Here is a 56,797-nt window from a genome sequence, read left to right as displayed (position 1 = left end):
CCCTCGTCGATGCATCCCTTTCCATGCACGACGAGTATTATGCGATGCTGACATCGTTCCTGGCCGGTATCGAACGTTGCCACGGACGCTTTGTCGTCATCGACGTTCACAGCTACAATCATCGCCGTGCCGGACCGGAAGCGGAGCCGACGCTTTCGACCGATGCGCCGGACATCAATATCGGCACAATCTCGATGGACCGCCGAAAATGGGCGCACGTGGTCGACAGCTTCATGGCGGCGCTTCGCTCCTTCGATTTTCCCGGCCGACCACTGGACGTGCGCGAAAACATCGCCTTTCAGGGGCGGGGCGAACAGACGCGCTTCATCCATGAGCACTTCCCCGACACGGGCTGTGCCATCGCGGTCGAATTCAAGAAGGTCTTCATGGAGGAATGGACGGGCGAGCCGCGCCCCGAAGTGCTCGCAGCGCTCAGAAGATTGCTCGCCTCGACGCTGCCGGCACTCAACGACGCTTTGGAGCAGGGTCGATGAAGCTTGCGCGCATACCCATCGAGGCGGGGGTCGATCCTCCCGATTGGCTGGCGGAGGCGCTGGCCGCAATCGAGGCAGGCAGGGCCGTGCGCAAGGAGTTCGAAGGCGGCGGACGCCTCCACATCGACCGCGCCCTGCCCTTTCTCTGCGTGCACTTGGCCGGCAGCGACGGGGCACCCGTTGCGCGCGAAGTGGTCCGCGCGAACGCCTCCCACCTGCTCGCCCCGGATGCTGCCACGGCGAAACCTATCGTCGCCGCAATCGGAAAGCTGCTCGAGCGTCGCTTCGGCGCCTTCATGGTGCTCGAAATGGACGAACTCGCGCAGGATGAGCTCCTGACCGACCATGCGCCTTTGCTGCCGCCCTTCAAGGTCGAAGTGATGGCCGGGGCCGAGGCAAATATCCGAGCCGCAGCAATGGCCTTCGTCGAGGCCGTCGAAGCGATCCCCGCGAAGTTCCGAACGCCGCGGGTCGAGCTCCATGAACGGCCGCAGGATTCCGCACTGGAGGGAGAGACGCTCGATCTGCCATTCCCCTCGATGCGGGTTCGTTTCGCTCCGGTCTACCGGCAGCGCAATTCCGGCCGGATCTTCCCGGAAGTGCGCGAGCGGCTGATCGCGAGCATCTTCGATGCCGCCCTGCACGCCTTCGCCGCCTTCGCCCGGTCGACGCGCAGCCTCGAATTCCCGACCCATCGCGCCCTCGGCAGAAAGGCATTCATCGATGCCGTGGAGCGCACCGACCGCAGCGTCGACGAAGTCGCCTCGAGCTTCGATTTTCTTCTCGCCGTCACGCCGATAAACGCGGAAGCCGCCTGGAGCGAATTCGCGGCGAGCGATTTCGCGCGCGCGCCGCGTTTCCTCTACCGGCCTTTGATCATCGAGATCGAAGCCGCAAAGAAGACGCTGTTCTCGATCCCCTTCGATCACCTCGAAGACCCGGTGCTCTATCAACTCTACCGTGAAAAGCAGCAGGAAGTCGATCTGCAGCTGACGATGCTCTCCGCCCGTGAAACGAAGAAGTTCATCGAGTTCGGCCGTGCACTGTACGGTCCGGTCGAGCCGGACCTCCTGCGCGCGGCCGAAGAGATCCTCGCCCGCACCCGGAAAATCGCCGCGCACCCGCAAGCACCCGCCGAACGCGGTGCCGACAGCCGTTTCGTCGAAATGCGGGCGGGCGAGATGATCGCCGCATATGCCCGGCAGTATGCGGGCTTCGAAGCGCTCGTGGAGGTGCGGGACGATCTTCCCGCCGGGTTGCTGGTTTCGGGAAGGCGGCTTTTGATCGCGCGCAGCACGGTCATGGAGCCCGGTCGTGTCGATCCGATCCTCAGCCACGAAATCGGCGTTCACCTCCTGACCTATTTCAATGGATCGGCGCAGGGGCTTCGCCTGTTTCGCTCCGGTCTTGCCGGGTATGAAGGAATGCAGGAGGGCCTTGCGGTCTTCGCGGAATATCTTTCGGGGGGAATGACCGGCGAGCGGCTGCGTCTTCTCGCCGCCCGTGTGCTCGCCTGCGCCGCGATGATCGATGGCGCGTCCTTGCCGGAGGTGTACCGCCTGCTCGTCAAGGAACACGGATTCCAGAGGGCGGACGCCTTCAACGTCGTTCTGCGGGTATATCGCGGCGGTGGCCTCGTCAAGGACGCGATCTACCTGCGGGGCCTTCTGGAACTCCTCGATCATCTCGCAGCCGGGGGCGCGCTTGAGCCCTTCTGGATGGGCAAGATCGCCGCCTCCCATTTTGCCGTCATGCAGGAACTTCATGCCCGTGGTCTGCTCGGCGGTCCTTCGGTTCGACCCATGTTTCTGGATGGTCCGGAAGCGCCGTCGCGGCTTGCCAGAGCGCGCGAGCGGATGGCTCCACTCGATATGCTGCGGCAATAGGAGCGGCTCACATGCGCATCGCTTTTTTCGTCAACTCCATCGAAGGCGAAGCCCCCTATTACACGACGACATGGCTGGCGCTCGCGGCGCTCGCACGCGGTCACGAGGTCTGCTACGTCACGCCGGGCGATTTCGTGCTGCGCCCCGACGACAGCCTCCTGATCCGCGCAACGACGCTGAAAGGCACGAAGCCGAAGAAGCCGGAGACGCTGCTCACAGCGCTCAAGGGAGAGCAGGCGCAGATCACCACGCTCGATTTGCGTGAGGTTCAGGTGCTTTTCCTGCGGAACGACCCTTCCGAAGACGCGGACACGCGGCCCTGGGCAGTCTATGTCGGCACGAATTTCGGGCGGCTCGCCGCCGCGCGCGGCATTCTGGTCGTAAACGACCCGGACGGGTTGTCGCTCGCGCAGAACAAGCTTTATTTTCAGGAATTCCCCGAGATCATCCGGCCAACCAGCCTGATCTCGAGAAGCATCGAGGAAATCCGCAGCTTCATCGAGGATCACCCGGGCGGGGCTATCCTGAAACCCTTGCAAGGCTCCGGCGGCAAGAACGTCTTCAAGATCAACTCCAAGGACGAAGCCAATCTCAACCAGATCTTCGAGGTCGCCAGCGGCGGCGGCTACCTGATCGCGCAGAACTACATTCCCGACGCGGTCGCCGGCGACATTCGTCTGTTCCTGTTGAATGGCAGGCCGCTCGAGCGCGACGGCGTCTACGCCGCCTTCCGGCGCGTTCCTGCCGAGGGCGACGTCCGCTCGAACATGCATGTGAGCGGCAAGCCGGAAGCCGCGACCGTTACGCCTCAGATCCTCGAGATCGCGGAACGGCTTCGCCCCAAGCTCATCGAAGACGGCATGTTCCTGGTCGGGCTCGATATAGTCGGTGACAAGGTGCTGGAAGCCAATGTCTTCACGCCGGGCGGTCTTCCCGAGATTGCAGCGCTCTGCGGTGTGGACTTCAGCGAAGAGATCATCATCGCGCTGGAAAACAAACTGCGAATCCACGAACTCTACCGCGGGACCATTCCGAACCGCACGTTAGCGGTCCTTTGACCGCGCGCCGGCATGCTCTTCCGGTCTCGCGCACTGCACGTTCTGTGGGCGAATCCACCGACGCGTCCCGTCGTCAGCAAAAGTGAGTTTACAAAAGTAATATAGTATGATTTTTTCTCGATCAGCTGCATGGAAGAGCAGCTTTCTTTGGGAGGAAATCATGAAAATCGTGAAGGCACTTGCGAGTGCAACGATCCTTGCTGCCTGCACTTTCGGCAGCGCTTCGGCCGCCGAACTGGTCGTCGGCTTTTCTCAGATCGGATCGGAATCCGGCTGGCGTGCAGCCGAAACGACGCTGACGAAGCAGCAGGCGGAAGAGCGCGGCATCGACCTCAAATTCGCCGACGCGCAGCAGAAGCAGGAAAACCAGATCAAGGCGATCCGTTCTTTCATCGCGCAAGGGGTGAATGCCATCCTTCTCGCTCCGGTCGTCGCCACCGGCTGGGATGAAGTCCTGGCGGAGGCCAAGGACGCGGAGATCCCGGTCATCCTGCTCGATCGGACCGTCGACGCCTCCGACGATCTCTACCTGACGGCGGTCACCTCCGATCTCGTCCACGAAGGCAGCGTGGCCGGCAAATGGCTTGTCGATACCGTCGCGGGCAAGCCGTGCAACGTCGTCGAACTTCAGGGCACCACCGGCTCCTCGCCGGCGATCGACCGCAAGAAGGGATTCGAGCAGGCGCTTTCCGGCAACGACAACCTGAAGATTGTCCGCAGCCAGACCGGCGACTTCACCCGGACCAAGGGCAAGGAAGTGATGGAAAGCTTCCTGAAGGCCGAGGACGGTGGCAAGAACATCTGTGCGCTCTACGCCCATAACGACGACATGGCGGTGGGCGCGATTCAGGCGATCAAGGAAGCCGGTATGAAGCCCGGCAAGGACATCCTCGTCGTCTCGATCGACGCTGTTCCGGATATCTTCCAGGCGATGGCTGCCGGCGAAGCCAATGCGACGGTCGAGCTCACGCCGAACATGGCAGGCCCCGCCTTCGACGCGCTTGCCGCCTTCCTCAAGGACGGCAAAGAGCCTCCGAAATGGATCCAGACGGAATCGAAGCTCTACACGCAGGCCGATGATCCGATGAAGGTCTACGAAGAAAAGAAGGGCCTCGGCTACTGATCCCGCCAGTGCTCGGCCCGAAAAATCGGCACCGATTATCGGGCCGAGCGCACTGAGCTAGAACCCGCGGCAGCCGCCGCGGGCCATTCCCATCGAACGGACGCCCGCTCGTTCGTCAGGCGGCATTCCAGAGACGGCAGCCATGCAGACCAGCAGCGACAATATCCTTTCGGCCACAAGGATCGAAAAGGGCTTTCCCGGCACGAAGGCGCTGGACAAGGTGGATTTTCATCTGCGGCGCGGCGAGGTTCACGCGCTCCTCGGGGAGAACGGCGCCGGCAAGTCGACGCTCATCAAATGCCTGACCGGCGCCTATCGCCGGGATGGCGGCAGCATGCTGCTCGACGGAACCGAGGCCGACCCGCGCGACACGTTCGATGCCCAGAGGCTGGGCATCGGGACCGTTTACCAGGAGGTCAACCTGCTGGGGAACCTCACTGTTGCCGAGAACCTCTTTCTCGGACGGCAGCCCCGCCGCTTCGGCATGGTGGACACGCGCACCATGAACCGCAAGGCGCGGGAACTGCTCGCGGAATACGAACTGGACATCGACGTCACCCGTGATCTTGCGAGCTATTCCGTAGCGATACAGCAGGTCGTGGCCATCGCCCGGGCCGTGGATCTTTCCGGCAAGGTTCTGATCCTGGACGAGCCGACCGCGAGCCTCGACGCACACGAGGTGGAGATGCTCTTCCGCATCGTACGGCGCCTCAAGGGACGCGGGCTCGGCATCATCTTCATCACCCACTTCCTCGAGCAGGTCTACGCCATCTCCGATCGCATCACCGTTCTGCGGAACGGGCAGTTGGTCGGCACGCGCAATGCGGCCGATCTCGATCGGCGCGAGCTGATCGCAATGATGATCGGTCGGGAACTGGCGACGGAGATCCATTCCGCCCATTCCGACGCGGTCGCGGGTGAGCCACGCTACCGCTTTCGAAACTTTGGCCGCCGCGGAAAGATCGACCCCTTCGATCTCGATGTCCGCGCCGGCGAAGTCGTCGGCATGGCGGGCCTGCTCGGCTCGGGGCGGACGGAAACCGCAGAAATCCTCTTCGGCGCCCACCGTGCCGATAGCGGTACCGCCGAGATCGAAGGCCGGACGGTCGATCTTTCCTCGCCGCGTGCCGCAATCCGGCAGAAGTTCGGCTTCTGCCCGGAGGACCGCAAGACCGCGGGCATCGTCGGCGATCTGTCCGTGCGCGAGAACATCGTGCTCGCCCTTCAGGCAAGGCGCGGCTGGACCCGCCCGATCCCGCGCGCGGAGCAGAATCGTCTCGCGGACCACTACATCCGGGCACTCGATATCCGCACCGCGGATCGCGAGAAACCGATCAGGCTGCTTTCCGGCGGCAATCAGCAAAAGGCCATTCTGGCGCGCTGGCTCGCGACCGAACCGGAACTGCTCATCCTCGACGAGCCGACGCGTGGCATCGACGTCGGGGCGCATGCGGAAATCATCAGGCTCATCGAGAGCCTGCGCGAGAAGGGCATGTCGCTCATCGTCATCTCCTCTGAAATAGAAGAACTCGTCGCCTACAGCACGCGGGTGGTCGTCCTTCGCGACCACGCCCACGTCGCCGAACTCGATGGCGCTCAATTGACTGCACATCGGATCGTCGAAGCGATCGCTGCGACCAACGGGAGGGAAGCGTCTTGATTCCGATTATGCGGACCTACGCCGGCCGCCTGCTGCCGCAGCTCATCGCGTTGACGGCAATTGTCATAGCGATTTCAATTGTCTTTCCCGGTTTTCTAAACCTGCAGATCCAGAATGGCCGTCTGTATGGAAGCATGATCGACATCCTCAACCGCGGCGCGCCCGTCGTTCTTCTGGCGATCGGAATGACCGTGGTCATCGCCACCAAGGGGATCGATCTTTCCGTCGGCGCTGTGATGGCGATCTGCGGCGCGGTTGCCGCCTCGCTGATCACGTCCGGGCATTCGCTTGCAGAGACCCTGCTCGCGACGCTCGCGGTAGGCATCATCTGCGGCATCTGGAACGGGGTTCTGGTCGCCTTCCTCGACATCCAACCGATCATCGCGACACTCGTGCTGATGGTGGCTGGGCGCGGCATAGCCCAACTCATCACCGAGGGGACCATTCTCACTTTCAACCACCCCGGTCTGATCTTCATCGGTAGCGGTTCCTTTGCGGGCCTGCCCATGCCGATCGTCATCTGGCTGGTTTTCGGCCTCATCGTTGCGCTCCTCGTTCGACGGACGGCACTCGGCATGCTTGTCGAGGCGATCGGCATCAACCGCCAGGCAAGCACGCTCTCGGGCGTGCTCACGCCCGTCCTCCTGGTGGCCGCTTACGTGCTCTCGGGCCTTTGCGCCGCGATCGCCGGCATCATCGCCGCCGCCGACATCCGCGGTGCCGATGCCAACAATGCCGGGCTCTGGCTGGAACTCGACGCCATCCTTGCGGTGGTCGTCGGCGGCACGTCGCTGCTCGGCGGCCGCTTCAGCATTGCGGCGTCTGTGCTGGGCGCCGTCATCATCCAGGCGATCAATACCGGCATTCTCCTGTCCGGCTTCCCGCCCGAGTTCAACCTCATCATCAAGGCAGCGATCATCATCTTCATCCTGGTGCTCCAGTCACCGCGCTTCCGCACGGGGGTCTCGTTTCTGAGTATCCCGAAGGCAGCCGGCAAGCCGACCGAGCGAGAAGCGAAATGAAGCAGAAATATCTTCCACTTACGGCAACGATCTTGATCTTTGTCTTAAGTTACGCGCTCTGCGTCGCGCAGTATCCGAACATGCTTTCGACCCGCGTGATCGGAAACCTTCTGACCGATAATGCCTTCCTCGGCATCGCCGCCGTCGGCATGACCTTCGTCATCCTTTCGGGCGGCATCGATCTGTCGATCGGCGCTGTGATCGCATTTGCCGGTGTCTTTCTGGCCGTCGTGCTGGAGCAAGGCGGCATGCATCCGCTCGTCGCCTTCGCGTTGCTGCTGGCCATCACGACGCTGTTCGGAGCGCTGATGGGCGCGATCATCCATTATCTCGAAATGCCGGCATTCATCGTTACGCTCGCCGGCATGTTTCTCGCCCGCGGCATGGCTTTCGTACTGTCGATCGACTCCATTCCGATCAAGCATCCCTTCTACACGACCTTGAAGAGCCTCTATTTCAAGTTGCCCGGCGGCGGGCGCATCACCCTCATAGGCGGCCTGATGCTGTTCGTCTTCGCGGTCGGCATTCTCATCGCCCACCGCACCCGCTTCGGCACGAATATCTACGCGCTCGGCGGCGGCACGGCGACGGCGAAGCTCATGGGCGTTCCGGTCGCTGCCACCACGATCCGTATCTACGCGCTGTCCGGGTTGCTGGCCGGCCTGTCGGGCATCGTCTTTTCACTCTATACCTCCGCCGGATACTCGCTGGCCGCCGTCGGTGTCGAGCTGGACGCAATCACCGCCGTCGTTATCGGCGGGACGCTGCTCACCGGCGGATCCGGCTTCGTTGCCGGAACGCTGGTCGGCATCCTCATCCAGGGTCTCATCCAGACATACATCACGTTCGACGGCACGCTTTCGAGCTGGTGGACGAAGATCCTGATCGGACTCCTGCTCTTTGCCTTCATCCTGCTGCAGAAGGGGATCATCCACCTGTCGCGCCCCGAACGGCAGCGGGCGTAGCCGCGGGGTCCGCGCGCCATGCCGGGAATCTTCGGTAGCCAACGGGGCAAACGCACGAGCCACAGGCTCGTCGTCGACGAACTCGGCCAGGCGGTGGTCAGCGGCGAGTTTTCCGTCGGCGACACGCTACCCGGCGACACCGATCTCGCTGCGCGCTTCAACGTATCGCGCACCGTGCTGCGCGAAGCGATGAAGACGCTCGCCGCCAAAGGCCTTGTCGTCGCCCGCGCCCGCATCGGCACCCGGGTGCTGCCCCGGACTCACTGGAACCTCTTCGACAGCGATGTGCTCACCTGGCATTTCGGTGCCGGTGTCGACGAGGATTTCCTGCGTCATGTGAGCGAGGTGCGGCTGGCCCTCGAACCCTATGCGGCGGCACTGGCAGCACGCCGTGCCAGCGACGCGGACATCGCCCGGATGATGCGGCTTGCCGTCGCGATGGGCGATGCCGGCCACAGCCCCCACACGTTGGCGCTCGCCGATCTCGAATTCCACCTCCGCCTCCTGGAGGCCTCGCTCAATCCATTCATGCGAACGGTCGGCAGCCTGATCGAGGCGGCGCTGATGGGCGTTTTTCAGCTTACCAGCCCGACAGCCGATGAAACGGAGATCGACCGCGTCGCGATCGCGCACATCCGCATCGTCGAGGAGATCCGGCGCCGCGACGAGGAAGGCGCACGCAGCGCGATGGAGCATGTGATCCGCGTCGGTCAGGAGCGGTTGATCATGGATCTGAAGGGGCGGGAGAGTTAGCGACGCGATGGCCCCTCATCCGGCCTGCCGGCCACCTTCTCCCCGCAGGCGGGGCGAAGGGGACTCGCGGACCCTCCGCCTCACTTGCGACCCGCTGAGAGGATTGTGACGCAGCCGCTTGCCCCTTCTCCCCGTCAAGACGGGGCGAAGGTCGCGGCAGCGGGATGAGGGGCGGCGCGAGGCGTAATTTGGGCGTCCAATTGCGCTCTTTTGGGTTCGAGGCGCTTGCCCGTTTCCGCATCGAAGAGATGCAATTGCTTCGGGTCTATCGCCAGACCGATAAGCTCCCCGCCCGATGCAGCGGAGCGTCCGGTCTCCACGACCATGAGTTCCGGCTGGGTCGCCGAAGTTATGTAGGTGGCCGAGCCGGTCGACTCCACGACGCCGACGGGAATGTCGAAGGCACCCTGCCCCGCGCCGACGATGCGGATGTGTTCGGGCCGAATGCCGACGGTGACCGACGCCCCCGGCGATACCGGGTCGATGAGCGAGAGCCTCGCTTTTGTTGCGCCGAGGTCCAGAGCCAGGTGGCCGCCGTCGTCCTGCACGACCGCGGGGATGAAGTTCATCGCCGGCGAGCCGATGAACCCGGCAACGAAGCGGTTGGCCGGCCTGTCGTAAAGATCGAGCGGGCGGCCCTGCTGCTCGATGACGCCGTCGCGCATGACGACGACATGGTCCGCCATGGTCATTGCCTCGATCTGATCGTGCGTCACATAGACTGAGGTCGCCCCCAGCCGGTCGTGCAGCGCCCGGATCTCCTTGCGCATATGCACGCGCAGCGCCGCATCGAGATTGGACAAGGGCTCGTCGAAGAGGAATGCCTTGGGATGACGGATGATGGCGCGGCTCATCGCGACCCGCTGGCGTTGCCCGCCCGAAAGTTCGCGAGGATAGCGCTTCATGAGATGGGAAAGGCCGGTGGTCGTCGCCACCTCGGCCGCCGCCTTCAATGCGTCGGCCTTTTTCACGCCGCGTATGCGCAGGCTGTAGGTCAGGTTCTCCTCCACCGTCATATGGGGGTAGAGCGCATAGGACTGGAAGACCATTGCGACGTCGCGCTTGCGCGGCGGAACGTCGTTCATCCGCGCCCCCGCGATCTTCATCTCACCGGCCGAAATCTTCTCGAGCCCGGCCAATGACCGCAGGAGCGTGGACTTGCCGCAGCCGGAAGGCCCGACAAGGGCGACGAAGGTCCCCTCCTCTATCGCGAGGTCGATGTCCTTGAGTGCGTGGTAGGAACCGTAGAACTTGTTGACGCCGTTGAGCTCGATCTGAAGGGTCATTTGAGGGCTCCTGAAGTGAGGCCGGAAACGATGCGGCGCTGCAAGAGGATGAAAGCGGCAAGGATGGGCGTCACATAGATCGTGGCATAGGCCATGATATTGTTCCATTCATTGGTGTTCGGGCCCATGAAGGTGTTGAGGCCAACGCTTGCGGGCTGCAGCTCGACGGCCTGGATCATCGATTTCGAATAGACGAATTCGCCGAAGGCCTGCATGAAGATCAGGATCGCGCTGACGAGAATGCCGTTGCGGGCGAGCGGCAGCACGATGTTGAAGAAGGCGCCGATGCGCGAATTGCCGTCGACGAGCGCTGCCTCTTCGAGCTCCATCGGCACGCTCATGAAGGTTGCGCGGACGAGAACCACGAAGAAGGGCATGCTTTTGGCAGCGATCGCCAGGATCACGGCAAGACGCGGCGTATCGAGGAGGCCCACTTGCGAGAAGCCGACGAAAATCGGCGTCACCATCAGGGAAGCGGGCAACACCTGCAGCATCAGGATGAGGAACAGGCCGATGTCCACCCAGACGTTGCGATAGCGCGCGAGCACATAGGCACAGCCGACGCCGAGCACGGCGATCAGCGCCACCGAGCCGAAAGCGATGACGAGCGAATTCCAGAGATACCGCGCCATGTTGCGGCTCTCCCAGACGAAGGCGTAGATGCTCCATTGCGGCTCGCTCGGCCAGAATTTCGGCGGGGTGGCAAACATCGCCGAGCCGGTCTTCAGGGCGGTGATGTACATCCAGTAGAGCGGGAAGAGATAGATGGCGGCGAGCACGAGCGCGACAGCCAGCATCAACCGGTTGCGGAAAGTGTCACTCATCCTCTGACCTCATGACGCGTCGAGCGGACATAGACGACGGAGGCGAACATCACGAAGACGATCATGATGACCGAGATCGTCGCGCCCTTGGCAAAATCATACTGACGGAAGGAAAGGTCCCAGGCCCAGTATTGCGTGACATTGGACGTGTTGTTCGGTCCTCCGGACGTGATGGCGGCGAAGAGATCGAACTGCTGCAAAGTGAAGATGAGCCCCAGCGCGACAATGGCACCGATCGTCGAGCGCATCATCGGCAGAGTGATCGTCCAGAAGCGCTGGAACGCATTGGCACCGTCGAGCTCGGCCGCCTCGTAGAGGTCCTTCGGAATACCTGACAGGCCGACCGATAGCAGGATCATGTTGAATGAAGTGCCGAGCCAGATATTGGCGATGATCACGGCCCAGAGCGAATAGTTCGGGTCCGAACGCCAGAAGATGTTGCCGGAAATCACGCCTGTTTCCCGCAGCAGAAAATTGAGGACGCCGAAATCGCCCGAGAGAATCCAGTTCCAGATGGCGCCGACAACGAGGCCCGGCATGACCCAGGAGACGAGGAAGAGGCCGCGCAGCCACGACGCACCGGGGAAATTGACCCAGAAGAAGAGCGCGAGACCGAAGCCTATGAGGAACTGTCCGGCGATCGAGGCGGTCACGAAGATGGCCGTGTTGAGGAGAATGGGCCAGGTTTCGGGTTGAGCGAAAAGGTCGATATAATTCTTGAAGCCTACGAACGGCCGCGTAAAGCTGCCGAGGCTGAACATGTCGACTTCCTGGAAGCTCATCACGACATTGTAGACAAGCGGCAGCCCGGAGAGGATGAACAGGAATGCGAGCGGCAAGCTCACAAGACCGATATCGAAGCCCCTGCCATCCGTTATGCTCGATAGAATTCTTTTCATTGGCGATCACCTGTCCCTTGGGCCGAGTCTCGCGCGGCCTGTGCAGCGGCGACCCCGGCCGAAGCCGGGGATCGCCTCTCTCGGGAGAAAATCCTGGGCGGATCGTCGCGACAATCAGCCGAGAACCGCCTTTATCTTCTCGGCCGCCTGGTCGAGCGCTTCCTTGGAACTCATCTGCCCGGTAAGCGCCGCCTGGATGGCGTCCTGAATGGCTTTGGAGATCTTCGGCCACGCGGGATGGGGGCCGCGGGGCTTCGCATATTTCAGCTGTTCCACGAAGACCTGGAGTGCCGCGTCCTTTTTCGGTTCGCCGGTCGCCGGAATAGCGATGTCGGAGCGCGGCGGCAGCTGTCCGAAGTCCTTGAACATCCGGTCGTCCTGAGAAACGAAATATTCGAGAACCTTGAAGGCTTCTTCCGGATGCTCGGTATTTGCGAAGACCGCCCAGTTGAAATCGCCCATGGCCGAAGAGCGTTCGGCGCCGACTTCCGGTACGGGCAGCAGCGCTACGCCCCAATCGAACTTCGCTTCCTCGAGCATGCGATCGATTTCCCAGGGGCCGGAGATCGCCATGGCCGCGTTGCCGGAATTGAAAGTACCGGTGGCGTCCCATTGGCTACGCGTCAGCGTGTCCGGCGAGGCGAGCTTCTCGTCGATGATCGTTTTCCAGACGTCGAGCGCCTTGACCGCGCCCTCGGCGTTGATGTTGTCGTAACCGCCACCGGCCATCTGCGCCCAGGGCAGGAACTGGAATGTCCCCTCCTCGTTGGCTTTGGCTGAGAAGGTGATGCCGTAGACGTTCTGAGCCGGGTCGGTCAGCTTGCGCGCCGCCTCGACGAGCTCGTCCCACGTTTGCGGGGGCTTGTTCGGGTCCAGGCCCTTCGCCTTGAACATGTCCTTGTTGTAGTAAAGGGCGATCGTGTTGGTGGCCTTTGGAATGCCGTAATATTTGCCATCCCAGGTCACCGAGGCGAGAGGCCCCTTGAAGTAGTTCTCCGGCTTGACGACCGAGGACTTCGCGATCATCTCGCTCAGATCGAGAAATGCACCGCGGGACGCAAAGAGCGCGTGTTCGGGATTGTCGACAGCGATGATGTCCGGCGCCTGCCCCGTCGAATAGGCCCGCATGGCTTCGCTGACCACGTCGTCGAACTGGATTTGCCGATATTCCACTTTAATGCCGGTGTTCAGCTTGTTGAAATCCTTTATCAAGTTAGGCGCCGGCTGGATGTCCCGGTCGAGCGACCAGACGCTGATCGTGACGTCCTCGGCGCTTGCCGAAAACGCCGGCAGGGAAACACTGGCAAGGGCGAATGCGCCCAGCATTGCAAATTTACGGATACCCATGGACTCCTCCTCTTTCGGGTTTTTCCGCAGCCGGCGCCCCCCGTGCCGGCCGTCGGGCATGTCTCAGGCCGGATCGGCGACGAAGTCGCCGCCGCGGCAGCCTTTCAGATAATTCAGAGCGTGCACCTGGCCCGTCATTTCCAGCGCATCGCGATATACCGGGTCATGCCAGCCTTCGATGTCGATCGAACCGGACCAGCCGGCGAGCCGGAGTTCCGAGATGATGTCGGTCCAGTTGCTGTCGCCGAACCCGGGCGTGCGCATGAAGACGAACTTCTCCTTGCCGAAGATGCCGTGCTCGCGGATGACGTCCCAGCGGATCGTCGCGTCCTTGCCGTGCACATGGAAGATCTTGTGCGCCCATTTGCGGATCTGCGGCAGCGGATCGATCAGATAGACCATCTGGTGGCAAGGCTCCCACTCCAGGCCGATGTTATCGTCCGGCGTCTCGTTGAAGATGAGTTCCCAGGCGTCCGGATTGTGAGCGATGTTCCAGTCGCCGGTTGCCCAGTTGCCGTCCATGGCGCAGTTCTCGAAGGCGATCTTTACGCCCTTGTCGGCGGCGCGCTGGGCGAGCTCGCGCCAGACCTTGCGGTAGCGCGGCAGGCTGTCGGTCAGCGGCCGGTTGCGGATGCGTCCGGTAAAGCCGGCAACGCATGTCGCGCCGAAATGGTGAGCGTTGTCGATGCAGTCCTTCCAGCCCTGCAGGCTCTGGAGGTCGATGTCGGTCTCCTCCAGCGGATTGCCGAACATGCCGAGCGTCGAGATCGTGATGTCGCGGTCGCCGATCGCCTCACGGCAGCGCTTGCCGAGCTCGGCAAGATCCTGGCCGTTGGTGGTCTGCCAGAAGAAGGGTTCGAAGCTTTCGAACCCAAGATCGGCGATCTCGCCTATGCGCTTGGCGGCTTCGCCCTTTGTGGCGCTGATCATGGTGCCGACGCGGATGGATTTGGCTGGATTGCTCATCAGATGCCTCACTTCAGATTGTCACGCGTTGCCGGGTGCGGGCGCTTTCGATCGCCGCAAAGACCATGGCAAGGCTGTTGATATTGTCGTCGCCCGCTGTCTCCGGCTTGGTACCGGATCGGACCGCAGCGACGAAATCGGCGATGACGCTGGCATGTCCGTGCGTCTCAAGCGGATCGGCTGGTTCGGGAACTTCGACCGGTACGAGTGGCCGGAAGAAACCCTCGCTGCCGGCGACACGGTTGGCGCTCAGCGCCTCGGCGCCATCCCAGAGCAGCGTGCCCTTGGTGCCGATGATCCGCCACTCGCTTTCCCAGCTCGTATTGGCCCCTTCGGCACACCAGGAACCGCGATAGGTGAAGGTCACATTGTCGGAAAGCTCGAATATCGCGGTGGCGGCCGCGCCGTGCGCGTACCAGGAGCCCTGCGGGTTTTCTTCGTGGCAATATACGGCGAGCGGCGTCTTGTCGGCGATGAACCGGGCGGCATCGAAGGTGTGGATCGCCATGTCGAGAAGCAGCACATGCTCCATCTCTTCGCGAAAACCACCGAAATGCGCGCCGATGAAGAAGTCGCAATGGATGCCCGTCAGATCGCCGATCGCGCCGCTTTCGATAAAGCGGCGGATGCGGCGTATGCCGGAGATGAAGCGGCGGTTCTGTACGATTGCATGGATCCTGCCCGCATTCCTGGCGAGTTCGATCAGCTCGCGGCCGGCTTCGAGCGAGGCCGCCATCGGCTTTTCGCTCAGCACGTGACAGCCATGCCTGAGCGCGGTGGCGACCACGTCGCGGCGCGCCGTCGGTACGACAATGTCGAAGAGGATGTCGGGTGCCGCTTCCGTCAACACGCTATCGAGGTCCGAACCGACAACGGCGTCTTCGATCTCGAACTCCGCCGCGAGCGCACGAGCCGCTTCGGGGTTCACGTCGACAAGCCCGACGACCCGGATTGCCGACTGGAGTTCGCGGTCCGCGGCGATCGCCTTGAGCCAACCTTTGGCCATAGCTCCGCACCCGCACAGAACTGCGCGCAAAATCACCATTCTCCTCCCGCAAACCTGCGTTTCCGGCTTGTTTCAGCCACCGTAAACGTTTACGGAACTATGCGGACTTTCCGAAACATGTCAATAGGGATTCGGAAAACTGGGCCGGTGCCGGGGGAATGGCGGACTGCTTATGGCCGCCTGACCGGTTCAACTGCACAGTATCTCGCTCGTGTCGATTGCCGGTCGAGTCACCGGTGACCAGAGAGGAAAAGCGCTTCGCATGAAGGGAATTCGGCGCCTGGCGCAACATCTCGATATTTCGATCGGAACCGTTTCGCGCGCACTGAACGGCCGCCCCGACGTCAATGAGGAGACGCGCAGGCGTGTCCTGGAGGCGGCTGAAAGGCTCGGCTATGTGGCGAACCAGTCTGGCCGCAGCCTGAGGCAGGGCACCACCAACATCATTGGCTTCATGATGCAGACCGGAACGGAGATCACCGGCCAGGGCGACACGTTCTTCATGAGCGTCTTCGACGGCGTGCAGGCGGTTTTCGCCAGGCACAAGCTCGACCTCGTTGCCCTGCTCTGCTCGTCGGAGGAAGATCCGACCGATTACCTGCGCCGCGTCGTCGCGCGCGGTTTTGCCGACGGGTTGATCCTTTCGGCAACGCGGCGCCACGATCCGCGCATAGAGTTTCTGGCCGAACGCAACATCCCCTTCGTAACGCTCGGCCGAAGCCTGACGGATGCCGGCCGCCCCTGGCTCGACCTCGATTTCGAGGGAATGGCGCAGATTGCCATCGACCGTCTGGTTGCGCGCGGACATCGCCGCATCGCGGTCACCCGTCCGCACGACGATGCCAACCTCGGCTACATCTTCGTCGACCGTTGCCGAGAAGCGCTTGCCGCGCATGGCCTTCCCTTGGAGGAAGAGTTGATCTTCCGATCGACGCCGAACGAGACCGGCGGCTATCAGATCGCGCGCGAGCTCCTGGCGCTCGAGGACCGACCGACGGCGGCCCTGCTCGTCAATGAGACGATTGCCATCGGTTTCTACCAGGGCCTCTCCGAAGCGGGCGTCAGGCCGGGCCGCGACATTGCGGTGATCGGGCGCTACAGCCCGCATGCACACTTTCTCTCGCCGCCGCTCACCTGCTTTCGCTTGTCGCTGCGCAACCTCGGCATAGCGCTTGCGGAAACGCTTCTGTCGACCATGCCTGCCTTCAAGCACCATTATCCGCAAGCGCCGGTAAACGCGGTCTGGCCGATGGAACTGGTCGAGGGCGAAAGCGACGGCTTTCTCGTCAATGGCGACGAAAGTCGTGGCTGACATAAGCCCCGCCGAGGTGGATCATTTTACCGATCCGCAGGTTTGAAGCTTGCTGCATGATTCCTTAAATCCGAGCAGATTGCGGGGCAATGTCATGGAGCACGCAAAGTGCTGGGCGGGTTCTGCGCTTGGGCACACGCCGCCGTAGGAACCTGCCGGCTGCAGTCCGGATCGGTGACTGCTCCTGAAAGGAGACCCCATGCGCGGATTTTTCTTCCTACTCGCCGGGCTGTCCGCAACGACGGCCTTTGCCCACGACGCTCCAAGCGGTTGGCAGTATCCGAGCGCCTGCTGTTCAACAATGGATTGCCGCCAGGTCGCGCAGACCGCGATCAGCGAGCGACCGCAAGGCTATATCGTCAGAGCAACTGGCGAAGTCCTCCCCTATGCCGACAGCAGGGTCCGAATGTCGCCGGACGGCGAGTACCACTGGTGCTCTGCGGCGGGTAAAGCCTATGGGAAGACGATCTGTCTGTTTGTACCCCCGAGGGGTTATTGAATAACCGAGGCGTCGAGAACCGCACTTCTCGTCATGCGGGTCTGGCACCGCGCCCGATCGGAGCGCGGCACGATGGCGGCCGGCGTCAGCGGGCGTCTGCGGATCCGGGGTCGCTCTCGAGCGTCGACAGGATCCGGTATGCGGCTTTCACGCGGGCAGGAATCGGGTAGTTCCTGTTGGCCAGCATCACGATGCCGATGCGCTCGGCCGGGACGAAGGCTGCATAGGCGCCGAACCCGTTGGTCGAGCCGGTCTTGTTGATCCACACGTTTTCCCTGGGCGCCGCGGGTGGAACGAGTCTGGTGACCTTGTGCGGCTCGAGTGCCATCCGGCTGGAATTGCCGGCGAGCAGATCGTCGAGCTTCGTCGGATAGGGATACATCTCCCAACCGAGCCCCTGCGTCATGGGGCCGACCTTGAAATATCCCGTATGCGTTGCGGCGATTGCGCGCCGGATCGTCTCGTCCAGGCTCGTGCCATCCATGTTCGCCTCAACGACGCGGATCAGATCGGCAGCGGTCGTTTTCACGCCGTAAGCTTCAGAGTCGAGAACGCCGCGCGTGACGCGGATGGGCTTGCCGGCTTTCGAATAACCATAGGCATAGTCGTCCAGCCGGTCCTGCGGCACGGCTATGAAGGTGCTCGTCAGGCCGAGGGCCGGGAATATCCTCTTCTCCATCAGATCGGCGAAGGGTTCGCCCATGCTCGTTGCGGCGAGATAGCCGAAGAGGCCGATGCTCGGGTTCGAGTAGAGCCTGTACGTGCCGGCGGCATAGGTCGGGCGCCAGCCCCTGTAGTAGTCGATCATGCTCTTCTGATCGGCAACGGAATCGGGAAACTGCAAGGGCAGTCCGCCGGCGGCATAGGTCCCGAGATCGAGAAGGCTGATCTCGTCGAAGCTCGTTCCGGCGAACGCCGGCAGGTATTTGCCGGCAGGATCGGACAGGACCAAGTCCCCACGCGCCTCGGCATAGGATGCGAGCGTCGCCGTGAAGGTCTTGCTGATCGAGCCGATCTCGAACAGCGTTTCGTCGGTGACCTTCTGCCCGCTCGCTTTCGACGCGAGGCCGTAATTGAAGATGTACCTCTTTCCGCGGGCGGTGACCGCGACCGCCATTCCCGGAACGCCATTCTCCTTCATCAGCGGCCGGATCGTCTCGTCCACTACGCGTGCAAGCTGTCCTTCATCGCCTCGGTCGGCGGCGTGCGCACCGGCTCCGCAGCAGAGCAAAGCAGCCGCAGCCACTGCGAATTTCGTCGCGGAAATCTTTGTCATGACAGGTGTCTAGCCTCGTGTTCGTTTGGATCTCCCGCATGGCGGGTGCGGCCGTCCGTCAGGCCGGACGCGCCGAAGCTGCGGCGCGTGCCCGGCGCACAGCAACCGGACGAGGCAAACGGACGGGACATGCTTATGAGCCCTGTGCGCATTTCACAAACGACAAGAACTTGCGCGAGCCATTAGAAGAACTTGGGCATCGCATTGCATGTGGTCCTTCCGGGCCCGGCATGTCGAGACCACGAACCGCCGCTACCCTTTGCCGGACACCGCGACCCTAGAAATAGATCGTCATGACGATGTCCTGATCGAAATCGCCGAAACCCTTGCCGAAGATGTTCAGCCCTCCGGGGTTCTCCGCCTTCTCGTCGATGCCTATCCGGAACCGTATCGAATGATGATCCGGTATGCCGAGGGAATTTATCGTCTGAGTCGACACCATCGCGCCGTCGATCCATGTACCGCGGTCGTCAATGGACCAGGTCTTGAGCTTGCCGTATTGCGAGCCGCTGAGTTTCCACCAGGCCGGCGAATACATGCCCCGCCGGTCGCCATAATCACCGGGCGACGTCCAGTAGCCGGCCTTGATGCCATTGATCCAGATGGAGATATCGGAGGGCCAGTTGGCGTTGGTGGCCGGCGTCTCGGAGCTCAGTTCGGCGGAGAACTCGATCTTCCGGACCGTCCGCCCCGTGACCTTGGCATTGTTCGGAAACTTGTATTCGACATAGCCGCGCGTGAACCAGAGCAGTGCGGCCTGCATGCGCTGCGGATCGAGAAAGACTTCCTGGACGTCGAGCATGCCTATGACGTTGTTGATCGAGCAGAGTCCGCAGGGCGCTTCCACCTCGAATTCGGTGAAAAGGCCGATCGGCATGCTGACGGTCACGACGTCGTCCGCAAGATTGGTGCGGTCGTCGAAACGGATGAGGATCTCGCCGTAGATGCTGGAACAGATCTTCTGGTTGCCCTTGGTCGCCTTCATCGTATGCGTCTGGATGAGGCCGGCCCTCTCCAGAGACTTGAGGTTGGTCGCCGTCGTCGATTGCGGCAGGCCCATATGGGTCGCGATCTCGTTGACGTTCAGAGGCCCCTTCAGGCGCAGAAGGTTGAGCATCTCGATGCGCGTTGCCGAGCCCAATGCCTGGACGACATCCGCATCCTTGATCGGGTCCACTGTAAGAAGCTTCGTCTCCATACTCTGCTACTGCCGCTCCGGCTCAGGCGTGATCTGCGCTGATAACACGCCCCTCCGCCAATTGTCGCACTGTTTCGTTTCACGAATGCCGATCCGAGGCGGTCGAAACCGCCGCGGATCGTCCGCTCAGCCCTTGATGCCGGATGACAGCATCAGCGCCTGCGTCACCCTCTTCTGGAAGAGCAGATAGGCGAGCGCGACCGGCATCGCCGCGAGAATTGCGACGGCCATGTCGCGTGCATATTTCACGCCGAAGGCGTCGTCGACCTGCGTGATACCGACGGTCACCGTCATCATCTCCTCCGAATTCGTCACGAGGAACGGCCAGAGGAAGGCGTTCCAGGCCATGATGTAAGTGATGATCGCCAGCGCCGTCGTGATCCCCCAGTTGAGCGGAAGATAAAGCCGGAACAGGATCTGGAAATCGCCGCAGCCGTCGAGCTTCGCCGCCTCGCGCAGCTCTTTCGGCACGGAGTCGAAGAATTGCTTGTAGACGATCACGACCACCGGGACGATGAGCTGCGGCAGGATGATGCCGCCCCAGCTGTTGATCAGGCCAAAGCGGTACATCAGCACGAATTGCGAAACGACCAGGGCCTGGGAGGGAACCATGAAGCTCGCGAGAATGATCCCGTAGAGGAGCCGCCGGCCCGGAAAGACGATCTGCGACAGCGCATAGGCGCACATTACGCTGATCAGGATGACGACCACGGTGACGGTTATCGAGGTGACGAGCGAGTTCACATACCAGGTTGCGAGATTGGTCTCGAACAAAGCGAAATAATAGGCCGAGAAGTTGAAGACGTCGGGGATGAAGGTCGTCTTGCTGATGACCTCCTGTTCCGGCTTCATCGACGTCACCGCCGCCCAGTAGAGGGGAAACGCCCACATGCACGCGACGCACAGGGTAAGAAGCAGAAGAAGGATATTGCCGATGGATTTCCGTTGCATCGCTCAGCGCCCCCTCACGCGCAGAAGCTGGTACTGAAGCACCGATACGGTCACGATGATCAGGAACAGGAAGACCGCCACAGCCGAGCCGAGCCCGCCGTGGTTGAGGCGGAACGCCTCGCGATAGACGAGCTGAAGCAGGACGTAGGTCGAGTTGAAGGGACCGCCTTCCGTCATCAGATAGACCTGATCGAAAATCTTGAGCTGCAGGATGAGTTGCAGTGTCAGGACGAGCGCGGTGACCGGCCAGATCAGCGGCCACGTGATGCGCTTGAAGCATTGCCAGCGCGTCGCGCCGTCGAGCATTGCCGCCTCGTAATAGTCGGCCGGAATGTTGCGCAGGCCGGCTATGAAAAGCAGAAGGTTGAAGCCGTTGGTCCACCAGACGGTGACGAGGGCCACCATAGGCATTGCCCAGAGAGGATCGCGAAAGACACTGATGCGCCTGCCGGTGACGAATTCGATGACATGTTGCGCAATCCCGAATTGCTGATCGAGCACCCACTCCCAGATCTGCGTCACGACCGAGACAGGCAGGATATAGGGCAGGAAGAACAGCACCAGGATGAGGCTCTGAAGCCAGCCTTTGAGGCGCACGACCATGAGCGCCAGACCGAGACCGATCAGCGTGTTGGGTACGACGGTGAGCACGACGAAATAGCCCGTGTTCCACACAGATGTGAAGAACAGTTTCTGGTTGAGCAGCTTCAGATAATTGTCGAAGCCGACCCACTCGCCTTCGCCGATCAGCGGCGCGTTGGTAAAGCTCAAGGCGAACATCTTGTAGACGGGATACGCAAAGACCGTCAGATAGGTGATCACGAACGGTGTGATCATCAGAACCGCGGTCAGCGTCTTGCTCCGTCTCTCGCTCGTCATCACCGAAATAGTCCTCCCCGTTGCCAAATGTACGAACCACCGGCCGGCGCAGTGGCCGGCCGGTCCGTTGATTTTCGCGTTACATCTGGCTCTTCAGTTCTTCGCGCATCTGCTCGATGGCATCCGCCGGATCGAGCTGGCCGTTCAAGGCAGGCACGATGAAATTCTGCGTCGCCTCGTAGATCGGTCCGCCAACGCCGGCCAGCGGAGAGACGGGATCGAATACCGCGGTGTCGGCGAGCTTGACGTAGGTCGAATTCGGCTGCATCGCTTTGAATTCGGCGCTCTCGGTCACCGGTTTATAGGCTGGAATGTGGCCGGCACCGGCCCAGGAGATGCTGTGTTCGTTCATCCAGGCAATGATCTGGAGAACCACTTTCAGCTTCTCCGGCGAGATCGGCTTTTCTTCGCTGTTCGGAACGGCAAAGGCATGGGAGTCCGCCCAGGTTGCAGGCTGTCCCATCAGAACCGGGATCTGGACAGCGCCCCATTCGAAGCCGAGATCGTTGTTCTTCTCGAGATCGACCATCGTCGGCACTTCCCAAACGCCGTTGATGTGCATGGCCGCCTTGCCGGAGGTGAAAAGCGCGATCGAAGCCTCATAGGATATGAGTTCCGGCGAATAGCCGGACGAAACCCAGTTGGCCATCGATGTCAGCGCCTTGACGCCGGCCTCGCCGGGCAGGATCTCCTCGCCTTCGATGAACTTGGCGCCCTGCTGGGAAAGGAGCGTGTAGAATACCCGCCACATCGAGCCGCCTTCGTCGGTGTGGAGCGAAAGCGGATATTGGACCTTGCCGGTCGCCTTGATCTTTTCGAGGGCGGCGTTGAAGTTGTCGAGCCCGTCCAGGCCCTTCGGCAGGCCGTCGTCCCCGAGCAGGCCCGCCTCCTTCAGAATGTTCTTGTTGTAGTAGAGGACAACCGAATGCACGTCGAAGGGAATGCCATAGGTCTGGCCGTCGGCAGAAGCCGAGTTCCAGCTCGCTTCGACATAATTTTCCTTCTTGATTCCGGCTGCCTCGAGCTCTTCAGGTGCCAGCGGCCGCAGAACGCCCGAGGGTATGGCAAGCGGGAAGCGTGACAGATGATAGGTCATGATGTCGGGCTGCTGGCCGACGGCGGCCGCCGTCTGGACCTTGCTGTAGAAGGGTACGCCCCATTCGAGCGTGGTCGCGTTGATGCGGATGTCCGGGTGCGTGTCGTTGAACTCCTTGATGAGCGCCTTCATGCGGACGCCGTCGCCGCCGCTCAGGAAGTCCCACCAGGTAATGTCCGTCTGCGCATGGGCAACTGCCGAAGGCAGGACCGCCAGCGCACCCGCAAGGGCAAGTTTCAGTAGCTTCTTCACGTCTCTCTCCTCCTGTTTTGAAGTTCAATCCACCGGCTTGCGCCGCATTGCTTCTCGCCCGGATGACGTCCCATCCGAACCGCTTTCAACGGAGCCGATCGCCGCTTCCCTCGAAGGCGAACATCTCCTCGGGTGCCAAGGTCAGGCGGACCGCCTGCTTGGGTTGCGGCCGCTCGTCGCCGCGGCACTCGATGGTCATTTCCTCCCCCGTCGTCGTGAGGGCGTGCAGGTAGCCGGTCCCGCCGAGTTCCTCGATGAACTCGGCCGTCACGTCCAGGCCGACGCCGCCCTCCCGTTCGCCGAGCGTGATGTGCTCCGGCCTTACCCCGATGAAAATCTCTTCGCCCGGGGCGACACCCGCCCGAGCCGGAATTTCGAACGGAACTCCTGGCGCGTCGTGGAGCTCGATCGTGAGCCTGTCGCCGCCGCCGGGAACGACGCGTGCCTTCAGGAAATTCATCCCAGGCGAGCCGATGAAGCCCGCAACGAACATGTTGTCCGGATTGCGATAAAGCTCGAGGGGCGCACCCGTTTGTTGAACGACGCCGGCCTTCAGCACGACGATCCTGTCCGCCAGGGTCATCGCCTCGACCTGATCGTGGGTGACGTAGACCATCGTCGCCCCGATCTGGCGGTGCAGCCGGGCAATCTCCATGCGCATCTTGACCCTGAGCTCGGCATCGAGGTTCGAAAGCGGCTCGTCGAAAAGGAAGACCCGCGGCTCGCGCACGATTGCGCGCCCGATTGCGACCCGTTGACGCTGGCCGCCCGAAAGCTGGCTCGGCTTGCTGTTCAGATAGTCCGAGAGCCGAAGGATTTCCGCGGCTGCCTTGACCTTCTGCTCGATCTCCGCCTTCGGCCGGCGGGCGATGGAAAGGCTGAACGCCATATTGTCGAATACGGAGAGGTGCGGATAGAGCGCATAGGACTGGAAGACCATGGCGACGCCGCGCTTCGATGGCTCCCTGTGGGTGACGTCCTCGGCATCGATCCTGATTTCGCCGCCGGTCGTCTCCTCCAGCCCCGCGATCATGCGCAACAGTGTCGACTTCCCGCAGCCCGAGGGCCCGACGAAGACAGCGAACTCGCCCTGCCCTATTTCGATATCGACATCATGGATCACCTTCACGGCGCCGAACGACTTGCTGACGCCGGTCAATTTGATTCCGGACATTGAACCTCCCCGATAGTGAATTCCGGCCCGGGCGTCACCCGGCCGCCCGGGCCGGAAAGGCTTATGCAGAAGCGACGGACAAAAGGACGAAGTGGTAGGAGCGCGGCGGCAGCGAACCGACCAGCGTCCCCGCATCGTCGATGGCGAGTTCCCTGCCGGCTTTGGGAACGATGCGGTTCTGATCCTCGACCGAGTTACGCGCCTTCAGGTCGTCGCCTGCGAGCATCTGGTGCTCGACGATCTTCGCCCCCTTGAAGCCCTGAAGATCGAGGGTGAGGCCGAGCGGCTCGTCGAGGCTGCGGTTGATCGCGAAGACGGCGATCGACTTGCCGTCCTCGTGCAGCACCGCCGACAGGTCGAGATAGGGCACGTCCTGAGCCACCTCGCAATCGTAGGTGGGGCCGGACTGCGCCACGGTGAGCGCGGTGCCGCGGCCGTATTTCGAGGCATATTGAAGCGGATAGTAGATCGACTGCCGCCAGGCGGGGCCGCCGGCCTTGGTGAGGATCGGCGCTATGACATTGACCAGCTGTGCCATGCAGGCGATCTTGACGCGGTCCGATCTCCGGATGAAGACGTTCAGCAGAGAGCCGACGAAGATCGCATCCTCGAGATTGTAGAGCTCTTCCAGCAGCGGCGGCGCTTCCGGCCAGTCCCAGCTGGCAATCCGCTCGCCGTCCTCCTTGCGGTCGTGATACCAGACGTTCCACTCGTCGAAGCAGATCTTGACGTCGCGCTTCGAACGCTTCTTCGCCTTGATGTAGTCGATCACGCCGCCGATCGTCACTATGTACCGGTCCAGTTCGATCGCCTTGGCATAATAATTGAGGGTGTCCTGCTCCTCGTTGCCGAAATATTTGTGCAGCGAGATGTAGTCGACGCTGTCGTAGCTCGCTTCGAGAACCGTCGCCTCCCATTCCGGGTAGGACTTCATCTTGTCGTTCGAGGAGCCGCAGACGACGGTTTCCAGCGTCTTGTCGAAATATTTGAAGGCCTTGCTCACCTCGTTGGCGAGATGGCCGTATTCGGCCGCACTCTTGTGACCGACCTGCCAAGGTCCGTCCATCTCGTTACCGAGGCACCAGATGCGTACATTGTGCGGCTCCTTGTAGCCATGCTTTGCGCGCAGATCGCTCCAATAGGTGCCGCCGGGATGATTGCAGTATTCGAGGAAGTTGCGTGCGTCGTCGAGGCCGCGTGAACCGAGGTTCATCGCCAGCATCATCTCGGTACCCGCAAGCTTTGCCCAATCGGCGAACTCGTTGACGCCGACCTGGTTGGTTTCGCGCGTGCGCCAGGCGAGATCGAGGCGCACCGGACGCTCCTCGCGCGGCCCGATACCGTCCTCCCAGCGATAGGCGGAAACGAAGTTGCCGCCGGGATAGCGGACGATCGGCATATCGAGATCGCGCACCATATCCAAAACATCGGTTCGAAAGCCGTCCTTATCCGCATTTTCGTGGCCGGGCTCATAGATCCCCGTATAAACGGCACGGCCCATATGCTCCAGGAACGAGCCGTAGACCCGCTTGTCGACGGACGAGATTGTATATTCCCGATTAAGGGTAGCCTTCGCTCGCATGGTGTTTCCTCGTTTATTGAAGTCGATTTTGGACGAAGCTAAATTGTATGATTTTTTATTTCAAGAGTTTTGTTTTATATCAGTATATCCGATACACATGGGAGTAGCTCACTTGATTTTTCGCCCTTGGCCTCGTCTCGCCGCCGCCTGCGGAACGATCCCCCGGCCAACCGATTAGACGGCTAAGGGCACCTGCGATTGTGTGGCGCGGCAGCAACTGTCATGATGGAACGGCGCTTCCTCAGCGGGCCTGAGAACTGGACGGAGCATATCGCTCATGGCTTGGTCCTTCAGTATCGGAACGATTGCCGGCACGGTAATTCGCGTGCACGTGACCTTCGCGCTGCTTCTGATCTGGATATGGCTGATGCACTACCGGATCGGCGGCACACCGGCTGCGATGGAGGGGATTGCTTTCATAGTCGCCGTCTTCGTCTGCGTCGTGCTCCACGAGTTCGGCCACATCGCGGCGGCACGCCGTTTCGGGATCAAGACGCCGGACATAACGCTGCTGCCGATCGGCGGCGTCGCCAGACCCGAGCGCATGCCGGAAGAGCCCGGCCAGGAATTCGTAATCGCCATCGCCGGTCCTCTGGTCAATGTGGCGATTGCCGCGGTGCTCATCGCCATCCTCGGCAGCTCGGCGGGCATGGAGCAGATAGCGGGCGTCGAAGACCCCCAGAGCGGATTTCTGGCAAGGCTTGCCGGCGTCAATGTTTTCCTCGTGCTCTTCAATATGATCCCCGCCTTCCCGATGGACGGCGGCCGCGTATTGCGGGCCGCTCTCGCCTCGCGGCTCAGCTGGTCGCGTGCGACCCAGATCGCCGCAACGATCGGCCAGGGCCTTGCCTTCGTCTTCGGCTTCGTCGGTCTGTTCTACAATCCTCTTCTCATCTTCATCGCCATCTTCGTCTATCTGGCCGCAACGGCGGAAGCCCAGAACGCCCAGATCCGCGAGATCTCCGGCAGCGTGATGATCTCAGACGTGATGATCACCGAATTCGCGACCCTTGACCGGTCGGCGACCATCGACGACGCCATCGACACGCTGCTTGCCACCACGCAGCGCGAATTTCCGGTGGTCGATGCCGCAGGCCACTTCGAGGGATTGCTGACGCGCGACGACATGATCCGCGCTCTGAAGGAGAAAGGCCCATCGACACCGGTGGTCGCCGCGATGCGCTGCAACCTGCCGACGATCCATCATCGCAAACGCCTCGAGGAAAGCCTGCGGCTCATGCAGGAATCCCATTCGCCGGCCCTCGCCGTCCTGGACGGCTCCGACCGCCTCGTCGGGCTGATGACGCACGAAACGATCGGCGAGATGATGATGGTGCGCGCGGCCGCCCCGGGCCGCTTCCGATTCGGCCACCTGCGGCAGACCGGAAGCCGAGGCTGAGCTCGAAGAATGATGGAACCGAATCGGCGCTCCGGGGTTTGGGCCACAACCCTACGGCGCTGCGCGTCCTGGCGAAACACGCAAGGTCGAGGAACCTGCAGGCAAATCGGATCGACTTAATGCTCGTGACGGTAGAAGTTCTCACGATCGTCCTGGTCGCGATAGCAACGGCACTGGCCCTTGCCCATGCACTCGAGTTGCCCGGCAAATTGCGATTGCCTAAGGAACAATATCTGGCGATGCAGGCAATCTACTATCCGGGCTTCACCATCGGGGGCGCAGCAGAGCCGGCGGCCCTGCTTCTTACTGCTGCTCTCCTCTTCCTGATGCCCGGCGGGACGACGGCATTCTGGCTGACGGCCGGGGCATTCGCCGGCTTGCTGGCGATGCACGCGGCCTATTGGATGTTGACGCACCCCGTAAACAACTTCTGGCTCAAGGATACGCAGTTGGGAGGAACGGGGGCGCGCTTTTTCGCTTTCGGCGCCCCGCGCGCTTCGACGGCCGCGGAAAGCACGGACTGGACCGCCCTGCGGGACCGCTGGGAGCGATCCCATGTCGTACGGGCCGTTCTCGGCCTCGCCAGCCTCGTATTGCTCGCAACGGCGATAGCTCTCTGAGGACTGCGCTATGTGCCACTGCCAAGGCGCGGTGCCAGCAGGGCGATAGAAATCGACCCGAAACCGAGGACCTTCAACGCGGCGACGGCCATGTGGCCCGTCTCCCATCTGAGGCGTATCGCTTCGAAGTCCGGCGGGATCGGGCCTGGTTTCCAGGTGGCCAGGATCGCATTTGCCGGAGCGACCAGCGTGAACCACGCCGCCAGCGCTCCAGCAAATAAAACCGCGCCGGCGAGGGCGAACCAGAACGCCGGCCGCTCATTGGCGAGCAGGTAGGAAAGAAAGCACGCCGCCAGTATCGTCGTGACGTCGAGCGGCCCGCCGACCTTTGCAAAAAGCGCGAACTGGCCGTTGAAGACGGTCGCCTCGCGCCACAGTTCCGGCGCCCAGACGAACAGCCGCGGCGGCGCCTCCAATACATGGGCGAAGGAGGGGCCGAGGCTGAGAGCCGCGAGCAGCAGCGATACCAGGCCTGTAAGATAAACGACCATTTCCCCGCCTTTACGTATGTCATCGGCAGCCTGGCCTACAACTTTGGCGATGGGCAAGTGTTCCATGAAAAAGAGAGACTATGCCGCTCTCGCCGACCTCACGGAATGTTGTTGAGAGAGGCCTCACTGCAGTCGCCGATGTGCCGGTATGATCCCCGGAGAACGGAGATCGATCCATGCACGCGAAGATGCCCGGGGGCCTGTTGGCCGGGTTCCTGCTTCTCCTCGTTCCTGCCCAGGGCTTCGGCCTCGACCTGCCGCGCTCGGGTCATCCGATATTCGACCGTGTCGTCACGCTTGTCGTCGACAACTTTCACGATCCCGCAGCGCTCGACGGCTTCGGCGCAGCGGTGCGGCAGGAACTCGACGGCGGCGACCCGCTGAACGCGAAGAGCACGGAGCCCCGGCTCGACGCTGCGGTCGAGAGAGTCCTCGCGAGCCTAGACGCGTCGCATACGGCTCGCTTCACGCGGGATTCGATTGCCTATTACGAGCTCGCCGACATATTCCGTTACGCTATCCGCCACGACATGAAGCGGCTGTTCCCGCCGGATGGCCGGGCCAGCTATGCCGGGGTCGGCATGGTCGCCCGGATGGAAAACGGCCTGCTGTTCGTCAGCGACGTCTATGACGGTTCGCCTGCGGACAAGGCGGGTATCCGGGTGGGCGACGAGGTTCTGTCGGTGGATGGCGCGCCGTATCGCGAAATCGAATCCTTCCGCGACAGGATCGGACAAAAGGTGGAGATCCGCCTGCGCCGTAATCCCGGCGCACAGCCCTTCACGGCCAGTGTCGCGGTCGAACGGCTGCGGCCCTTGCCCACATTCGAAAAGGCGATCGAGAACAGCGTGTCCGTCAACGAGAGCGACGGGCGACGCATCGGTTACCTGCGTCTTTGGACCCTTTCAAGTCCCGACGGTCTCGACATCGCGGCGCGTGAACTGGCGACCGGCCGTCTCAAGGACGCCGATGGAGTCGTCGTCGATCTGCGCGGACGCTGGGGCGGCGGTCCGCCCGACGCGGCGGAGCTCTTCGTCGGCGATACGCCGAACTTCAGGCTGATCTCCCGCAACGGCAAGGATATGCTCGCCAATGTCCGCTGGCGACGCCCGATCGTCGCCATCATAGACGAGGGATCGAGAAGCGGCCTCGAACTCTTCGCCTATGCGTTGAAGACCAACGGAATCCCGCTCGTCGGGACGCGCACGGCGGGGGCGCTTCTCGCCGGCCGCGCCTATATCCTGCCGGACGACAGCATTCTGGAGCTTGCGGTTTCCGACGCGGTGATCGATGACGGTGTGCGTCTGGAGGGGCGCGGCGTCGAGCCGGACGTAACCGTTCCGTTCCCCCTGCCCTATGCCGACGGACGCGACCCCCAGCGCGAAGCCGCCATGGAAGAGATGCGGCGCATCCTCGCCAAGGGCTGAGCCGGCGAACCGGTTCTTGAATTCGGGCCGCGTCGGCCCGCCTTCCCTCGTCTATTCGCTTTGCCGGAAGTTTCGGATCCGGTCGAAAAGCACGGCGAGCACGATGGCGCCGCCGATGAAGGCGCCCTGCCAGAATGCGTTAATCCCGAGCAAGCCGAGGCTGTTGCGGATCACCTCGATCAGCGCAGCTCCGATCAGGGCGCCGGAAGCCGTGCCGGCGCCGCCGGCAAGATTGGCGCCGCCGATGACGGCAGCGGCGATGACCTGAAGCTCCATTCCTGCACCTATATTGGTCGTCACGGCGCCGAGCCAGCCGGTCTGGATGATGCCGGCAATCCCCGCCGCGAGCGCGGAGATCATGTATACGGCAACCTTGATCCTTCTCACCGGAACGCCGGTGAGCGTCGCGGCGTGCTCGTTGCCGCCGATGGCGAAGACGTAGCGGCCGAACTTCGTCCAGCGCAGAACGAAGCCGGTGAGGAGCGCCAGGACGATCATGTAGAGCACCGGATTGGCGATACCGAGGAACCAGGCGCCGCCGCCAAGAGCCAGGAGCGTGTCGTGGTCCGGGCCGAACTCGAATACGACCGTATTGTTGGATGCGACCATCGCCAGGCTTCGCGCGATCGAGAGCATTCCGAGGGTGATCACGAAAGGTGGAAAGCCGAGATAGGCTATCATGACGCCGTTGAATGCGCCCGCGACCAGCGCCGTGCCGATCGAGGCGGCAATACCCACCTCTATGCCGTAGCCGGCATGCATGACCACGGCCAGCACCATGCTGCACAGGCAGAGGACCGACCCCACCGACAGATCGATGCCGCCGGTAATGATGACCAGCGTCATTCCAAGCGCGATGATCGCGACGAAGGTGAAGTTGCGCGTGATGTTGTAGAGGTTTTTGGCCGTTGCGAAGGAGTCGGTGGCAACCGACAGGAAGAGGCAGGCGAGGATGACCGCCACCAGGACCCAGAATGCCTGGCTGGCCAACAGGAACGAGAGCCATCCGCGGTCTCTCTGTCCGACTGCTCGATCGAGCGTAATTGCCATTGTCGACCTTCGCTTTCTTTTCGAATGGTTCACACCTGTTCGATGGCGCCGGTGATCAGTCCCGTCACCTCCTCCGGCGAACTCGCGGCGATCGGCTTGTCGGCGACCTTCCTGCCCCGACGCATAACGATCACCCGGTCGGCGACGGTAAAGACGTCCGGCATACGGTGGCTGATCAGCACGACGGCGATGCCCCGGTCGCGCAACTCGCGGATCAGGTTCAGCACCTCGGCCACCTGGCGCACCGAAATGGCCGCCGTCGGTTCGTCCATGAGCACGATCTTGGCCTCTGAAAGCATCGTCCGCGCGATTGCAACCGCCTGCCGCTGACCGCCCGACATTTGCCTGACCAGGTTGCGCGGCGGCGTCTCCGACTTCAGTTCTTTGAAAATCTCGCCGGCGCGGCGATACATCGCCCTGTAATCGAGTATGCGCAGCGGCCCGATGCCGCGCCTGATCTCCCGCCCGAGAAAGACATTTGCAGCAGCCGTGAGGTTGTCGCAAAGCGCCAGATCCTGATAGACGATCTCGATGCCGTGCTGCCGCGCCTCGACCGGGCGATGCATCACGAGTTCCGCACCGTCGAGCCGGATCGTTCCATGACTCGGCCGGAAGTTGCCGGCCATCATCTTGACCAGAGTCGACTTGCCGGCGCCGTTGTCGCCCATGAGCCCGACCACCTCGCCGCGGTCGAGCGAGAGCGACACGTCGCTGACCGCCTGAATGGCGCCGAAATGCTTGGAAATATTGACGAGTTCGAGAACTGCCACAGCCGTCTAGCCTCCCGAAGCAGCGGGCCGCCTCCTCGGTCGCTTGCCCCGCTCTCGCGCGCTCCCGGCAAGGCGACCGCCTCCATTTACGCAAATGCGCGGGAAAGCGTCAATCAATAGTCCTACAAATCGCTCCGCACATACGCTGAAACGCATATTGTCATACAAATAGTCGTTGACGTGCCGTTCGCGTGGATATTAGCTGGTGCTGGGAGGAGAGCATGCTGATCCTTGTCCCCGGGGCACGGACAGGGTCAGGCGGACCTCATCGCAGCGCTGGTCGACAATCCGCGCGCGACCGGCCGCTCTTCAATGCCTCGATGGATCGACGGCTGCGCGACGCCGCCGCCTACCCGAAACTCTGATATTTCAAGGCGCGGGCACGCGCGTGTCCGCTTGTTTCAAGGGAGGAAGGAATGAGGAAGGCACTATTGCTTGCCGTTGCCGCTCTGGCACTCAGCGCCGGAACGGCCATGGCCCAGAAGAAACAGCTCGTCATCGTGGTGAAGGGGCTGGACAATCCCTTCTTCGAAGCGATCAACCAGGGTTGCCAGAAGTGGAACAAGGAAAATCCGGACTCGGAATACGAGTGCTTCTACACGGGTCCGGCTTCGACCTCGGATGAGGCTGGCGAGGCGCAGATCGTTCAGGACATGCTGGGCAAGGCTGAAACCGCCGCAATCGCCATCTCGCCATCCAATGCGAAGCTCATCGCCCAGACGTTGAAGACTGCCAATCCATCGGTGCCGGTCATGACCGTGGACGCGGATCTCGCCGCCGAAGACTCTGCCCTGCGCAAGACCTATCTCGGGACCGACAACTATCTGATGGGCTACCGCATCGGCGAGTACATCAAGAAGGCCAAGCCCGATGGCGGCAAGATCTGCACCATCGAGGGCAATCCCGGCGCCGACAACATTCTGCGCCGCGCCCAGGGCATGCGGGACGCCCTGACCGGCCAGAAAGGCCTGGCGGAACTCAAGGGCGAAGGCAACTGGACCGAAGTGGCGGGCTGCCCGGTCTTCACCAATGACGACGGCGCCAAGGGCGTGCAGGCGATGACCGACATCCTTGCCGCCAATCCCGACCTCGATGCTTTCGGGATCATGGGCGGGTGGCCGCTGTTCGGCGCGCCACAGCCCTATCGCGATCTGTTCAAGCCGATGGCCGACAAGATCGCCAAGAACGAATTCGTCATCGGCGCTGCCGATACGATCGGCGAGGAGGTCGCCATCGCCAGGGAAGGATTGGTCACCGCTCTCGTCGGGCAGCGGCCATTCGAAATGGGCTACAAGGCCCCGCAGGTCATGCTGGACCTGATCGCCGGCAAACCGGTCGAAGACCCGGTCTTCACCGGCCTCGACGAGTGCACCAAGGAGACCGCGGATACCTGCATCCAGAAATAGCCGGTCGAAGGCCGGCAGCCTGCAGCGCCGCAGGATTGCCGGCCTTTGCACTCCCTGGTTCAGATCTGCCAGTCCGCGTCGAGCGAATAGGCTTTGATGTAGTCGATCTTCATTTCGGACCCGTCTGCGAGACCGTCGCTGGGCGTGCCGGCGATGCCGCCGACCGCCAGGTTGACGAGCATGTACATCGGGTCGTGCATGTCGGAAGGCGTATCGGCGCGCGCGATCGCCGCATCGTCGAAATACCAGACGATCTCTTCTTCCGTCCAAAGCACCCCGTATGTGTGAAAGCCGCTCGCATCTGCGACCTTCACCGCATTCTCGATGCTCGTCCTCGATCCCGTTTCGTTGGAATGCACCGTGGCGATGACGGTATTCGGGTCCTGTCCGCGCATTTCCACGACATCGAGTTCCGGCGGCCAGGAACCGTCGGCGGGCAGCAGCCAGAAGGCCGGCCAGACGCCCTGGTCGTCCGGCATGTCCGCGCGCATTTCGAAATAGCCGTAGGTTTGGGCAAAGGACGAGTAGGTCGTCAGCATTCCGGACGTGTAATCATAGCCGTTGATCTCGGCCTGGATCGCCTCCGACGCCGGCGCGGCCGTGATCGTCAGCACGCCGTTGTTGACGGAGAAGGGGTTGACGGAAGCGGTCGGCTCATAGCTCGGATTGATGTACCATTGCTGCTCGCCATTACTGGAAAGCGTCGCTCCCTTTTCCGGCGCCCACCAGAATTTGGTGTCCCAGACCCCGCTTGTACCGTTTCGAAGCTGAAGCGTATTGAACTCGTCCGAGAAAGTCTGAGACAGGACGGAGCGGTCGAGGCTTAGCCTGAACTGGTGCGCCTGCAATTCGTCGGCGGTGGTGTTCGCGAATACCAGGCTCTCGCCATCGGCGAGATGGAGCCGGAGATCCGCGCCCTCCTGAGCCACATTGGACAGAATCTGCTCGAACGACGTGAAGCCGTAGCCGTCGAGGCGTACGATGTCGTCATAGTTGAAATCGGTGATCAGGTCGCTTCCGTTGCCTCGCGCAAACACGAAGGTGTCGGCACCGCCCGCGCCGATCAGGACATCGTTGCCGCCGCGCCCGTCGATCGTCTGCGTTCCCGACGCGCCCTTTATGATGTTGTCCGTATCGTTGCCGAATGCGAAACGACCGCTTCCGGTAACCGTGAGGTTCTCGAAGTTCGCCGGAAGGGTGTAGCTCATCCACGTGCTTATCGTGTCGACGCCCTCGCCGGCCGCTTCCGATGCCCGGTTGATCGACGAATACAGGTAGTAAATGTCGTCGCCTCTGCCGCCGATCATGGTGACGTTCACGGAGCTGTCGCCCCACATGGAATCGTTGCCGGCAGTGCCATGGAGCGTGGGGCCAGAGCCGGTGGCGGAGAACCAAGCAGTCGAACTGCCGCTGTAGTAAAGCGGCGTTCCCACGGCGTTCAATACGGTTTTGCTCATCGAAATGTCTCCGGTTTGATGTTCGGTTTCCTCCGCTCACCCCGGCGCTGATCGCGTCCTCAGGCCTAATCTAGACGGGGCTGCCGTTTTAATAACCCCCAAGAGTTTGGGGGACGGGCGCGGAACAAAGCAGCGATGGCTGCGTTCTTTGAAGTTGGCGGCGGCTGCGGAGGGAACATGCACGGCGCAGAAATTCTACCCAAAACGACGATCGACGATGTCACGACTTCAGAGGCGACCGATTATCGGGCCGTGCTCGACGCACTCGCGGTGCCGGTATACACGACCGACGCTGAAGGTATCGTCACTTACTGCAACGCCGCGGCGGTGGCCGTTGCGGGGCGCGAGCCGGAGCTCGGCAAGGATCGCTGGTGCGTCAGTTGGCAACTGAGGCGGCCGGACGGCTCGCCTCTTGCGCACGACCAGTGCCCGATGGCGCGCGCATTGAAAGAAGGGCGGCCGATAAGGGGCGAAGAACTTATCGCGGTCCGTCCGGACGGCACCTCGGTCCCGCTTCTCCCGCATCCGACGCCGATCTTCGACGACACGGGCGCATTGACAGGAGCCGTCAATCTTCTCGTGGACCTCAGCGGCGCGAAGGATATGGAGCGCAGTTCCCGCTATCTCGCCGCGATCGTCGAATCTTCCGACGATGCGATCGTCGCGAAGAACCTGGACGGGATCATCACCAGCTGGAACCGCGGCGCGCAGCGGCTTTTTGGCTATACGGCGGAAGAAGTTATCGGCAAGTCGATCACCCTCCTCATACCACCGGAACGTCTGAGCGAGGAGCCCGGCATTCTCGAACGCATTCGTAGAGGCGAACTGGTCGACCATTTCGAGACCAAGCGCCGGCGCAAGGACGGGACTCTCGTCGATATTTCGCTCACCGTTTCGCCGGTCAGGGATGCAACCGGCCGCATCATCGGCGCCTCCAAGATCGCCCGCGACATCACCGAGACGAAAAGCGCGGCAGAGGCATTGGCTGCGCGCTTTCGTGAGCAGGCCGCGCTGTATCGTCTGACTGAAAGGGTTCAGCGTACCAAACGGATAGAAGAAGGCTACGAGGCGACACTGGACGCCATCCAGGGCGCGTTGAATTGCGACCGTGCGTCGATTCTGCTTTTCGACGATTCCGGGACCATGCGGTTCGTCGCCGCCCGGGGCCTTTCAGAGCATTACCAGCGCGCTGTCGACGGACACTCCCCTTGGCATACGGGAGCGAACGAACCCGAGCCGATCTTCGTCGAGAATATCGACGAGACGGAAATCTCGCGGGAGCTGAAGGAGAGCATAGTCGGCGAAGGTATTGGCGCGCTCGGCTTCTTCCCGATCGTCACGGAAGGCAGGCTGATAGGCAAATTCATGACCTATTACGACCGGCCACATCAGTTTGCGGAAACCGAAATCGGCATGGCGCTTACCATCGCGCGGCAACTCGGATTCAGCATTCAGCGCATGAGAGCCGAATATGCGCGGCGCCAGGCGGAAGAGCAGTTGCGCCGCAACGAGGCGAACGAAAGGGCGCGCGCGGCCGAGTTGGCGGCGATCATGGAGGCCGTCCCGGCTTTGATCTGGATGGCGCGCACGCCGGATTGCCGCGTCATCAGCGGCAATAACAGCTCCTACGAGATTTTGCGGCTACCGCACGACAGCAACCTTTCGATGTCGGCGCCTCCCGGCGAACACCCCACCAACTTCCGCGTTTTCTCGGAAGGGCGGGCATTGTCGCCGGAGGAGATGCCCGTACAAAGGGCGGCGCGGGGCGAAGAGGTGCAGAACTTCGAGGAGGAAATACGCTTCGACGACGGAAGCTCCCGTCATATCTTCGGCAACGCGACTCCGCTGCGCGACGTCACAGGCGAAGTGGTCGGAGCTGTCGCTGCCGCTGTCGACATCACCGGACGCAAGCAGGCCGAGGAGGCGCTCCAGGAAAGCGAACGGCGCCTGCAGCTCGCACTGGATGCAGGACATATGGGCGCCTGGGAGTGGAACCTCGAAACGGGTGAGGTGATCTGGTCGCCGGGGCTGGAGGCGCTTCACCGTATCGAGCCCGGATCGTTCGGTGGAACGCTGGCCGACTTCAAGCGCGACGTACACCCGGACGATCTTCCCTTGATCGAGCGCGAGATGGCCAGGGCGATCGAGGAAGAGGGAGACTACCACGTCGTCTACCGTGCTCAGCTCCCCGACGGGACTACCCGGTGGATCGAGGCTTTCGGACAGCTTTCGCCGCGCAACGGCCCCAAAAGGCGTTTGATCGGCGTCTGCATGGACATCACGGAGCGCAGAGAGGCCGAAGCGCAGCGCAATCTCCTCGTCGCCGAGCTCAGCCACCGCGTGAAGAACACGCTGGCGATCGTCGGCTCGATCGCACGACAGACCTTCTCGACCAATCCGGACGCCACCGCGGCGCACCGTTCCTTCGATGCGCGCATAAGGGCGCTCGCGCAGACGCATACGCGCCTGGCGGAGGCGAGCTGGTCTGGAGTTTCCCTGAAAACCGTGCTGTTCGACGAACTGGCACCCTATCAGGACGACGGCAGGACCAACGTGACCCTTGCGGGGCCGCCGGCGATGTTGCCGCCCAAGCATGCGCTCACCCTCGGCATGGCGGCGCACGAGCTTGCAACCAATGCCGCGAAACACGGGGCACTCTCCGTCAAGAGCGGAAAAGTCGATATCGAATGGATGATCGACGTGGCAAGTGAGCGGCTGCGGATATGCTGGCGCGAGACGGGCGGACCGGCGGTTGTTGCGCCCAAGCACAACGGTTTCGGGCGTCTGTTGCTCGAGCGGGTCCTCGCCTCGGATCTTGGCGGTGAAGTGCATCTCGAGTTTGCGCCGCAAGGCCTGGTTTGTACGATCGACGTTCCTTATCCGCGCGGAGCTCCGGGATGAACCCCGGCGACCGATGCCGTGTGCTCGTCGTCGAGGACGAGTTTCTTGTCGCGCTTCAGATTGAAGACGATCTCGTCGCGGCGGGCTATTCGGTGATCGGCCCATTCACGAGCCTCGCACAGTCGTTTTCCGCAGTCCGCGCACACCCGTTCGATATCGCGACCCTTGACCTGAACCTACGAGGCGAGTTCGCCTATCCACTTGTCGATGAACTCATGGAGCGCGAGGTGCCGGTGCTTCTGTTGACCGGTTACACCGTGTTTGACTTGCCTGAACGATTTCGTGCCCTGCCTCGCCTGGCAAAACCCTTCAACGGCACGCAGCTCATCCAGAAGATAAAAGGCCTTCACCCGTTTCATGGCAGCCCGGCCGGCGTATGAGCCGGCCGGGCCAGATTACAACGGGTCACGGTGCTGAGCGCTTCCGGCAGAGGATGGCGGAACCGCGCACCTCGTTCTGCCGATCTCACATTTCCGTGGGCAGGAAATGGGAAAGCGGCACCTGCAGTGCACCGGCGACGCGCTTGAGCTTCGCCGGGCTGAACTCCGTGCCGTTCTCGATATCGTTGATTTCGACGACGGCGAGGCCGCAGGTGACCGCGAGATCCTCGATGCTGTAGCCGACCGCTTCACGCGCGGCCTTGACGCGAGCGGCGATGTCGCCGTTGGGCATCGGAGCGGCTTCCTTGTCGCCAATGTTGGAGGGTGAAATAGACATAAATGTCTCCTTCTCTTGGCATGAAAATTCTTACGAATTTTGCTGTTGAGTACGGGTCGACACGCGTCACTGCATGCCCCCTGAACCGCAATTCAAGGGAAAAGACATGCAACAGATAAAAGTGCTGCAGCAACCTTTGTGCGCGTGAGACGCGCGGCGCTGCAGGACGGCGGTAACGTTTTATGTCATCGCTGTAACATGGACAAGCCGAAATCGCTCTTGTGCACCGGAAGCGCCAGTCGAGCACCGGAATGTGGATTTCGGCATCGTGGGGTTGCGATGTCCCGATTCGGCCACCGGCCCGAGAACCGTGCTCAAATATTGCTGACGACGGGCAAATGTCCGGCGGCGATAACGGTCAGGCCTCGTAGATCACAAAAGTTTACTGTATAGCCGGTGGGACCTGTCAGGTACTTCCCATGCGACAGTTGCAGAAGAAAATCTCGAATACATTCAAAGGGTCGCACGTCGTGGCTGCATGCTCAGCGATGCCGTTCCGGAAACGGGTGGGGTCCGACTGTCTAGGAACGGATCAAAATCCGGTTTTCAGTCGGCGCCGTTGTCCATACATTGAGCAGTATGGGGATTTCTAATTTAGCTCTATTACAGATTTTTAACGGCCTATTTGCTTCGTACCGACTGTTGCTCGGCACTGAATCTCCACTTGTCGGACCGCCGCCGCCGAGCATGAAACCGGGCGCTGCCATACGGCACTTGCCCCGGCCGGCAGATTGTTCAAGCCACAGAGGCGACCGTAAACACAACGTCCCGGATCTTTTCCGTTCGCGCTTTTCGCGGATTAGACTGGGATGCCGTGTGCGCCGAGGAGAAATTGGAGATGAAGAACCAAACCGGCAATGAGGCTCAGGCCCGAACGCCCACCGCCCCACCGGAAGGCAGCAGTATCTGGCAGCAGTTCGAGATGATGCGGCACGCATTCGTCGACTCGCCGGTTTTGAAGCCTATCCTGTGGCTCGCGGCCGGCAGCTTCACCATAATCATCGTCACCGCCATCGGGCAGATCGTTCTCAATCGCTGGTACCGGCCCTTCTTCGACGCGATCGAGCGGCGTGATCTCAACAGCTTCTTCTATCAGCTCATGCTGTTCGTCCTGCTCGCCGGCGTCCTGCTGGTGTTCAACGTCGCCCAGCAATGGCTCAATCAGATGGTGCGCTTGAAGCTGCGCGAAGGGTTGACGTTGGACTTGATCGGCGAATGGATGCGGCCGCGACGTGCCTTCCGACTGGCCAATGCCGGCACGATCGGCGTGAACCCGGATCAGCGCATGCAGGAGGATGCCGGACACCTTGCCGATCTCACGACCAGCCTCGGATTCGGGCTTTTGCAATCGTCGATCTTGCTCATTTCGTTCGTCGGCGTCCTCTGGTCCCTTTCAGCGGGCTTTGCCTTCCAGATCGGCGAACGGTCGCTGGAAATTCCGGGCTACATGGTGTGGGCTGCAATCCTCTACGCCGGCTCCGCATCGTGGCTGAGCTGGCTCGTCGGCCGCCGGCTGATCGTTCTGAACGGCGAGCGCTACGCCCGCGAGGCCGATCTTCGCTTCTCGATGATGCACGCCAACGAGCATATCGACGGTATCTCGCTTGCGGGCGGCGAGGCTGGAGAGCGACGGCGTCTGCAACTCGACCTCTCCTCCGTGCTCGACGCCACGCGCAACATATTCCGAGCCGAAATCAATCTTGCCTGGGTTCAGGACGGCTATGGCTGGGTCACGGTCGTCGCGCCCATTCTGGTTGCGGCGCCCGTCTATTTCGCGGGAAACATCAGCTTCGGCGGCCTGATGATGGCGGTGGGGGCGTTCAATCAGGTGCATTCGTCGCTGAAATGGTTCGTCGCCAATGTGAGCGCGATAACGGACTGGCGCGCAACGCTGCTGCGCGTTGCCGCCTTCCGCCGCGCGCTGATCACCGCAGACACGCTGCATGGCGACGAAAAGCGTATCGACTTCGTCGAGAACGACACTGCCACCATGACGTTCGAGAACCTCGAGGTGGTCTCCCGCTCGGGGCGAACCAGGCTGGCAGAGTCTCGTATCGAGATCGCCCCCGGTCAACGGGTCAACATCATCGGCGATCCGCGTGCCGGGAAGACGCTGGTCTTCCGCGCGCTCGCCGGGCTATGGCCCTGGGGAAGCGGTCGCGTGGGAATGCCTGCCGGCGAAACCGTGGCCTTCATTCCTCGCGCGCCTTATTTCCCCCGCGGCCGGCTGCGCGACGCCCTTGCCTATCCGCACGCCGACAGTTTTCCCGACAAAGTGCTCGTGACTGCGCTTTCGAAGGTCGGGCTCGACCACCTTGCGACTTCGCTCGATCGCGAGGCCCGTTGGGAACGCGAACTCGGCGACGACGAGCAGCGCCTCCTGGCCTTCGCCCGGCTCCTCGTGCAGAAACCCCGTTGGGTCGTCATCGACGAAGCGCTGGAGACCATGGACGCCGATGCCCTGAAACGGGCACTTTCGATCTTCGAGGCCGACCTGCGGGAGACCGCGGTAATCAAGATCGGCCGAACGCCGCGGAACGGAGTGCAGTTCTCTCGCGTGATCCATCTCGTCAAGGACGCCGAAGGCCCGGCCCTGAAGCCGGTTCGCCTCGGCGGAGGCGTTTCGGGCCTGGAGGTGGCCGCACGCGGTGCGCCTTGAAGTCGGATCAGCCGTGCTGCGGCCTGAGGAGACGCGCGACTGCTGCTTCAAACACCCCGCCTGTTGCCCCAGATGAGGACATGCAGTTGCGGCAGGACCCGCGCCCCGAACCACCGGTCTGCAACGACCCTGTCGACCAACCAGCGCATCCGCTCCATCACGCCGTCGATATCGATCGGCGCGTCCGCCTGGTCCGCGGGCGGCGGCGTATGATTGCCGGGCTGCAGATAGACGGGCAGATCCGGCTGGCGCGCGGCGGCGGCCCGCGCATAGGCATAATCCGTCTCGTCGAAGACCACGAACTTCAACACCGTCTGCGGCTTGCTCCCAGCACTGCGGCGACAGTCGTCCAAGGCTTCCCAGTCGGTCTCCATCCCGCTCGAGGGCGGCTTGGGACTGAGCACCAGAACGTCGAGAGCGGCGAACCAGTCGCGGGCAAGCGAACCTTGCGTTTCCAGGGCAAATCGATAGCCCTTTTCGAGCCCGCGGGCGATCAGATCGCCGAACGGCTGTATTGCCGGGTTGCCGCCCGATAGCGACACCATCACAGCTTCTCCGCCCGAAAGCCGAACGATTTCCTGCCAGACCTCCTCGGTCGACATCTTTTGCCATTCATGCCGGTAGCTGCTGTCGACGGCATGGAGGCTGTCGCACCAGGAACAACGGAAATCGCAGCCGCCGCTCCTGACGAATACCGTCGGCAGGCCGATCAGCACCCCCTCCCCCTGGATCGTCGGTCCGAAGATCTCGCTAACGCGGATTTCGTCGGATCGGGTGTGGATCATGGGCGATACTCCGCCCAGGTCTTTGCCGTCTCGCTGACGCGAACGGCCGTCGTCTCGGGTAGCCGGGCTCTGCACCATTCGTAGAAATGCTGCGCCAAGCATTCCGCCGTCACCCGATCGTGCCCGAGCACGTCGTTCAGATGGCGGTGGTCGAAGCACTCGTCGATATATTGCTTCAGAGGTGCGAGCTCGTGATAGTCGCGCACGAATCCGTGCTCGTTCAGCCTTTCGCCGGAAAGCTCGACCTCGACGATGTAGTTGTGCCCATGCAGTCGGGCGCATTGATGCTCGGCCGGAAGGCTCTTCAGCTGGTGCGAGGCGGAGAAATGGAATTCCTTGGTGATGCGGAACATCATTTCACCTCTTCGGCAACGAAGGAGCCGGTCGCCGCCACCCAGAAAACCGGATCGTCGTACTCCGTCGGATCAGGGACACCCGCGAGGTGAAAGGCTTCGCGCCGTTCGACACAGGTGCCGCAGCGCCCGCAATGGTGGGTACCGCCCTTGTAGCAGGACCATGTCTCGGCAAAGGGCGTGCCGTGCCTGGCTCCGTCCGCGACGATGTCGGCCTTGGCGACGTTCACATAGGGCGCATAGAGCGCAACATCCGCATATCCGTCGAGCGCGCGGTTCTGCATCGCCTGGAAAGCGTCGATGAAACCCGGCCGGCAATCGGGATAGATGAAGTGGTCGCCGCCATGCACGGCGGTCGCGACTGCATCCGCCTTGCGGGCTGCAGCGACGCCGAAGGCGATGGCAAGCATGATGGCGTTGCGGTTCGGCACCACCGTCGCCTTCATCGTCTCTTCGGCGTAGTGCCCGTCCGGCACGTCCAAATCGTCGGTCAGCGCCGATCCGGTGAGATGGCGGCCGATCTCGCGGATGTCGATGATCTGGTGCGGGACGCCGAGGCGCATGGCGCAGGCGGCGGCGAAATCCAGTTCCTTGCGGTGCCGTTGGCCGTAATCGAACGACAGGAGGCCGGAAAGCTCCTGTTCAGCCGCGACCTTGTGCGCAAGCGAAACGGAATCCAATCCGCCGGAGCAGATTACAATTGTCTTCATGACAGGTGTCCTTGTTTTGACCGGGTAGGCTGCGACCGGAGTTCTACTGCGCGCCTTCTAGGCCATAGAGGACCGTTTGTGAATGGCCGACCGGTATGGAAGAAACGGATTGTCCAACGGCCAAAAATCAAAAACTGAGCCACAGGGCCCCCCCCGGGAGCAAGCACTGTCAGTTTGTTGAAAAGGGTTGCCCGAAAACCAAGGGCACAAAACGAACCGCATGCCAGCCCGGTTCCATTCGCAAGCGCCGCTCGGACCTATGCACGCGCCGAACCGACAAAGGTCCGATCGTCTTCCAGACTATGTGCCGGCATCCCTTCGGTCCGAAGTCCCAGCCCGGAACACGTTACGCGGGTTTGGGTTGGTAGGCAGGTTGCAGCCTCAAGGACATCAACGTAAGGAAAGGAACTCCAATGCGGTATTTCATCAGGACGGCCCTCGCGGCGGGCCTTCTCGCGGGCACCACCCTCGGCGCGTTCGCGCAATCGAGTACAACGATCGGCACCGGCGGCACCAGCGCCGGCGGCGGGACCTCGAGCAGCACCGTCGGAACGGGCGGAAGTTCGGCTGGTGGCGGTTGCGATCCGAACACCAGCGATTGCCAGTCCGGCTCTGCATCGACACTGGGAACGGGCGGATCTTCGGCCGGCGGCGGTACGTCAAGCAGCTCGGTCGGGACGGGCGGATCGGCCGCCGGCTCGGGTAGCGCCGGCTCCGCTTCGACCCTTGGCACCGGCGGCTCGTCCGCGGGCGGCGGAAGCTCCAGCAGCTCCGTTGGAACCGGTGGTTCAGCCGCTGGATCGGGTGGCGGAACATCGGATGAGACCACCGGCAGTGTCCAGGGCGATGAAAACAGCGCCCGCGACGCCGCTCAGGATGATGAGAGCAACAAGAATTGTCCTCCTGGCCTCGCCAAGCAGGACGCCTCAAAGGGCAACAAACCGTCCTGCTGACGTCAACTCGGCTGGCTTCGGAGCGCCCTCCGAAGCCAGCGTTCTTCAAAAAAGGAGGAGCTCCGATGACCTCCAGTTCATTTTTAATCCCGGCTGTCACGGCACTGTTCGCGGCTGCTATGGTCGCCCCGGACCATGCCGCGGCGAAAGAGATCAAACTCGACGACGGTTCGACATGCATGGTCATCGAACATGAACAGTCGGAAGGGGGCAGCGTTTCGTCGTCGGTCACAGCCGGTTCTGGCAGCGTATCCTCGTCCACGACGGTTGGCGGCGGCACAGCAGCGAGCGGTGGGTCTGCCAGCAGCAGTTCCGCATCCTCGGCGACGAGCGGATCCTCCGGCGGAGAGAGCTTTGCGACCGCGAGCGTGACCCGCCCCGATGGCACCACCATTACGCGCCGGTCGGATGGAACCTGCGCAATCATCCAGCCGAAAAAATGAAAGGAGCTGTGATGCTTCGAAGAACGATACTCGCAATTTCCGTCGTGATGTCGGCATCGGCTGCCTTCGTACCAGCGCACGCTCAGGACTGCGATGTGGCCGGAACTGTCGGATCTGGCGGAAGTGCCGCGGCCGGCGGCACCTCAGCCAGCACGTCGGGAACGGCCGGCACATGCAGAACCGATGACGGAACGACATCGTCGATCGGCGTCGGCGGAAGCGCAGCAACCTCGCAAGGAAAGGCAAAGAGCCAGACGAAGGTAAACGAGAATCCCTCCCAGCTGCAGGGACAGTCCAAGGCTCAGGCCATGGACAAAGGAACGTTCAGCAAGTCACAGACCAAGACCAAGGTTACGGACGACGGACTGCAGAGCCGGACGAAGACCATGTCCCATGTTCCGGGCGAGAAGCCGACCAAGAGCACGACGAATACGTTGATTCCGTTGCCGCAAGAGTGACTGCGGCATTGGGACCTCAGGCAGGCCCAAGACCTTGTAACTCGTTGAAAATTGGCGCGGCCCTGCCCGCCGAGCCGTGCGCCTGTCTACACGACCGGTCGATCGCCGCATCTTTGCTCGCAGCGGTCGACCGGCCGTTTGCCCGGGCTTGTGGCCTCATCCCTCGCTGAGAATGAGCCCCTTCGTCAGCTCCAGTGCCTGTCTTTCGAAGAGACTGCGATAGATGCCGCCCTTGACGCGGATGAGCGCCCCGTGATCGCCTTCTTCCGCAATGCGGCCCCGATCGAAGACCAGCAGCCGGTCCAGCGCACGCACCGTGGAAAGCCGGTGTGCGACCACGAGCGTGGTGCGCCCCGTCATCAGTCGCTCCATGGCCTGCTGGATCAGCACCTCGGACTCCGAATCGAGGCTCGACGTCGCCTCGTCCAGGATGAGGATGGGTGCATCCGCCAGAAAGGCGCGGGCAATAGCGACCCGCTGGCGCTCGCCGCCAGAGAGCTTCACGCCACGTTCGCCGACCAGCGTCCCATAGCCCTTGGGCAAGGCGGCGATGAAGTCATGCGCGCTGGCAAGCCTTGCCGCCTCCTCGATGTCGCGCTGCGTCGCTCCCGGCCGTGCATAGGCGATATTCTCGGCAAGCGAGCGGTGAAACAGGATCGGCTCCTGCTGCACGATGGCGATCTGCTGGCGCAGAGACGCCTGGGTGAAGTCGGCGATATTCTGCCCGTCGATGCGGATCTCGCCGGCATTCAAGTCATGGAGACGCTGGATCAGCTTGATGAACGTCGTCTTGCCGGAACCGGAATGCCCGACGAGACCGACACGCTCGCCGGCCGCGATATTGACCGAGAATCCCTCGTAAAGGGGTGCGCGGTGGGCCCCGTAGTGAAAAGTCACATCGCGGAACTCGATCTCGCCCTCGGTGATGCGGATGGGCTTTGCGCCCGGCCGGTCCTCGACGCCGAGCGGCTGGCCGTGAATGGCGACGAGCTCCTCCATGTCGTTGATCGACCGCTGCAAGTTGCGGATATGCATCCCCACCTCCCGCAGATAACCCTGCAGGATGAAGAACGAGGTGAGCACGAACGTTATGTCGCCTGCGGTCGCCTGCCCTCTCGCCCACAGCAGGAGAGCAAAGCCGATCACGGCCGCGCGCAGGACGAGAAGCATTGCGCCCTGCGCCGTACCGTTGAGCGTGCCGCGCGACCAGGTACGGCGCGTCCGGTTCTCCCATTTGCGGAGAACCTTGGCGAGACGTGCGTCCTCTCGCCCTTCCGCACCGAAGGCCTTTACGACGGTATTGCAACTGACCGCATCGGCGAGCGCCCCGCCAAGCCGTGTGTCCCAGCTGTTGGCAAGGCTCGCCATCGGCGCCACATAGCCGAGTGACAGGGAAACGGTAACGGCGATGAAGGCGATCGAGCCGAGACCGATGATCACCCCCATCATCGGCCAGTACCAGGCCATCAGCGCCGTGGACCCGACCAGCATGACGATAGAAGGGAAAAGCGCGACGAGAAGCGTATCGTTCAAGAGATCGAGCGCCCACATGCCGCGCGTGACCTTGCGGACCGTGGAACCGGCGAAGCTGTTGGCATGCCAGTCACTGGAGAACCGCTGGATGTGATGAAAGGCGGCCGCGGCGATATCCGACATCATCTTCAGCGTGAGGCTGACGATACCCATGAAGGTCACATGCCTGAGGATGATGGCACCGAACGACAGCGCCATCAACATCATGAAGGCCGCCATCGCCGCGTTCCAGGCAACCTCGTCGCTCGCCGCACCTGAAATCACCGCGTCGACCAGCCGGCCGGAGTAGAGCGGCGTAAGCACATCGGCGAGCGTCGAAAGCAGTACGGTTGACAGTAGAGCCGCGAGCCGCACCGGCTGCTTCTTCCAATGGGCCCAGGAGAATCGAAAAACGCTACGGAAGGCGCGGTTGCGCGCCGTGAAACGAGTAAATGCCATAGGTGTTGCCCGGTGACGAGCGCACCGGCCTCAATATTTCGAAAGCGTGAAAATGCCGTTGGGGAAAGGGTCAGAACGGCATCAGCGGATCGCCGGCTTCTAAGAAGAAGCGGTGGGGCGATGACAATTCCTGCCTGCTGCGAAGAAGCGCGAACGCTTGCGTCAGAAGGTCAGGATCGTGGATCCGCCCCGTAGGGAGAAGAAAATGCCTGCATCGTAACCTCCCTAATCTGATTGCCGGAGGACCGCTTATAGTTGAGGACGCGGCGCGCGCCAAGCGCCAATATTGTATTTTCCTGCAAGCAGAGCCGGCGTGCTGCAAGTTTGCAACAGTTTGCCGGATCACGCCGCGACATGCGGCCATAGCCTGCGGCATCCGGGATCGAACGTCGGTTCAGTCTGGGGTCCCCGCCGCGAAGCTGTTGAAAATGCCGCGATTTTGCAGAACTTTCATAATGTGTTGGAAATTTCGCCGCTATTCATTGCAAAGCCTGCCCTGTCGAATTTCAGAAATCATCCTCAGAGGTTGCCCGTGCAGAACAACAACATTCTCGTGGTCGGCGGCGCCGGCTATATCGGCTCGCATACCTGCCTTCAGCTTGCGGCAAAGGGTTACCAACCCGTCGTTTACGACAACCTCTCCAACGGCCACGAGGAATTCGTCAAATGGGGCGTCCTCGAAAAGGGCGACATCCGTGACCGGCAGCGTCTTGAAGAGGTTCTTGCCCGGCACAAGCCGCGGGCGATCCTGCATTTCGCGGCGATGATCGAGGTAGGCGAGTCGGTCAAGGACCCGGCCGCCTTCTATGACAACAATGTCATCGGCACGCTGACCCTTTTGTCTGCGGCGCTTGCCGCGGGCATCGATGCCTTCGTCTTCTCATCGACGTGCGCGACCTACGGACTACCCGACAGCGTACCGATGGACGAGAGCCATAAGCAGGCGCCGATCAATCCCTATGGTCGCACCAAGTGGATCTGCGAGCAGGCGCTGAAGGACTACGGTCTCTACAAGGGCCTTCGCTCGGTCATCCTGCGCTATTTCAATGCCGCGGGTGCAGACTTCGAGGGCCGCATCGGCGAATGGCACGAGCCTGAGACCCATGCGATCCCGCTCGCCATCGATGCGGCACTTGGGCGGCGCGAAGGCTTCAAGGTCTTCGGCACCGACTACGAGACGCGCGACGGAACGTGCGTCCGCGATTATATCCACGTCCTCGATCTGGCGGATGCCCATGTGCGGGCGGTCGACTATCTCCTGGAGGGTGGCGAGAGCGTCGCACTCAATCTCGGGACCGGCACCGGTACCACGGTGAAGGAGCTGCTGGACGCCATCGAAAAAGTGGCCAAGCGACCGTTCAACATCGGCTACGCCGAACGCCGGGAAGGCGACTCGACCACGCTTGTCGCCAACAATGACAAGGCGCGTCAGGTTCTCGGCTGGGAGCCGCAATACGATCTCGCGGCGATCACCGAATCGGCCTGGAACTGGCACTCGCGCAGAAATCAGGGCGGCTGATCTTCCCGACCAGCGACCGTGGCTGCCGGAAATGACGGGGCAGCCCGGTCTTCCAGGTAAGCCGTTCGGGCTTTTCCTGGAGCTTTTCTATTCGGCCGCTCGGCGTGCCGGGCCCGGCGTGACACGCCGGGCCCGGCCGCGCCGCAGCAACGGGCGTTCGAGCATCATATAGGCAGCGATCCCTATGAGCGTTCCCGAAAGAACCCCCGCGAACATCGTCACGGGTGCGCCGAGACCGATCGCAAGGCCTGCCTTGGCCACGACAGAAATCGCAAATGTGTGCCAGAGATAGATCGAATAGGAGGCGTCTCCTAGAAGCCCCGGCAGCGGCAGCGCCCGCACGCAGCCGTTCACCTCGAGCGAAAGCACCCCGGTGACGAGCAGAACCGCCAGCGGCCCGGTCGTCAGTTCGTCGAATGGCAGGCCGAGCACACCGATGAGAGCGAAGCCGCCGAGCGAGCAGGCGAGCAGGGCAGATCCAACGGCGAGCGGCGGTACCCTGCCCTTCAGCCAGAACTCCCCGATGATCATGCCGGCGACGAATTCCAGAATGACCGGTCGCGTATAGGTCAGCATCACCGGATCGTCGAAGGCGACCACGCGGCCCACGATCACCAAGGCAAGGAACAGCCCTGTGACGACGGGCAGCCGCCAGTTGCGCGGCATGAACAGCGAGCCGGCGAAGACGGCGTAGAAGAGCATCTCGAAATTGAGCGTCCAGCCCTGCACCAGCACAGGCCAAATCTCTCCACTGCTCGGCGAGCGCGCGGGCACGAAGAACAGCGACGCCAGAACATGTTCCAGTGTCAGCACCAGATTGGGGAACAGACCCGCCAGTGCCCCGGCGACCATCACGGCGGTCGCGAGCCAATAGACCGGCACGATGCGGCGGCAGCGATCGGCGATGAATTCTACGGGGGTCACGGATCGGCGGTCGCTGATGACCCACATGATGAAGCCGCTGATGACGAAGAAAACATCGACGCCGGCGGCTCCGATCGTGAAATGATAGCCTGTCTTTTCCGCAGCATGGAAGAGCACGACGGCGATTGCCGCAGCCGCGCGAAGATATTGAATGCCGTAGATCGTCTTCAATGGCCGTCTCCCGGCCGCGGCATCATCGGGCCGAAAGACCGCCCGTAGGGCGCCGGATGGAATCCTGCCGGCCAGAGCAGGGTCGCTGCCTGCCGGCGACGCGGTATCGTCAGTTTCCCCGCCGTGAAGTACAAAAGGAAGGATCCGACGTGGTAGGGAGTGAGTATATCGATTTCGACGAAGGCACGAACGAAGAGCAGCGCGCCGACACCGAAGAGCACCATCGCCTCCGGATCTCGATCCTCCGCGAGCAGGCGCTTCAACTGGCCGACGAGCGCTATGACCAGCACCATGGTAAGCAGGATCAGGCCGACCAGGCCCGTCTCCACGACCGCTTCGATAAAGGTGTTGTGGAAATGGAACCCGGCGCGCGAACCGATATAGAACTCCTCCCATAGCCGCTCGGCCTCGGAGAAGCCCTGCACCCAATAGGCCTGGTAGCCGACGCCGAAGAGCGGCGACGCCTTCGCCGCCTCGATGCCCTGCTGCCAAAGATAGGTGCGCCCGGTGAGCGTCGAATCTTTGCCGAAGGCGCCGAGGATCAGATCGACGCCGCCGGCATAGATCATCGCGACGGCGGCAACGCCGCCGAATACCGACGCGGCAATGAAGAGGAGCTTCCTGCTCGCGGGACGCAAGGCCGTGATCGCCCGCATCCCGAGGCAAAGACCGATGACGGCCGCGGTCGTCAACACGGAGGTCGCCGATTGCGACGTCAGCAGGCAATAGGCTGCAAGCAATCCGGCAACCCCTGCCGCGCCCATCCACAGGCCCTTTTCCCCGAGCACAAAGACGGCCGCGAAGGCGAAATAGATGCCGAGCGAGGCGTAGAAGCCCAACTGGTTCTTCGACGCGAATGCGCCAACGAAGCTGTAGGTGCCGTCCAGCGGATCGTAATGATAGGTACCGAAGAGCAGCGAATAGAGGAGCACGATTGCGGCGCCCGCAATCATGCCGCGCGTCAGCGTGCGGGTGTCGATCGTGCGCATCGCGATGAGCGCGCAGACGACATGGCTCAGATACTGTATTCCGGTGCGCAGCGACAAGGACGGGGCCGCAGACCAGAAGATCGAAATGCAGGCGAAGATGGTGAAAGCGAATATCCAGAGATAGCTGGCGTAGTTGCCGAGAACCTTGCGGTAGTCCACGAGGACGAGCGGCAGCCACAGGCCATAATAGGCGAGGATAGAAACCTGTCCGAAGCGCGCCGAATAGGCAAAGACGAAGAGCGACAAGGCCAAGGCGAAGATGCCGTAGACTTCATTCGCTCCAGGTCTGACAAGGCTCGCCTTGGATATCCTCATGCCTGCCTCACCGCATTGCCAGGGCGGTATTCACCTTGATGACATCGCCGGGGAGCACGGGTGTGTTCTCGTCGGCGGCGATTTCGGTCGGCTTGCCGTCCTTGTCGCGAATGATCGAATAGGTGATCGCGGCGGCCTGATCTTCGAGCTGGGCGGCATCTGCCGACTGCAGCAGCGCCTCGGTCATGAGATCCCGGCTGGTGCCGAGCTTCAACGTCAGCGTGTCCAGCTCGGCTTCGGTGTTCTGCAACTCTTGAGCGAGCTGAGCATCCCAGTCGTTGCGGAGGTTCGTTTCGTCCTGCGCCGCTTTGCTCGCATCCTGCTTCGCCTTGAGGGATGCGGTGTCGATGTCCAGCAGTGACGCCTGAACGTCCGCGACCCGCTGCTCAAGGGACAGTTTGCGCTGGCTGAGCGCCAGCCCTTTTTCGGCAAGGCTGTCGACCTTGTCGCGATCCTCGGTGGCAAGGTCGAGCTGGCGCGCCTGCGTTTCGGCTTTCTTTGCGAGTGCTTCTATCTCGCTTTGAAGAAGGGATCTCAGATCGGCAAGCGCATCGAGCTGACGCTTCTGGCGCTTGTCACGCGATTCCATAAGCGCGATCTCGCTGGCGAGCAGCTTGTCGGCGTCCGGAACGTTCTTGAGCTCCTCGGGCATGGGGATTGTGTCGCGCTTGCCGATTTCGGCAAGCAGTCGCGCGCGGCGAATGAGCAGGCGGCTGCGTTCCGCAACCTGCACCGCGGATTCCCCGCTGGCATTGATGTAGTCGCGCGCGAATCGCTGGCCGTTATCCGCCCGCCGCAGCCCTCCCCCGAGACTGACGGCCTTCAAGACCGTCAAGTTGGGAGCATAGGGGTATTCTCCCGGCGTCTGCACCTCGCCGGAGAGATAGATCGGACGATATTGCGCCATCTCCACCGACGCGGATGGGCGATCCCTGAGGCCGAAAAGCTTCTGCATCTTGACGCCGATCTCTTCGGCCACCTCCTGCGTCGTCTTGCCGGAGGCAGGCAGATCGCCGACGAAGGGCAGGGAAAGGTTGCCGGATGGGCCCACCGTATAGTCGCCGCTGACGGCAGACCAGTCGCGGACCGTTCCTTCGGCGGTTTGCCACTCGGCCACGCGAACCCGAAGCTTGTCCATGACGCCGAGCCGGTATTCATCGGCCGACGCCAGCGACGCCCCTGAGGCTGCGAGTGCAGCAAGGAGCGCCAGGCGGGTAAAATAGGAAGCCATGCGGGAACCAGCGGATTTCGCTGATCGTCTATTCGATTGCATTTTTGGATATTTCCGTTGCTCGACGTTGCCCGTGCCGGGCCGGCGCCAAGATTTCAGTAGCTGCCGCGGGAGAGGCAGACGGCAGGGATCGTCTTGAAGACAATGACAAGGTCGGCGAAAAGCGACCAGTTCTGGACATATTGCGTGTCGAAAGCGACGCGCGTGGCGTAGGAGACGTCGTTGCGGCCGCTGATCTGCCAGAGCCCCGTCAGGCCGGGACGCGAGCGCAGATAAAACACGGCGGCCGAATCATAGAGTTCGAGTTCGTCTTCGACCACCGGACGGGGGCCGACGACGCTCATTTCACCGCGAATGATGTTGAGGAGTTGCGGCAACTCGTCGAGGCTGAGCTTACGCAGGACTGTCCCGACAACGGTGACACGCGGATCATTCTGAAGCTTGCGTGTCGTACGCCATTCTTCATAGGCGTCGGGATTGTTCCTGAAAAACTCTTCCAGGACCTGGTCGCCCTTTTCCATCATCGTACGGAATTTGAGGCACTTGAAGGATTGGCCGTTGTGACCGATTCGACGATGGCCATAAAAGACGCTGCCGCCGTCCGAGAACTTGACGAGGGCCATGATGAGCAAAAAGAGCGGGCTGAAGAGAAGGAGGGCCACGGAGGCGGCAAGAATGTCGAAACTGCGTTTTGCCATGCCCCCGATCGGTCGGACTGCCCCGGTTTCCTCGGGGATAAAAAACGGCGAACTGGCCGAGCGAGTCGCGGACTTCATAGAGGTGACTCCATTTACGTTGGCGATTGTCGGTCCCGTGGGACGCGGGCTCATCTAACGTGAGTGTGTGGTCAGAATTTGTTTTTTAAAGGCGGAATGATGGCAGCCCTCCGGCGCCCTTCCCCCAGAGGCTTCAAGCCAGCTAAAGTCGCGAAATATTACGAAGAGTTAATTTCGGAGAGCGCAAATCAGGCTCAGGATAGTTCCCCGCGGCATCGCACACCGGAAACATCATCGGGGGCTAGTTATTTCGGATTATAAAGTATTGTTAATAGACGCATCATTCTGCACTGGCGGACGGCGGACCACTGGCGCCCGAAATTGACGCGCGGCAACTTCCCTCGACAGTTTTTGCATTGCAACATTTTATTGCGGCGCACAGTTGCTCGGGCTACCCGCCCAAACAGGTGTAACAAAAGTTGATTGGAAAAAAGGGTCGGCTACACGCCGTTAGAGGCAGCGTGCAAGACAGCTTTACGAAAGGCCCTGCAATTTTAGGGGCACGGCGGCCGCGTTCGCTCCGCATCCATTTCAAGCGGCAAACTGCCCCCGAAATGGGGAACTTATCCGCGATCACACCCGTTTGAATTGTGCGAAATGGAGCCAATGCTTAAAGACGGCGGAAAGATTTCCGATGTATGCTCGACTGCAACAAAGTAGCGTTTCCTGGTTGAAGAGAAAAGCGGGCGCTAATATAGTGGCCGGGCAGGAGGAGAGGGCAACAACTCTAATGAGGTTCCCAATCGCAGACCCGAAGGTAGGTTAGCGCCATGTTCGCACCGCGTGTTTTTCTGAGCATGATCGGCGCGTTGGCGGCTTTTGCCGTTGCAACTTATTACCTCAACGGATCGCCCGCCTCGACGGCGATTCAGACCCTGATCTGCGCAGTCCTTATTCAGGTCGGCTACTTCGCCGCCGTCCTGTTCCTCGTATGGAAAGAGGCACGGGAGCGCCGCAGGCTTTCTTCTCAGAAGCAGTTCGTGACGGCCGAAGCCGCCAACGATGAGAAGCAACCGGGGAAGGTCTCGTTGCGCAGACTGAACCGGCCTCATCATCTCAATTCCTGAGCGGCTGACGCTGCTCTCCTTCGCACTTGCAAAAAATTTTTCGCCTGACGCGTTTGCGACATGATCGCGCGGCATGGTTCGGCACCTTCGCGCCCTTGAGGCGCGGCAGCCGATAACTTGCTGGAGGCCTCACATGACCGCAGCCGCGCCGACGGACGTCTGCATCATCATTGCCGCAAAGAATGCCGCCGACACCATCGCACGCGCGATTGCTTCGGCGCTTGCCGAACCGGAGGCGGCAGAAGTCGTCGTCATCGATGACGGCTCGACCGATGATACCGCTTCGGTGGCACGCGCTGCGGATGACGGAACGGGGCGGCTGAATGTCGTTCGCTTCGAAGAAAACCGCGGCCCCGCGGCCGCGCGCAATCATGCGATTGCGATCTCGCATTCTCCGCTTATCGGCGTGCTCGACGCGGATGATTTCTTCTTTCCGGGACGACTGGGCCAATTGCTTTCGCAGGACGGCTGGGACTTCGTCGCCGACAACATCGCCTTCATCGATGCCGCGCAGGCGGCAAACGCGCACGGCAGGATCGACCGGTTCGACCCTACTCCCCGGCTCATTGATCTTGTCGGCTTCGTCGAAGGAAACATCTCGCGGCGCGGCTTGCGGCGCGGCGAAATCGGCTTTCTGAAACCGCTGATGCGGCGCGCCTTCCTCGACCAGCACGGCCTGCGCTACAACGAGACACTGCGCCTCGGTGAAGATTACGATCTGTACGCTCGCGCCCTCGCCAATGGCGCACGCTACAAGATCATCCACAGTTGCGGCTATGCCGCGGTCGTCCGCGGCAACTCGCTGAGCGGCAGTCACCGGACGATCGACCTCAAGCGTCTCTATGAGGCGGACCGTGCAATTCTCGCAGGGAGCCGACTGAGCAGCGACGGCGAAGCGGCGGTCCGCCGGCATGAGCGGCACATTCGCGACCGCTACGAACTACGGCATTTTCTCGATCTCAAGAATCAGCAGGGCTTCGGTCGTGCAATCGGCTACGCCCTGACCCATCCGGCCGCACTGCCGGCGATCGTTGGCGGAATTCTTGCGGACAAGACCGAACGTTTTCGTCCGTCCGATTCGCCCGCGCCCCTCGCTCTCGGTGGAAAGGGCGAAGTGCGCTATCTGCTCGAGACTCTCGCCGTGGATCAGCCTCAAAAATAATCCCGGCGTATGCCGTCGAGCACAGTGCGGAAACGCTCCTTGCGCTCTGCCAGCGCACTGTCCCTGCTCAATTGTGGCGCCGCGCGGCTTGCCTGCCACAGCGCCAGCGTCGCCGGCGCAGCGAGCGCTCGCTTGGCGGTAGCGCGCAATGAAGTCTGGCGTGGTTCACGCTCGGCGACGGCCAGGTCTCCGTCGATCTGCCGGCGGTTCGGGTCCTCCGGCTGCGGCTCCTTCGCCTGGAACTCCATGCCCCAGAAACGGGCACCCTTGATCATGGCTTCCGCCCGCGTCGATACCGGCACCCGCCGGGGGCGATAGGTGACACCGAGGGTCTGGGCCCAGTCGTTCCATTTGAAACTGTTGATGCTGTGCGACGTACTGACCGCGGTCCAGGGAACGCGGAACGCGTCGGCCAGGATGGCGCCGTGCATGGATTCGGCGACGATAAGCTCCGACTGGCCGATCTTTCGGATGACGTCCTTGGCCTCGCCACGCGGGTCGATATAGTTGAGCCCGACCGCGTCGCAGATCGCCGGCCACAATCCGGCGATCGCCGATTCCCAGTGTGGTACGAAGCTTCTTTTATAAATCTTTCGAAGGTCTTGAAACTCCGGAAGGTCAGCGACCATCACCGCAGGATCGATGATGCCGAGCTCGGGAGCCACGCCGACCTTCGCAGCCGTCAGCGGGCCGCGGACCGAGCGGATATCCCATTCCTTAGGGTCGCTCATGTCGGGAAGCGTGCCGTAGCCGAAACCGCTGCCGATGACGAGCTTATGGGTGGCCTCGGGCAGCAGTGCGCGGTTCAAGACCGTTCCGACCCCGACGAGCAGCGTCTCCGGGTGGACCTCGCGAAAACCGGGCAGCAGGAAATCCCAAAGCCACAGGTTGAGGTCGTCACCAAAATTTCCGTGCTGGGATTCCCAATAATACGGCTTCATGACCGTCTCCGTTTGTAATGTGAGGCGACCCGACACGCGCCGCGGCGAATGTCGTCGCTTGATTTCCGGGTGTTGTCAGCGCAAGCAGCGCGTGCCCGATCGGGCCGAAGGAAGTTAGCGGGATAGTTTTCCAACCGCCAACTCGGCGGCGCTGCCGATCAATCGCGGGTCTCGCCACAGCCAGCGGGCAAGAAGATCGAATTGCGGCAGTTTCCTGCGCTTTATCCGGCGTGCCTGGCTCCATAGCGCCTGCCGACGCGCCGTATGCTTGTAGGATCGGATCGCCTCCATCGCCTTTGGCCGGTTACGATATCGGCCTTCGAGCGTGTCGAGTGCAACCCAGGTGTTGAACTGCTGCTTCAGGAACTGAGGCGAGTCGTTATCGATCGAATGAAAGATGTTGAGCCCTTCGCCGCGCACCGCGCCCGCTGCATCGCAAAGAACGACGCGCTTGGATGCGAGGACGCAGTCGCAGAAGAAGAGCACGTCCTCGGCCGCAAGCTTGAGCGTGGCCTCGAAGCGCACCTTTTCGAAGAGCTTGCGCCCGATCACCATGCAGGACATGTGAAGAAAGCTCCAGTTCTTCAGCATGACGTCCTGAAGCTCGGGGAGCTCGACGACGAGCGGACTTTCCGAGAGGCGCGTGACCGTCTCGCTCTTTTCGAGATCCGCGACCCCGAAATGATAGTAGAAGGCGTCGCCGCCCGTGATCGAGGCCCAATAGCAGTCGGCGTCGAAACGCGTCATGCTTTGATAGGCGTTCAGGAGATGATCCGGCGTCCAGACGTCGTCGGAATCGAGGAAAGCGACGAAGTCGCTGTCGGAAGGAACATTATCGAGACCGGTATTGCGCGCGCCACCCGGCCCGCCGTTAGGCTGGCGGATGACGGTGATGCGCTCCCTTTTTTCCTGGGCGAGCCCGGCAAGCTCGTCCGCTATCGGATAGGGGGATTCGTCGTCGATCACGAGAACGTGGAAATCCTCGAGCGTCTGAGCAAAAACGGATGCCAGCGCGCGCCGGAGAATTCCGGGTTCCTTCTGGTAGTACGGAATGACAACTGTGAGCTTCGCCATCTTTTCGCCCCTGCGGTTTCTCTAAAAAGAGTCTGCGTGGTCTCCTCCCACCGGGTCGCGGCCGTATATCTAGAGTTTGTCCTTTGCATTCCTCCTTCAAAGGACTTTCACGGAATCCTCGCCAATGACCCCAACCGTTAACGCAAAAACCGTAACGCGCAACGTCGGCTGGAGCGTTCTTTCCAAGACAGGGACATTCGGGCTTAAATTTGTCACGGTGCCGATTCTGGCCCGCATTCTGTCTCCCGAGGAGTTCGGCGCCGTCGCCGTTGCGCTCACCGTGGTGCAGTTCCTGGCCATGATCGGCGGCGCCGGCCTCACCTCCGCACTCGTTATCCAGCAGGATGAGGAGATGGAAACCGTGCACTCGGTTTTCTGGGCAAACCTCGCCATCGCGCTCATGATGGCGCTCGGACTGTTCGTATTTGCCGAGCCTCTGGCCACGCTGCTCGGCGCGCCGGAGGCTGCCTACCTGCTAAGGATCATGAGCCTGCTGATCCCGCTGCAGCTCGGCGGCGACGTCGCCTATTCGCTGCTTGTCCGGAGGATG

Annotated in this window: 52 protein-coding genes (2 of these 52 running past the window's edge); 24 read left to right on the top strand and 28 right to left on the bottom strand. The window is 62.0% G+C overall.

Features of this window, described 5'->3' with window-relative positions; genetic code table 11:
• From AC5J09_RS07025 to AC5J09_RS06990, 8 genes are all read left to right on the top strand, one after another.
• A protein-coding gene (locus tag AC5J09_RS07025; RefSeq protein ID WP_324763735.1) for an N-formylglutamate amidohydrolase crosses the window boundary here: on the top strand, positions 1-494 show its 3' portion. The gene continues 364 nt to the left of window position 1, outside the view; only the last 494 of its 858 coding nucleotides appear in the window; its start codon lies beyond the left edge, outside the window; it ends in the stop codon at positions 492-494.
• The gene (locus AC5J09_RS07020; protein ID WP_324763736.1) at positions 491-2,380 is read left to right on the top strand and encodes a flavohemoglobin expression-modulating QEGLA motif protein; all 1,890 of its coding nucleotides are present in this window, start codon (positions 491-493) and stop codon (positions 2,378-2,380) included. Before AC5J09_RS07025 ends, AC5J09_RS07020 begins: the two co-directional genes overlap by 4 nt.
• Before the next feature lie 11 nt (positions 2,381-2,391).
• On the top strand, positions 2,392-3,438 hold the full coding sequence (locus AC5J09_RS07015) for a glutathione synthase (protein WP_275599086.1): 1,047 nt from the start codon (positions 2,392-2,394) through the stop codon (positions 3,436-3,438).
• Positions 3,439-3,598: 160 nt separating this feature from the next.
• Positions 3,599-4,561 carry a galactofuranose ABC transporter, galactofuranose-binding protein YtfQ gene (gene ytfQ, locus AC5J09_RS07010; RefSeq protein ID WP_494297217.1) on the top strand — a complete coding sequence of 321 codons (963 nt, stop codon included), beginning with the start codon at positions 3,599-3,601 and terminating at the stop codon, positions 4,559-4,561.
• A gap of 142 nt (positions 4,562-4,703) precedes the next feature.
• Positions 4,704-6,221: a galactofuranose ABC transporter, ATP-binding protein YtfR gene (ytfR, locus tag AC5J09_RS07005; protein ID WP_018099143.1), complete on the top strand. Its 1,518-nt coding sequence runs from the start codon at positions 4,704-4,706 to the stop codon at positions 6,219-6,221.
• An 8-nt stretch (positions 6,222-6,229) separates the two neighbouring features.
• Positions 6,230-7,243: an ABC transporter permease gene (locus AC5J09_RS07000; RefSeq protein WP_375341905.1), complete on the top strand. Its 1,014-nt coding sequence runs from the start codon at positions 6,230-6,232 to the stop codon at positions 7,241-7,243.
• Entirely contained in the window at positions 7,240-8,208 is a 969-nt protein-coding gene (yjfF, locus tag AC5J09_RS06995; protein WP_018099141.1) for a galactofuranose ABC transporter, permease protein YjfF, read from the top strand. The genes AC5J09_RS07000 and yjfF overlap by 4 nt, the downstream gene beginning before the upstream one ends.
• 18 nt (positions 8,209-8,226) lie before the next feature.
• On the top strand, positions 8,227-8,961 hold the full coding sequence (locus AC5J09_RS06990; RefSeq protein ID WP_018099140.1) for a FadR/GntR family transcriptional regulator: 735 nt from the start codon (positions 8,227-8,229) through the stop codon (positions 8,959-8,961).
• A gap of 134 nt (positions 8,962-9,095) precedes the next feature.
• Here AC5J09_RS06990 and AC5J09_RS06985 read toward each other — a convergent pair whose 3' ends face one another.
• The 6 genes from AC5J09_RS06985 to AC5J09_RS06960 form a co-directional block, all read right to left on the bottom strand.
• Complete coding sequence (locus AC5J09_RS06985) at positions 9,096-10,247, bottom strand: ABC transporter ATP-binding protein (RefSeq protein ID WP_494297215.1); 1,152 nt, start codon at positions 10,245-10,247, stop codon at positions 9,096-9,098.
• Entirely contained in the window at positions 10,244-11,071 is an 828-nt protein-coding gene (locus AC5J09_RS06980; protein WP_004434577.1) for a carbohydrate ABC transporter permease, read from the bottom strand. Before AC5J09_RS06980 ends, AC5J09_RS06985 begins: the two co-directional genes overlap by 4 nt.
• Positions 11,068-11,970, bottom strand: coding sequence for a carbohydrate ABC transporter permease (locus tag AC5J09_RS06975; protein WP_100670334.1), 903 nt, complete (start codon positions 11,968-11,970; stop codon positions 11,068-11,070). Before AC5J09_RS06975 ends, AC5J09_RS06980 begins: the two co-directional genes overlap by 4 nt.
• 114 nt (positions 11,971-12,084) lie before the next feature.
• Positions 12,085-13,317 carry an ABC transporter substrate-binding protein gene (locus AC5J09_RS06970; RefSeq protein WP_100670335.1) on the bottom strand — a complete coding sequence of 411 codons (1,233 nt, stop codon included), beginning with the start codon at positions 13,315-13,317 and terminating at the stop codon, positions 12,085-12,087.
• Between the two features lie 63 nt (positions 13,318-13,380).
• A complete protein-coding gene (locus AC5J09_RS06965; protein ID WP_100670336.1) occupies positions 13,381-14,283 on the bottom strand; it encodes a sugar phosphate isomerase/epimerase family protein in 903 nt (300 codons plus the stop codon).
• A 13-nt stretch (positions 14,284-14,296) separates the two neighbouring features.
• Positions 14,297-15,328: a Gfo/Idh/MocA family protein gene (locus AC5J09_RS06960; RefSeq protein WP_338281055.1), complete on the bottom strand. Its 1,032-nt coding sequence runs from the start codon at positions 15,326-15,328 to the stop codon at positions 14,297-14,299.
• Positions 15,329-15,551: 223 nt separating this feature from the next.
• On the opposite strand from AC5J09_RS06960, the gene AC5J09_RS06955 reads away from it, so the two are divergent.
• Both AC5J09_RS06955 and AC5J09_RS06950 read left to right on the top strand, forming a co-directional pair.
• Positions 15,552-16,601, top strand: coding sequence for a LacI family DNA-binding transcriptional regulator (locus AC5J09_RS06955; protein ID WP_100670338.1), 1,050 nt, complete (start codon positions 15,552-15,554; stop codon positions 16,599-16,601).
• Positions 16,602-16,800: 199 nt separating this feature from the next.
• Positions 16,801-17,100 (top strand): hypothetical protein, encoded by a 300-nt coding sequence (locus tag AC5J09_RS06950; RefSeq protein WP_100670339.1) that lies wholly within the window; start codon positions 16,801-16,803, stop codon positions 17,098-17,100.
• 85 nt (positions 17,101-17,185) lie between these two features.
• Here the strand turns inward: AC5J09_RS06950 and ampC are convergent, their stop codons facing one another.
• The 7 genes from ampC to arfA form a co-directional block, all read right to left on the bottom strand.
• Entirely contained in the window at positions 17,186-18,376 is a 1,191-nt protein-coding gene (gene ampC, locus AC5J09_RS06945; protein ID WP_324763742.1) for a class C beta-lactamase, read from the bottom strand.
• A gap of 277 nt (positions 18,377-18,653) precedes the next feature.
• Positions 18,654-19,574, bottom strand: coding sequence for an ArsR/SmtB family transcription factor (locus AC5J09_RS06940; protein WP_324763743.1), 921 nt, complete (start codon positions 19,572-19,574; stop codon positions 18,654-18,656).
• A 126-nt stretch (positions 19,575-19,700) separates the two neighbouring features.
• Positions 19,701-20,525, bottom strand: coding sequence for a carbohydrate ABC transporter permease (locus AC5J09_RS06935; RefSeq protein WP_004434537.1), 825 nt, complete (start codon positions 20,523-20,525; stop codon positions 19,701-19,703).
• Positions 20,526-20,528: 3 nt separating this feature from the next.
• Positions 20,529-21,404: a carbohydrate ABC transporter permease gene (locus tag AC5J09_RS06930; protein WP_018096985.1), complete on the bottom strand. Its 876-nt coding sequence runs from the start codon at positions 21,402-21,404 to the stop codon at positions 20,529-20,531.
• Between the two features lie 79 nt (positions 21,405-21,483).
• Positions 21,484-22,752 (bottom strand): ABC transporter substrate-binding protein, encoded by a 1,269-nt coding sequence (locus AC5J09_RS06925; protein WP_324763744.1) that lies wholly within the window; start codon positions 22,750-22,752, stop codon positions 21,484-21,486.
• Positions 22,753-22,837: 85 nt separating this feature from the next.
• Positions 22,838-23,926, bottom strand: a complete 1,089-nt coding sequence (locus AC5J09_RS06920) for an ABC transporter ATP-binding protein (RefSeq protein ID WP_324763745.1) — start codon at positions 23,924-23,926, stop codon at positions 22,838-22,840.
• A 61-nt stretch (positions 23,927-23,987) separates the two neighbouring features.
• Positions 23,988-25,508 (bottom strand): arabinosylfuranosidase ArfA, encoded by a 1,521-nt coding sequence (gene arfA / locus AC5J09_RS06915; protein ID WP_102764459.1) that lies wholly within the window; start codon positions 25,506-25,508, stop codon positions 23,988-23,990.
• 277 nt (positions 25,509-25,785) lie between these two features.
• On the opposite strand from arfA, the gene AC5J09_RS06910 reads away from it, so the two are divergent.
• Both AC5J09_RS06910 and AC5J09_RS06905 read left to right on the top strand, forming a co-directional pair.
• Complete coding sequence (locus AC5J09_RS06910) at positions 25,786-26,907, top strand: site-2 protease family protein (RefSeq protein WP_494297212.1); 1,122 nt, start codon at positions 25,786-25,788, stop codon at positions 26,905-26,907.
• 119 nt (positions 26,908-27,026) lie between these two features.
• Complete coding sequence (locus tag AC5J09_RS06905) at positions 27,027-27,527, top strand: DUF1772 domain-containing protein (protein ID WP_324763747.1); 501 nt, start codon at positions 27,027-27,029, stop codon at positions 27,525-27,527.
• An 8-nt stretch (positions 27,528-27,535) separates the two neighbouring features.
• Here the strand turns inward: AC5J09_RS06905 and AC5J09_RS06900 are convergent, their stop codons facing one another.
• The gene (locus AC5J09_RS06900) at positions 27,536-28,018 is read right to left on the bottom strand and encodes a DUF1772 domain-containing protein (RefSeq protein ID WP_324763748.1); all 483 of its coding nucleotides are present in this window, start codon (positions 28,016-28,018) and stop codon (positions 27,536-27,538) included.
• A 176-nt stretch (positions 28,019-28,194) separates the two neighbouring features.
• Between AC5J09_RS06900 and AC5J09_RS06895 the strand changes: the two genes are divergently transcribed.
• The gene (locus tag AC5J09_RS06895; protein ID WP_324763749.1) at positions 28,195-29,445 is read left to right on the top strand and encodes a S41 family peptidase; all 1,251 of its coding nucleotides are present in this window, start codon (positions 28,195-28,197) and stop codon (positions 29,443-29,445) included.
• Positions 29,446-29,496: 51 nt separating this feature from the next.
• Here the strand turns inward: AC5J09_RS06895 and AC5J09_RS06890 are convergent, their stop codons facing one another.
• Together AC5J09_RS06890 and AC5J09_RS06885 are read right to left on the bottom strand one after the other, a co-directional pair.
• Entirely contained in the window at positions 29,497-30,495 is a 999-nt protein-coding gene (locus AC5J09_RS06890; RefSeq protein ID WP_004434515.1) for an ABC transporter permease, read from the bottom strand.
• Between the two features lie 29 nt (positions 30,496-30,524).
• The gene (locus AC5J09_RS06885; RefSeq protein WP_018097000.1) at positions 30,525-31,265 is read right to left on the bottom strand and encodes an ATP-binding cassette domain-containing protein; all 741 of its coding nucleotides are present in this window, start codon (positions 31,263-31,265) and stop codon (positions 30,525-30,527) included.
• Positions 31,266-31,681: 416 nt separating this feature from the next.
• Here AC5J09_RS06885 and AC5J09_RS06880 point away from each other — a divergent pair, with 416 nt between their 5' ends.
• Complete coding sequence (locus tag AC5J09_RS06880; RefSeq protein ID WP_004434499.1) at positions 31,682-32,671, top strand: sugar-binding protein; 990 nt, start codon at positions 31,682-31,684, stop codon at positions 32,669-32,671.
• Positions 32,672-32,730: 59 nt separating this feature from the next.
• On the opposite strand, the gene exsH is transcribed toward AC5J09_RS06880, so the two are convergent.
• Positions 32,731-34,128 (bottom strand): endo-1,3-1,4-beta-glycanase ExsH, encoded by a 1,398-nt coding sequence (gene exsH / locus AC5J09_RS06875; protein WP_324763750.1) that lies wholly within the window; start codon positions 34,126-34,128, stop codon positions 32,731-32,733.
• A 177-nt stretch (positions 34,129-34,305) separates the two neighbouring features.
• Between exsH and AC5J09_RS06870 the strand changes: the two genes are divergently transcribed.
• Complete coding sequence (locus AC5J09_RS06870) at positions 34,306-37,029, top strand: PAS domain S-box protein (RefSeq protein ID WP_494297209.1); 2,724 nt, start codon at positions 34,306-34,308, stop codon at positions 37,027-37,029.
• Positions 37,026-37,409 (top strand): response regulator, encoded by a 384-nt coding sequence (locus AC5J09_RS06865; protein ID WP_324763752.1) that lies wholly within the window; start codon positions 37,026-37,028, stop codon positions 37,407-37,409. Before AC5J09_RS06870 ends, AC5J09_RS06865 begins: the two co-directional genes overlap by 4 nt.
• Positions 37,410-37,494: 85 nt before the next feature.
• Here the strand turns inward: AC5J09_RS06865 and AC5J09_RS06860 are convergent, their stop codons facing one another.
• The gene (locus tag AC5J09_RS06860) at positions 37,495-37,746 is read right to left on the bottom strand and encodes a helix-turn-helix domain-containing protein (RefSeq protein WP_018097005.1); all 252 of its coding nucleotides are present in this window, start codon (positions 37,744-37,746) and stop codon (positions 37,495-37,497) included.
• A gap of 838 nt (positions 37,747-38,584) precedes the next feature.
• Here AC5J09_RS06860 and AC5J09_RS06855 point away from each other — a divergent pair.
• Positions 38,585-40,405 (top strand): ABC transporter ATP-binding protein/permease, encoded by a 1,821-nt coding sequence (locus tag AC5J09_RS06855; RefSeq protein WP_324763753.1) that lies wholly within the window; start codon positions 38,585-38,587, stop codon positions 40,403-40,405.
• 47 nt (positions 40,406-40,452) lie between these two features.
• Here the strand turns inward: AC5J09_RS06855 and queE are convergent, their stop codons facing one another.
• The 3 genes from queE to queC are packed head-to-tail and all read right to left on the bottom strand — an operon-like array spanning position 40,453 to position 42,253.
• Positions 40,453-41,190 (bottom strand): 7-carboxy-7-deazaguanine synthase QueE, encoded by a 738-nt coding sequence (gene queE, locus AC5J09_RS06850; RefSeq protein WP_127712266.1) that lies wholly within the window; start codon positions 41,188-41,190, stop codon positions 40,453-40,455.
• Entirely contained in the window at positions 41,187-41,543 is a 357-nt protein-coding gene (gene queD / locus AC5J09_RS06845) for a 6-carboxytetrahydropterin synthase QueD (protein ID WP_026168810.1), read from the bottom strand. Before queD ends, queE begins: the two co-directional genes overlap by 4 nt.
• A complete protein-coding gene (queC, locus tag AC5J09_RS06840; RefSeq protein WP_324763754.1) occupies positions 41,543-42,253 on the bottom strand; it encodes a 7-cyano-7-deazaguanine synthase QueC in 711 nt (236 codons plus the stop codon). Before queC ends, queD begins: the two co-directional genes overlap by 1 nt.
• 413 nt (positions 42,254-42,666) lie before the next feature.
• Here queC and AC5J09_RS06835 point away from each other — a divergent pair, with 413 nt between their 5' ends.
• The 3 genes from AC5J09_RS06835 to AC5J09_RS06825 all read left to right on the top strand — a co-directional run bounded on the left by AC5J09_RS06835 (position 42,667) and on the right by AC5J09_RS06825 (position 44,107).
• Positions 42,667-43,206 (top strand): hypothetical protein, encoded by a 540-nt coding sequence (locus AC5J09_RS06835; protein ID WP_018097010.1) that lies wholly within the window; start codon positions 42,667-42,669, stop codon positions 43,204-43,206.
• Positions 43,207-43,271: 65 nt separating this feature from the next.
• Positions 43,272-43,649, top strand: coding sequence for a hypothetical protein (locus tag AC5J09_RS06830; RefSeq protein WP_100670352.1), 378 nt, complete (start codon positions 43,272-43,274; stop codon positions 43,647-43,649).
• A gap of 11 nt (positions 43,650-43,660) precedes the next feature.
• Entirely contained in the window at positions 43,661-44,107 is a 447-nt protein-coding gene (locus tag AC5J09_RS06825; RefSeq protein WP_102764490.1) for a hypothetical protein, read from the top strand.
• 156 nt (positions 44,108-44,263) lie between these two features.
• Here the strand turns inward: AC5J09_RS06825 and AC5J09_RS06820 are convergent, their stop codons facing one another.
• Positions 44,264-46,078, bottom strand: a complete 1,815-nt coding sequence (locus AC5J09_RS06820) for an ABC transporter ATP-binding protein (protein ID WP_100670354.1) — start codon at positions 46,076-46,078, stop codon at positions 44,264-44,266.
• A 532-nt stretch (positions 46,079-46,610) separates the two neighbouring features.
• Between AC5J09_RS06820 and galE the strand changes: the two genes are divergently transcribed.
• Positions 46,611-47,597 carry a UDP-glucose 4-epimerase GalE gene (gene galE, locus AC5J09_RS06815; RefSeq protein WP_324763755.1) on the top strand — a complete coding sequence of 329 codons (987 nt, stop codon included), beginning with the start codon at positions 46,611-46,613 and terminating at the stop codon, positions 47,595-47,597.
• An 87-nt stretch (positions 47,598-47,684) separates the two neighbouring features.
• Here the strand turns inward: galE and exoZ are convergent, their stop codons facing one another.
• From exoZ to exoY, 4 genes are read right to left on the bottom strand one after another with little or no spacing between them, the layout of a single operon-like run.
• Positions 47,685-48,692 (bottom strand): exopolysaccharide production protein ExoZ, encoded by a 1,008-nt coding sequence (exoZ, locus tag AC5J09_RS06810; protein WP_324763756.1) that lies wholly within the window; start codon positions 48,690-48,692, stop codon positions 47,685-47,687.
• Positions 48,689-49,996 carry an O-antigen ligase family protein gene (locus tag AC5J09_RS06805; protein WP_100670358.1) on the bottom strand — a complete coding sequence of 436 codons (1,308 nt, stop codon included), beginning with the start codon at positions 49,994-49,996 and terminating at the stop codon, positions 48,689-48,691. The genes exoZ and AC5J09_RS06805 overlap by 4 nt, the downstream gene beginning before the upstream one ends.
• 7 nt (positions 49,997-50,003) lie before the next feature.
• Positions 50,004-51,269: an exopolysaccharide production protein ExoF gene (gene exoF, locus AC5J09_RS06800; RefSeq protein WP_324763757.1), complete on the bottom strand. Its 1,266-nt coding sequence runs from the start codon at positions 51,267-51,269 to the stop codon at positions 50,004-50,006.
• A gap of 53 nt (positions 51,270-51,322) precedes the next feature.
• Entirely contained in the window at positions 51,323-52,003 is a 681-nt protein-coding gene (gene exoY / locus AC5J09_RS06795) for an exopolysaccharide production protein ExoY (protein ID WP_100670362.1), read from the bottom strand.
• Between the two features lie 770 nt (positions 52,004-52,773).
• Between exoY and exoX the strand changes: the two genes are divergently transcribed.
• Both exoX and exoU read left to right on the top strand, forming a co-directional pair.
• Positions 52,774-53,070, top strand: a complete 297-nt coding sequence (exoX, locus tag AC5J09_RS06790) for an exopolysaccharide production repressor ExoX (protein WP_324763758.1) — start codon at positions 52,774-52,776, stop codon at positions 53,068-53,070.
• 133 nt (positions 53,071-53,203) lie between these two features.
• Positions 53,204-54,232, top strand: a complete 1,029-nt coding sequence (gene exoU, locus AC5J09_RS06785; RefSeq protein WP_324763759.1) for a succinoglycan biosynthesis glycosyltransferase ExoU — start codon at positions 53,204-53,206, stop codon at positions 54,230-54,232.
• On the opposite strand, the gene exoV is transcribed toward exoU, so the two are convergent.
• Entirely contained in the window at positions 54,223-55,173 is a 951-nt protein-coding gene (gene exoV, locus AC5J09_RS06780; RefSeq protein WP_324763760.1) for a succinoglycan biosynthesis protein ExoV, read from the bottom strand. The genes exoU and exoV overlap by 10 nt on opposite strands.
• Before the next feature lie 114 nt (positions 55,174-55,287).
• Positions 55,288-56,247, bottom strand: a complete 960-nt coding sequence (exoW, locus tag AC5J09_RS06775) for a succinoglycan biosynthesis glycosyltransferase ExoW (protein ID WP_324763761.1) — start codon at positions 56,245-56,247, stop codon at positions 55,288-55,290.
• Between the two features lie 124 nt (positions 56,248-56,371).
• Here exoW and exoT point away from each other — a divergent pair, with 124 nt between their 5' ends.
• Positions 56,372-56,797: the beginning of a succinoglycan biosynthesis transport protein ExoT gene (exoT, locus tag AC5J09_RS06770; RefSeq protein ID WP_324763762.1), read on the top strand. Its footprint extends 1,059 nt past the window's final position; 426 of the gene's 1,485 nt are visible here — the first part of the coding sequence; the start codon lies at positions 56,372-56,374; its stop codon lies off the right edge, out of view.

Source organism: Sinorhizobium sp. (genome assembly GCF_059070375.1).
This window is presented reverse-complemented; position numbering and strand designations above follow the sequence as displayed.

Coding starts and splice junctions, on each gene's coding strand:
- AC5J09_RS07020 (WP_324763736.1), top strand. CDS start 491: ATGAAGCTTGCGCGCATACCCATCGAGGCGGGGGTCGATCCTCCCGAT.
- AC5J09_RS07015 (WP_275599086.1), top strand. CDS start 2,392: ATGCGCATCGCTTTTTTCGTCAACTCCATCGAAGGCGAAGCCCCCTAT.
- ytfQ (WP_494297217.1), top strand. CDS start 3,599: ATGAAAATCGTGAAGGCACTTGCGAGTGCAACGATCCTTGCTGCCTGC.
- ytfR (WP_018099143.1), top strand. CDS start 4,704: ATGCAGACCAGCAGCGACAATATCCTTTCGGCCACAAGGATCGAAAAG.
- AC5J09_RS07000 (WP_375341905.1), top strand. CDS start 6,230: ATGCGGACCTACGCCGGCCGCCTGCTGCCGCAGCTCATCGCGTTGACG.
- yjfF (WP_018099141.1), top strand. CDS start 7,240: ATGAAGCAGAAATATCTTCCACTTACGGCAACGATCTTGATCTTTGTC.
- AC5J09_RS06990 (WP_018099140.1), top strand. CDS start 8,227: ATGCCGGGAATCTTCGGTAGCCAACGGGGCAAACGCACGAGCCACAGG.
- AC5J09_RS06985 (WP_494297215.1), bottom strand. CDS start 10,247: ATGACCCTTCAGATCGAGCTCAACGGCGTCAACAAGTTCTACGGTTCC.
- AC5J09_RS06980 (WP_004434577.1), bottom strand. CDS start 11,071: ATGAGTGACACTTTCCGCAACCGGTTGATGCTGGCTGTCGCGCTCGTG.
- AC5J09_RS06975 (WP_100670334.1), bottom strand. CDS start 11,970: ATGAAAAGAATTCTATCGAGCATAACGGATGGCAGGGGCTTCGATATC.
- AC5J09_RS06970 (WP_100670335.1), bottom strand. CDS start 13,317: ATGGGTATCCGTAAATTTGCAATGCTGGGCGCATTCGCCCTTGCCAGT.
- AC5J09_RS06965 (WP_100670336.1), bottom strand. CDS start 14,283: ATGAGCAATCCAGCCAAATCCATCCGCGTCGGCACCATGATCAGCGCC.
- AC5J09_RS06960 (WP_338281055.1), bottom strand. CDS start 15,328: ATGGTGATTTTGCGCGCAGTTCTGTGCGGGTGCGGAGCTATGGCCAAA.
- AC5J09_RS06955 (WP_100670338.1), top strand. CDS start 15,552: ATGAAGGGAATTCGGCGCCTGGCGCAACATCTCGATATTTCGATCGGA.
- AC5J09_RS06950 (WP_100670339.1), top strand. CDS start 16,801: ATGCGCGGATTTTTCTTCCTACTCGCCGGGCTGTCCGCAACGACGGCC.
- ampC (WP_324763742.1), bottom strand. CDS start 18,376: ATGACAAAGATTTCCGCGACGAAATTCGCAGTGGCTGCGGCTGCTTTG.
- AC5J09_RS06940 (WP_324763743.1), bottom strand. CDS start 19,574: ATGGAGACGAAGCTTCTTACAGTGGACCCGATCAAGGATGCGGATGTC.
- AC5J09_RS06935 (WP_004434537.1), bottom strand. CDS start 20,525: ATGCAACGGAAATCCATCGGCAATATCCTTCTTCTGCTTCTTACCCTG.
- AC5J09_RS06930 (WP_018096985.1), bottom strand. CDS start 21,404: ATGACGAGCGAGAGACGGAGCAAGACGCTGACCGCGGTTCTGATGATC.
- AC5J09_RS06920 (WP_324763745.1), bottom strand. CDS start 23,926: ATGTCCGGAATCAAATTGACCGGCGTCAGCAAGTCGTTCGGCGCCGTG.
- arfA (WP_102764459.1), bottom strand. CDS start 25,508: ATGCGAGCGAAGGCTACCCTTAATCGGGAATATACAATCTCGTCCGTC.
- AC5J09_RS06910 (WP_494297212.1), top strand. CDS start 25,786: ATGGCTTGGTCCTTCAGTATCGGAACGATTGCCGGCACGGTAATTCGC.
- AC5J09_RS06905 (WP_324763747.1), top strand. CDS start 27,027: ATGCTCGTGACGGTAGAAGTTCTCACGATCGTCCTGGTCGCGATAGCA.
- AC5J09_RS06900 (WP_324763748.1), bottom strand. CDS start 28,018: ATGGTCGTTTATCTTACAGGCCTGGTATCGCTGCTGCTCGCGGCTCTC.
- AC5J09_RS06895 (WP_324763749.1), top strand. CDS start 28,195: ATGCACGCGAAGATGCCCGGGGGCCTGTTGGCCGGGTTCCTGCTTCTC.
- AC5J09_RS06890 (WP_004434515.1), bottom strand. CDS start 30,495: ATGGCAATTACGCTCGATCGAGCAGTCGGACAGAGAGACCGCGGATGG.
- AC5J09_RS06880 (WP_004434499.1), top strand. CDS start 31,682: ATGAGGAAGGCACTATTGCTTGCCGTTGCCGCTCTGGCACTCAGCGCC.
- exsH (WP_324763750.1), bottom strand. CDS start 34,128: ATGAGCAAAACCGTATTGAACGCCGTGGGAACGCCGCTTTACTACAGC.
- AC5J09_RS06870 (WP_494297209.1), top strand. CDS start 34,306: ATGCACGGCGCAGAAATTCTACCCAAAACGACGATCGACGATGTCACG.
- AC5J09_RS06865 (WP_324763752.1), top strand. CDS start 37,026: ATGAACCCCGGCGACCGATGCCGTGTGCTCGTCGTCGAGGACGAGTTT.
- AC5J09_RS06860 (WP_018097005.1), bottom strand. CDS start 37,746: ATGTCTATTTCACCCTCCAACATTGGCGACAAGGAAGCCGCTCCGATG.
- AC5J09_RS06855 (WP_324763753.1), top strand. CDS start 38,585: ATGAAGAACCAAACCGGCAATGAGGCTCAGGCCCGAACGCCCACCGCC.
- queE (WP_127712266.1), bottom strand. CDS start 41,190: ATGATCCACACCCGATCCGACGAAATCCGCGTTAGCGAGATCTTCGGA.
- queD (WP_026168810.1), bottom strand. CDS start 41,543: ATGTTCCGCATCACCAAGGAATTCCATTTCTCCGCCTCGCACCAGCTG.
- queC (WP_324763754.1), bottom strand. CDS start 42,253: ATGAAGACAATTGTAATCTGCTCCGGCGGATTGGATTCCGTTTCGCTT.
- AC5J09_RS06835 (WP_018097010.1), top strand. CDS start 42,667: ATGCGGTATTTCATCAGGACGGCCCTCGCGGCGGGCCTTCTCGCGGGC.
- AC5J09_RS06830 (WP_100670352.1), top strand. CDS start 43,272: ATGACCTCCAGTTCATTTTTAATCCCGGCTGTCACGGCACTGTTCGCG.
- AC5J09_RS06825 (WP_102764490.1), top strand. CDS start 43,661: ATGCTTCGAAGAACGATACTCGCAATTTCCGTCGTGATGTCGGCATCG.
- AC5J09_RS06820 (WP_100670354.1), bottom strand. CDS start 46,078: ATGGCATTTACTCGTTTCACGGCGCGCAACCGCGCCTTCCGTAGCGTT.
- AC5J09_RS06805 (WP_100670358.1), bottom strand. CDS start 49,996: ATGAGGATATCCAAGGCGAGCCTTGTCAGACCTGGAGCGAATGAAGTC.
- exoF (WP_324763757.1), bottom strand. CDS start 51,269: ATGCAATCGAATAGACGATCAGCGAAATCCGCTGGTTCCCGCATGGCT.
- exoY (WP_100670362.1), bottom strand. CDS start 52,003: ATGAAGTCCGCGACTCGCTCGGCCAGTTCGCCGTTTTTTATCCCCGAG.
- exoX (WP_324763758.1), top strand. CDS start 52,774: ATGTTCGCACCGCGTGTTTTTCTGAGCATGATCGGCGCGTTGGCGGCT.
- exoU (WP_324763759.1), top strand. CDS start 53,204: ATGACCGCAGCCGCGCCGACGGACGTCTGCATCATCATTGCCGCAAAG.
- exoV (WP_324763760.1), bottom strand. CDS start 55,173: ATGAAGCCGTATTATTGGGAATCCCAGCACGGAAATTTTGGTGACGAC.
- exoW (WP_324763761.1), bottom strand. CDS start 56,247: ATGGCGAAGCTCACAGTTGTCATTCCGTACTACCAGAAGGAACCCGGA.